Raw genomic sequence first — 56,765 nt, 5'->3', positions numbered from 1 at the left:
AATAAATGCGTTTACATTTCCAGTATAACATATTTTCCGAAAACTTCGTTAACGAGAGAAACTCAAAAAAATCCTCCTTATTCTGGAGGATTTCCTTTTTCCGTGAAATAGCGTAATATACCCCGGTATATTGCAGCTGCTACCTTTTGCTGATATTTCTCCGAATTTAACATATACCTTTCGTTCACATTCGATAAAAAGCCGGCTTCAATTAAAGCACCTGGTGTTTTAGAATACTTTAATAAATACACATGCGAAATTGTCTTAGCAGAACGATTCGTGTTCTCTAAACTTGTTCTCAATTCAGCCTGTATAAATTTTGCAGCACGTTCATTTTCAATTGAAGAGCGGTAATAGAACGTTTGTGCACCTTTCGATCCACTACTAGTTAAAGCATTTAAATGAATACTTGCAAAAAAGTCTACATCAGGTTTATTGATGATTTCTACACGTTTTTTTAAATCCTCTGCTTTACGTCTACTATATGACTTTGTATCTTTGTTAGCTAAATCATAATCTCCCTCACGCGTTAAAATAACTAGTGCACCTTGTTCTTGTAAATAGTCTTGTACCTTTTTTGTAATTTCAAGCGTAATATCCTTTTCTATAATATCCTTTCCTCCAACAGCCCCTCCATCTGGTCCACCATGACCTGCATCTAATACAATTACTTTCCCTGATAAGGGTAAATTCCAAGCTCGCCACGATTTTGTAATTTGAAATTCTTGTTTGACTAAAAAAAACAATACAACCGCAGCGAGTGCAAAAGAGATAATTCGAATTCTCTTCATACCTTTCCTCCTCCAGCTAGTCCCTCTAATTACTTATATGGGACAAAAGGAAAGTTTATGCTTGTCTTAATGAAGCTTTAATCGATATCTTCTTTCACCTTTTTCATACCCTTCTTGCCACCACAATCCTATAAACTGCTGACAAGATTCAAAAAGTAATTCCTCATCTTTCAACTTTATTTCTCGCATAGTCATACTCGTTAAAAATTGAAATAGCGTTTCAGTTAATTGTTGTTCTTCTTCTAAAGCTCTATATTTCACATCAAAAAACGATTCACCATAATAACCAAATTTACTATATCTCGCTCCTAATAAATAAGATTCTATCCCTAATTCAATACAGTAATCTTCATACTGACGATGAAGCTCTTGCATTTGAAAGGCATCACGAATATTTGAGCGTAATGTTTTTAATGATAATTCCCGCAACATCTTCCGCTCGTATTTTAACTGCTTTTCTTTTTGTTTTTCTTGTAAGCTGACAATGACATTCATAGTACTTATAAACCTCCCTAATACGTATTAGTCTAAACTTCTAAAGAAGAAGCATACGCGCGGCGGTAGCACTAAAATATTCCAAGCTATAAAAATTACAAAAGAGGAATGAAACATAAAAAAACCCCAACCAAAATGGTTGGGGTTTGTAGTTCGCAAAAATTAACGTTTTGAGAACTGAGGTGCACGACGTGCGCCTTTAAGACCGTATTTTTTACGCTCTTTCATACGTGCGTCACGAGTTAATAGACCTGCACGTTTTAGTGTTAGACGGTATTCTGGATCAGCTTTTAATAAAGCGCGAGAAATACCGTGACGAATAGCACCAGCTTGACCAGTGTATCCACCACCATTTACGTTTACAAGTACATCGTAGTTACCTAAAGTTTCTGTTGCAACTAGAGGTTGTTTCACTACTTCACGTAATGCAGCAAATGGGATATAGTTTTCAAAATCACGACCGTTAATGATAACGCGTCCTTCGCCTGGAACTAGGCGTACGCGCGCTACTGAACTCTTACGACGTCCAGTGCCATAGTATTGAACCTGTGCCAAAGTAAGCCCTCCTTTAATTAATTATCCGCGAAGTTCGTAAACTTCTGGTTTTTGTGCTTGGTGTGGATGCTCTGCTCCAGCATACACGTTAAGTTTCTTAGAAACTTGACGGCCTAAGCGTCCTTTTGGAAGCATGCCTTTAATTGCAAGCTCTAACATTTGTACAGGGTAGTTTGTACGCATTTCAAGAGCTGTTCTCTGCTTAAGTCCACCTGGGTGGTTAGTGTGACGGTAGTAAATTTTATCGTTTAATTTATTACCTGTTAAATGAATTTTCTCAGCGTTAATAATAATTACATGATCACCCGTGTCAACGTGTGGTGTAAATGTAGGTTTGTTTTTACCACGTAAAATGGATGCTACTTCAGTAGATAGGCGACCTAAAGTTTGACCTTCAGCATCAACCACATACCATTTACGCTCAACTTCGTTAGCTTTTGCCATAAAAGTCGTACGCATGTGTTTCCCTCCTCGTTATCTTTTCCATAGAAAAAATCTATTGTTTATCTTAAACACGATTTCCTTCCGGGGCTAATCGTGGTTTTAGAAACAATACCATATGTTATGATATACTTTTGAGTTTCTAATGTCAAGCAAATGTTACACCAGGATTAGTTGTTATAGTTTACCTCCCATAGGTAAAGCCCATGACCTGGAGCCATCTTTCCAGCAAACTGACGATTTTGTTTCGCTAAAATCTCTGGAATGCTATCAGGATCAAGCTTTCCTTGCCCTACGTTAAGTAACGTACCAACAATAATTCTGACCATATTATATAAAAATCCATTACCTACAAAACGAAAAATTAATTCATCGTCTTGCTCAATTAACTCGATTTCATAAATTGTTCGCACTTTATCTTTTTTGTCAGTTTTTGCCGAACAAAAAGAAGTGAAATCATGCGTTCCAATAAAATACGGAATTGCTTTTCTTATTTTTTTGATTTCGAGCGGATATGGATATTGATATACGTAATTTCTACGGAATACATCCGCAGTCTTCGATAATAATACACGATAACGATATTCTTTTTTCTCAACACCGTAACGTGCATGAAATTCTTCTGTTTTTTTCTCTACTTGCCTAATAACAATATCATCTGGCAACATTGTATTTAAAGCGTTACTCCATTGCCACTCTTCAAGAGACAAAGGAGTATCAAAGTGTATGACTTGTCCTTTTGCATGAACCGTAGAATCTGTTCTACCAGATGCCTGAACACGAACAAGTTCTCCCTTATGCAATTTCTGTAATGCTTTTTCTATCTCCTGTTGAACAGTACGATGCTTCGGCTGAATTTGATAACCACAAAAATGCATGCCATCATATGCAACCGTACATTTTATTCTATCCATTTCTCTATTCTCCATTACGATCGCACCCATGCCAAAATACAAGCTAAACAAAATAAGCTTACAATCGTTACTGTATCGCTTGTTTTCCAGCGTAGTTGCCTAAATTTAGTACGTCCTTCACCACTTTGATATCCACGAGCTTCCATCGCAATAGCTAAGTCCTCTGCACGCTTAAAAGCACTGATAAACAGAGGAACAAGCAGTGAGATAATAGCTTTCATTCTATCTTTTATCGGTCCCCCAGCGAAATCAATACCACGTGATGCTTGTGCTTTCATTATTTTACTCGTTTCATCCATTAATGTCGGAATAAAACGAAGAGAAATTGACATCATTAATGCGATTTCATGAACAGGAACCTTTATACGCTTCAACGGCTTTAATAACGTCTCCAAACCATCTGTAATTTCAATAGGTGTCGTCGTTAACGTTAATAATGTCGTCATTAAAATAATAACGAAGAATCGTACAGAAATGTATATCCCTTGCTCTAATCCTTTTTCATGTATCGAAAACCAACCAAGCTGGAGTAGTACATCCCCCTCTTTATTTGTAAAAATATGCAGGAAAAATGTAAAAAGAAAAATCCATAAAATTGGTTTTAAGCCCGAAAGTACATAACGAATCGGCACTTTTGCAAAAAATAAAGCAATGAGTGCATATAAAAATAAAAATCCATATGAAATCGCATTATTTGCTAAGAAAACAACAAATACATATAAAAAGACAATCAGCAGCTTCGTACGTGGATCAAGTTGATGAATAAGTGAATTCCCCGGGATATATCTCCCAATAATCAACTGCTGCATGATTCATGACCACCTTTTCGTAACACCTGCACAACTTCATGAGTAAGATCCTCTAAAGATAAGGTAGCCTTTGGAATTGAAATACCAAACTTCTCTTCAATTGCACGTTTATACTTTAATGACATAGGAAGATCCACACCAATTTTCTCTAGTTCATCAGCATGTGAAAATACTTCCTCTGCACTTCCTTGCAAAAAGACCGTTCCTTTATGCATAACTACAATCTGCTCCGCATACTGAGCGGCATCCTCCATATTATGCGTTACAAGGATAACTGTAAGCCCCTTCTCCTTATGCAACTTATAAAACATCTGCATAAGTTCGTTCTGCCCTTTTGGATCTAGCCCTGCTGTAGGTTCATCTAATACAAGCACTTCAGGTTCCATCGCCAATACACCCGCTATCGCAACACGCCTCATTTGCCCGCCACTTAACTCAAACGGTGAACGTGTTAACAGTTCTGGCTCTAACCCTACAAGTTCAATTGCCTCTCTTGCCTTTTGCTTCGCTTCTTCTACAGATACCCCAAAATTAGTAGGGCCGAAACAAATATCTTTCTCCACAGTCTCTTCAAACAACTGATGTTCTGGGAATTGAAAGACAACCCCTACTTTTTTACGTAGTGGCTTTAGCTTTTTTTCTTTCTTTCCTGCCGAAATCAAATGTTCACCAATTTGAACTGTACCATTTGTCGGCTGCAATAAACCATTTAAATGTTGAATCATCGTCGACTTACCTGAACCAGTATGACCGATAATGGCATAATAGCCCCCACTTGGAAACGACACGTCTACATCATAAAGCGCGCGTCTTTCAAATGGAGTTTTATATTGATAACGATGTTCTACTTTTTGGAATGTAATCTCCAAAGTTCGTTCACCAAGCTTTCCATTGTAAGATGCGTATTTTGCAAAATAATTTCATTTCTTTTTAATAATTCTGCTATTTTCACCGAAAACGGTACATCTAAGCCAATTTCTTGGAGCATATGAGAGGACTTGAAAATTTTCTCTGGAGTCCCTTCCTCTAATATTTCTCCCTTATTTAAAATAATGACACGATCTGACTGTGCCGCTTCTTCTAAATCGTGCGTAATTGATAACACAGTAATACCTTTTTGATTAACAAGTTGTCTAACCGTTTCTACTACTTCACGTCTTCCTTGAGGATCTAACATTGACGTTGCTTCATCTAATATTAAAATAGATGGCTGAAGTGCTAAAACGCCCGCTATTGCCACTCGCTGCTTTTGCCCACCAGATAAGGAATGAGGCTCATCATTAAGAAAATCTTCCATACGGACAAGTCGTAAGGCCTGTTCTAATCTTTCAATCATTTGTTCTCTGGGCATTCCGATATTCTCTAAGCCAAATACAACATCATCTTGCACTGTTGTTCCAACAAATTGATTATCTGGATTTTGAAATACCATTCCAATTTGTTTTCGAACATCCCATACCGTTTCCTCTGATAAAACCATTGAATCATTTACTGTAATAGTCCCTGCTTCCGGCAAAAACAAACCATTCAATAATTTTGCAAGTGTAGACTTTCCTGAACCGTTTTGTCCAATAATAGATACCCATTCTCCCTCATATAAGGAAAATGAAACATCTTTTAATGCATACGTGGCTGCCCCAGGATATTGAAATGATATATTTCCTATCCGAAGTTTCTCTTTTTTCAATAGAAGGCACCCTTTCCTTCGCCAAGCTCGCCTATTTTTATATTTAAAAAAAAGGGCCATGACCAGTTTCTTGAAAAGAACTGTCCTGCCCTTTTAATTATCATTATACTAACTCGATAATTACCATTGGTGCTGCGTCTCCGCGACGTGGACCAATTTTTGCAATACGAGTGTATCCGCCTTGGCGCTCAGCATAGCGTGGAGCTACATCAGCGAATAATTTTTGAAGTGCATCTTGACCAGTCTCAGCGTTAGCTACTTCATTGCGAATGAAAGCTGCTGCTTGACGACGAGCATGAAGATCTCCGCGTTTACCTAAAGTGATCATTTTTTCCACTACAGAACGAAGTTCTTTTGCACGAGTTTCTGTCGTTTGGATGCGCTCGTTGATAATTAAATCAGTAGCTAAGTCACGTAACATAGCTTTACGTTGCGCACTTGTACGGCCTAATTTTCTGTATGCCATTCGTAGTTCCCTCCTTTGTTCATGGGTTTAAATCCTCAGTCGTCTTTACGTAAACCTAAACCTAATTCCTCAAGTTTATGTTTAACTTCTTCTAAGGATTTACGTCCTAAGTTACGAACTTTCATCATATCTTCTTCTGTTTTGTTCGCAAGCTCTTGTACAGTATTAATTCCTGCACGTTTTAGGCAATTATAAGAACGAACAGAAAGGTCTAGTTCTTCGATAGTCATCTCAAGAACTTTCTCTTTTTGATCTTCTTCCTTCTCGACCATAATCTCAGCATTTTGTGCTTCATCAGTTAAACCAACAAAGATATTTAAATGCTCAGTTAAGATTTTGGCACCTAAAGAGATAGCTTCTTTTGGCCCGATGCTTCCATCCGTCCATACATCAAGCGTAAGCTTATCATAATTAGCCACTTGTCCGACACGTGTCTTTTCCACTTGGTAAGTCACACGTGATACTGGAGTATAAATAGAATCAATAGGAATTACTCCTATTGGTTGATCTTCGCTTTTATTTGCATCAGCTGGCGTATACCCACGGCCACGCTTTGCAGTTAAACGCACGCGGAAATGCGCATCTTTTGCTAACGTTGCAATGTGTAAATCTGGATTTAAGATTTCTACATCACTATCGTGAGTAATATCAGCAGCTGTGACAATACCTTCGCCCTGCACATCAATTTCCAACGTCTTCTCTTCTTCAGAGTAGATTTTAAGAGCTAACTTTTTCAAGTTTAAGATGATCGTCGTAACGTCTTCTACTACGCCCTCAACTGTTGAAAATTCATGTAATACGCCATCGATTTGGATAGCAGTAACAGCGGCACCAGGGAGTGAGGATAAAAGAATACGACGTAAGGAGTTACCCAAAGTAGTACCATATCCACGCTCAAGCGGTTCAATTACGAATTTACCATATTTAGCATCTTCGTTAAGTTCAACCGTTTCGATTTTCGGCTTTTCGATTTCAATCATTAACTAAACCCTCCTTCAAAACGTCGAAACCCCGGTTAAACAAAGGTATAACCCCTGTCTAACCGAAAGTCCCCCTTAGGCAGTTCCCGATTGTGCACAACAAGCGATGTTTCTGTACGAAATTTCTCGATAATGCATCATATCCATTATAGACAAAAGGGAAAATTCTATACAGAAAAATTACACACGACGACGTTTTGGCGGACGACATCCATTATGAGGAACTGGAGTAACATCTCTAATTGCTGTTACTTCTAGACCTGCAGCTTGAAGAGCACGAATTGCAGCTTCACGACCAGCACCAGGACCTTTAACAGTAACCTCTAAAGTTTTTAAACCGTGCTCCATTGCAACTTTAGCAGCAGCTTCAGCAGCCATTTGCGCAGCGAATGGAGTAGATTTACGAGATCCACGGAAACCAAGTGCACCAGCACTAGACCAAGAAAGCGCGTTACCGTGAGTATCTGTAAGTGTTACGATTGTGTTGTTGAAAGTAGAACGAATATGAGCTATACCAGCTTCGATATTCTTTTTCACACGTTTTTTACGAGTGTTTGTTTTACGTGCCATTGTTAGTTCAACCTCCTTTACTTATTATTTCTTTTTATTTGCTACTGTACGACGTGGACCTTTACGTGTACGAGCATTGTTTTTAGAATTTTGACCACGAACTGGTAAACCACGACGGTGACGAAGACCACGGTAAGAACCGATCTCCATTAGACGTTTAATGTTAAGAGATACTTCACGACGAAGGTCTCCCTCAACTTTAATACGATCGATAACATCACGGATACGTCCTAATTCGTCTTCCGTTAAATCACGAACTCGTGTTTCTGAAGAAATACCAGCTTCAGTAAGAATTTTTTCAGCAGTTGTGCGACCAATGCCGAATACGTAAGTTAAAGAAATAACAACGCGTTTGTCTCGAGGAATATCTACACCTGCGATACGTGCCATTCTGAATGCACCTCCTTCTGATTAACCTTGTTTTTGTTTATGTTTAGGGTTTTCACAAATAACCATTACTTTTCCACGTCTACGAATAACTTTACATTTTTCGCAGATTGGTTTAACTGACGGTCTTACTTTCATGTCTCGAACCTCCTTAAAGATTACGGAGTGCTATATTATTTAAAACGGTACGTAATACGACCACGATTTAAATCGTACGGAGATAATTCTACCGTAACTTTGTCTCCTGGTAAAATACGAATGAAGTTCATACGGATTTTACCAGAAACGTGAGCCAATACGACATGCCCATTCTCTAATTCTACTTTGAACATAGCATTTGGCAACGTTTCAAGAACGGTACCTTCGACTTCAATTACATCATCTTTAGCCATTCAATAGTTCTCCCTTCTTCAAATCAGTAACATTTTACACTGCTCTGAAATCCCGGAGAGCCAGCTACTTATAAAGTGGTAAGGATTTCGTATCCTGCTTCTGTAAGAGCAATCGTGTGCTCAAAATGGGCACACCATTTACCATCTACCGTTACCACTGTCCAGTCATCAGATAGTGTTTTTACATATCGTCTTCCTTGATTCACCATCGGCTCAACACAGATGACCATTCCCGGCTTTAATCTAGGGCCTCTATTTGGTGGACCATAGTGCGGGATTTGAGGGTCCTCATGTAAGTCTTGCCCGATTCCGTGACCAACATACTCCCTAACGATCGAGAATCCATTCTCTTCAGCATGGGTTTGAACCGCATGTGAGATATTTGATAATCTCTCGCCTGGTTTTACTTGTTCTAGACCAAGATACAACGATTTTTCTGTGACATCAAGTAGCTTTTGAACAGATTCAGAAATGTTTCCAACTGGATACGTCCATGCAGAATCTCCATGGTACCCATTGTATTTCGCACCAATATCGATACTGATGATATCGCCCTCTTTGAGCTTGCGCTTTCCTGGAATTCCGTGTACAAGCTCTTCATTTACAGAAGCACATATGCTCCCCGGAAATCCGTTGTATCCTTTAAAAGATGGCGTAGCACCATATTTTTGAATCGTCTTTTCCGCTATTTGATCGAGCTCTTTCGTTGTAATTCCTGGAGTAATGTGCTGTTTCAACTCTTGATGAGTTAAAGCAACGATTCTGCCAGCTTCTCGCATGATTTCTATCTCGCGAGGAGTTTTGCAGATGATCATTACGCTAAGCCTCCGATGAGAACATCGATATCAGCAAATACTTTATTGATATCTTGCTCACCATTAATGCTTTTTAAGTAACCAAGCTCGTCGTAGAAATCAAGCAAAGGTTTTGTTTGCTTAATATTCACATCTAAACGATTTGCTACAGTTTCTTCATTGTCATCAGAGCGTTGGTATAATTCGCCACCACATTTATCGCACACATCAGCTGTTGCTGGTGGATTGAATTCTAAGTGGTAAGTCGCACCGCACTCTTTACAAATGCGACGGCCTGTAAGGCGTTTTAATAACAACCCTGAATCCACATTAATGTTTAAAACATAGTCGATTTTTTTGCCAAGATCTTTCATAATCTCTTCAAGAGCTGATGCTTGTGCAACAGTTCGTGGGAAACCGTCTAGTAAGAAACCTCTTACGCAGTCTTCTTGACTTAAACGTTCACGAACAATTCCGATTGTAACTTCATCTGGAACAAGTGCACCTTTATCAATAAAAGATTTTGCTTGTAGACCCATTTCAGTTTCAGCCTTCATAGCTGCACGGAACATATCTCCTGTTGAAATGTGAGGGATGTTATACTTGGCTACAATCTGTTCGGCTTGTGTACCTTTACCAGCACCAGGAAGCCCCATTAAAATTAAGTTCATCCTTGTTCCCCCTCAGTACATGAGCATGTAGGGAAGATGGTTCTTCCCACTTACTCACTGCTTGATAAACCCTTTGTAATGGCGTTTTACCAGTTGGCTTTCTAGCTGCTTCATTGTTTCTAAAGCAACGCCGACAACGATTAACATACTCGTTCCACCAATCTGTGCAGATGGAGGAAGATTTCCCAATTTCGTAAAGATAACTGGTAAGATTGCAATCGCTGCTAGGAAAATTGATCCTACAAAGGTCAAACGATACAAGATTTTTGTTAGATATTGTTCTGTATTCTTACCCGGACGAATACCTGGAACATATCCACCTTGCTTGTTTAGATTCTCTGACATTTGCTCTGGATTAACCTGAACAAACGCATAGAAATATGTGAAGGCTACAATGAGCGCAACATATATGATCATTCCCACTGGGTGAGAATAGTTAAAGTTTGCAATAATCCACTGCGATACATCATGTTTCGGGAAGAACTGTGCAATAGTTGGAGGCGTAATTAAGAATGAAACAGCAAAAATGACTGGAATAACACCCGCACTATTTACCTTAAGCGGTAAATGTGTGTTTTGTGCTCCAGCATGATTCCCATTCCCTCCTGTTACACGCTTCGCGTATTGAATTGGGATCTTTCTAACAGCTTGTTGAATGAAAATAACACCAACAATAACTGCTAGCACAGCTAGTAAAATCAATGCAACTTTAACGATACTCATGAACAATTGATCTCCGATATTTTGAAACTGTTGTTGATACACTTGAGATATAACACTTGGGATCGCTGCAGCAATACCGCCAAAGATAAGGATGGAAATACCATTACCCACACCTTTAGCTGTAATCTGTTCGCCTAACCACATTAAAAATGCAGTACCAGCAGTCAGTACCGTAGCAATGTATAAATAAGTGCTCCAACCAGGATTCAAAATTAATTGCCCACCTACCATACCGTTAAAACCGATTGACATACCAAACCCCTGAATAAACGCAAGAACAATTGTAAAGTAACGCGTGAATTGCGTTAGTTTACGACGGCCCATTTCACCTTGCTTCGACCATTCCGAAAATTTAGGAACAACATCCATCTGCAATAATTGCACGATGATGGATGCTGTAATATACGGCATGATTCCCATCGCAAAGATGGAGAAGTTTTTCAAGGCGCCACCGCCAAATGTATTTAGAATACCTAAAGCATTTAATTGGTCTTGTGCTTTCAGTACGTCTCCATTTGTAAATGGCACTGGGATAAACGTGCCAATCCTGAATACGATTAACATCGCTAAAGTGAATAATATTTTACGTCTTATCTCAGCAACGCGCATAAAGTTGGAGATTGTACGAAACATTAGATCACCTCAACTGATCCGCCAGCTGCTTCAATTGCTTCTTTAGCACTTGAAGAGAACTTGTGCGCTTTAACAGTTAGTTTTTTCTCTACTGCTCCGCTTGCAAGAATTTTAACACCGTCGTTTAACTTGCTGATAACGCCAGTTTCCAGCAATAATTCAGGTGTTACTTCTGTACCATCTTCAAAACGATTTAACGTTGATAAGTTTACAATAGTAAACTCTTTACGGTTAATGTTTGTGAAGCCGCGTTTTGGTAAACGACGGAATAATGGAGTTTGACCACCTTCGAAGCCAAGACGAACACCGCCACCAGAACGTGCGTTTTGTCCTTTATGACCTTTACCAGCAGTTTTACCGTTACCAGAACCGATACCACGACCGACACGGTTACGTACTTTACGAGAACCTTCTGCAGGTTTTAATTCATGAAGTTTCATTCCCAGGCACCTCCTTATATTAATGAGTTATCCTTAAGCTTCTTTTACAGTTAAAAGGTGAGAAACTTTGTTGATCATACCAAGAATAGCAGGAGTTTCTTCCTTAACTACAGTTGAATTCAACTTTTTAAGACCTAAAGCTTCTACCGTCGCACGTTGATCTTGTGGACGACCAATTACACTACGAGTGAGGGTAATTTCTAACTTTTTCGCCATTTGTTTTCCCTCCTTAACCTAGTAGCTCTTCTACAGATTTACCGCGTAATTTTGCAACATCTTCAGCGCGCTTAAGTTCGCTTAATCCGTTCACAGTAGCGCGAATCATGTTGATTGGTGTGTTAGAACCAAGAGATTTCGAAAGAATATCTTGTACACCAGCTAATTCAAGTACCGCACGAACAGGTCCACCAGCAATAACACCAGTACCTTCAGCAGCAGGTTTTAAGAATACTTCACCAGCTCCAAAGTGACCGTTGATTGTGTGTGGAATTGTTGTACCAACTAATGGTACAGCGATTAAGTTTTTCTTAGCGTCTTCGATAGCTTTGCGGATTGCGTCTGGTACCTCTTGTGCTTTACCAGTACCGAATCCAACATGACCGTTTTTATCGCCAACTACAACTAGTGCAGCAAAGCGGAAACGACGACCACCCTTAACAACTTTCGCGACACGATTTATCGTAACTACACGTTCTTCAAGTTCTAATTTACTTGGGTCAATGCGATGCATCAATTTTCCCTCCTTTGACCATTAAAATTGTAATCCAGCCTCACGAGCAGCTTCAGCTAGAGCTTTAACACGGCCATGGTATAAGTAACCACCGCGATCAAATACTACTTCTTTAACGCCTTTCTCTACAGCACGCTTAGCAACTGATTCTCCAACTTTCGTAGCAGCTTCAGTATTGCTAGTACCGTTAAGAGCAAGGTCTTTATCAAGAGTAGATGCACTTACTAACGTTACACCATTCACATCATCAATAACTTGAGCGTAAATATGTTGGTTAGAACGGAACACGTTTAAACGTGGACGCTCTGCAGTACCAGTAAGTTTAGCACGTACACGTGCATGTCTTTTCTTACGAGTCGCATTTTTATCAGCTTTAGTGATCATTTTCTTGTCACTCCTTTCTCTCACCTAACGGGTTTACTTAGCAGTTTTACCTTCTTTACGACGAACAACTTCGCCTTCGTAACGAATACCTTTACCTTTGTAAGGCTCAGGAGCACGTACAGCACGGATGTTAGCAGCAAATTCGCCAACACGTTGCTTGTCGATACCTTTAATTACGATTTTAGTTGGTGCAGGTACTTCAACTTCAAGACCTGCTTCCGGAGTCATTTCTACTGGATGAGAATAACCTACGCTTAAAACAAGTTTATCTCCTTGTTTTTGAGCACGGTAACCAACACCGACTAATTCAAGTCCGCGTGCGAAACCTGCAGTTACACCTTCAACCATGTTTCCGATTAAAGCACGAGTTGTACCGTGTAATGCACGGTGTTCCTTCTGTTCAGATGGACGCTCAACTGTTAGTGTATTTTCTTCAATTTTGATAGACATATCAGCATTGAATTTACGAGTTAATTCACCTTTAGGGCCTTTTACTGTTACAGTATTGTCTTCTGCAATTGTAATAGTAACACCTGCAGGGATTTCAAGAATCTTTTTACCAATACGAGACATGTGGTCACACCTCCGTTCGTTTTAAATATATATTACCAAACGTATGCTACTACTTCTCCACCAGTTTGTAATTGACGAGCGTCTTTGTCTGTCATTACTCCCTTAGATGTAGAAACAAGAGCGATACCTAATCCGTTAAGTACACGTGGTACTTCGTCAGCTTTAGCGTAAACGCGTAAGCCAGGTTTACTGATACGTTTTAATCCAGTGATTACACGTTCATTGTTTGCACCATATTTCAGGAAAATACGAAGGATACCTTGTTTGTTATCCTCGATGTATTCTACATCACGAATGAAACCTTCACGTTTTAAAAGTTCAGCGATCTCTTTTTTGATTTTAGAAGCAGGAACCTCTAATTTCTCATGACGTACCATGTTCGCATTACGGATGCGAGTAAGCATGTCTGCAATTGGATCTGTCATCACCATGTGTTTTACCTCCTTCCCATTTGTGGGTTTTACCAACTAGCTTTTTTAACACCAGGAATTTGACCTTTATATGCAAGTTCACGGAAACAAATACGGCAAAGTTTAAATTTGCGGTATACAGAATGCGGACGACCGCAGCGTTCGCAACGTGTATACTCTTGTACTTTAAACTTAGGAGTACGCTTTTGTTTCGCTATCATAGATTTTTTAGCCACGTTTTCGCCTCCTCTACTTAGCGTTGGCTTCCATTATTTTTGGAATGGCATACCGAATTGTGTTAAAAGTTCACGAGCTTCTTCATCAGTTTTCGCTGTAGTAACGATTACGATGTCCATACCGCGGACTTTGCTTACTTTATCATAATCAATCTCAGGGAAGATAAGTTGCTCTTTAACACCTAATGTGTAGTTCCCACGACCATCGAATGATTTCTTAGAAACACCACGGAAATCACGTACACGTGGTAAAGAAACTGATACTAATTTGTCGAAGAACTCATACATTTGCTCGCCGCGTAAAGTTACTTTCGCACCGATTGGCATACCTTCACGAAGACGGAAACCAGCGATTGATTTTTTAGCACGAGTTACAACAGGTTTTTGACCTGCGATTTGTGTTAATTCTTCTACTGCATTGTCTAAAGCTTTTGAGTTAGATACCGCGTCACCAACACCAGTGTTGATTACGATCTTTTCGATTTTCGGTACTTCCATCACAGATTTATAGTTAAACTTGCTCACTAGAGCAGGAGTAATTTCCTTTTGGAACTTCTCTTTAAGGCGATTCAATGAAGTGACCTCCTTTCTTAAGAAAATTATTTATCTAATAATTCACCAGATTTTTTTGCAATACGAACTTTTTTACCATCTTCTACTTTGAAGCCTACACGAGTAGGTTCACCTGTTTTCGGATCTAAAATCATAACGTTAGAAACGTGAATAGGTGCTTCTTTAGTAATAATTCCACCTTGTGGATTTAATTGAGATGGCTTAGAGTGCTTCTTAACGATATTGACACCCTCAACGATAACACGGTTTTGCTTTGGGAAAGCCACAAGGATAACGCCTTGTTTTCCTTTGTCTTTACCAGTGATTACCTGTACTTTATCACCTTTTTTTACATGCATCTTAATTCTGCACCTCCTTAGCAAGGCAATACCTTAAATTATAGAACTTCTGGAGCTAAAGAAACGATCTTCATGAAGTTGCTATCACGTAATTCACGAGCTACTGGTCCGAAGATACGAGTACCACGTGGGCTCTTATCGTCTTTAATGATAACCGCTGCGTTTTCATCAAATTTGATGTAAGAACCGTCCGGACGACGAGCTCCGCTCTTCGTACGTACTACTACTGCTTTAACAACGTCACCTTTTTTAACAACGCCACCTGGTGTTGCTTGTTTTACCGTAGCAACGATAATGTCACCAATGTTAGCATATTTACGACCAGAGCCGCCTAATACTTTAATTGTTAAAAGTTCACGTGCACCAGAGTTGTCAGCAACTTTCAAACGAGATTCTTGTTGGATCATGTTATGAAACCTCCCTTCGGACTAAAAATTCCGATTCGTCTATTTAGATAATAACCGCTTCTTCAACGATTTCAACTAAACGGAAACGCTTAGTAGCAGAAAGCGGGCGAGTTTCCATGATTTTAACGATATCGCCAAGTTTCGCTTGGTTTTGCTCATCATGGGCTTTGTACTTCTTAGAATACTTAACACGTTTTCCGTACAAGGAATGAGTTTTGTAAGTTTCAACTAAAACTGTAATCGTTTTGTCCATTTTGTCAGACACTACACGACCAGTATAAACTTTGCGTTGGTTACGTTCGCTCACTATGCAAACCTCCCCTCAATTTATCGATTAATTCCGATCTCTCTTTCACGAACTACAGTTTTCATACGAGCAATTGCTTTACGCACTTCACGAATGCGAGTTGGATTCTCTAATTGTCCTGTAGCAAGTTGGAAGCGAAGATTAAACAACTCTTCCTTTAAAGCTTTAACTTTTGTTTCGATTTCGGCAGTGGTTAATTCACGAATATCATTAGTTTTCATTAGATTCACCACCATTTTCTTCACGTTTTACGAATTTACATTTCACAGGTAACTTGTGAGCTGCAAGACGTAATGCTTCGCGTGCTACCTCTTCAGATACACCCGCGATTTCGAACATAATTTTCCCAGGTTTTACTACTGCTACCCAGCCTTCTGGTGCCCCTTTACCGGAACCCATACGTACTTCTAGAGGTTTTGCAGTGTAAGGTTTAGAAGGGAAAATTTTAATCCATACTTTACCGCCACGTTTCATGTAACGAGTCATTGCACGACGAGCAGCTTCGATTTGACGGTTTGTAATCCATGAAGCAGCTTGTGCTTGTAAACCGAATTCACCGAAAGCAACTTCAGTTCCACCTTTAGCACGACCACGCATTTTACCACGATGCTCTCTACGATATTTTACGCGTTTTGGCATTAACATATTATTTTCCTCCTTCCTCAGAAGCTTTCTTTTTTGTAGGAAGGACTTCTCCACGGTAGATCCATACTTTTACGCCTAATTTACCGTATGTTGTATCAGCTTCAACTGCTGCATAGTCAATATCAGCGCGAAGTGTATGAAGTGGAACAGTTCCTTCACTGTAAGATTCTGCACGAGCGATATCAGCTCCGCCAAGACGACCAGAAACCTGTGTTTTAATACCTTTAGCACCTGCACGCATAGCACGTTGAATAACTTGCTTTTGTGCACGACGGAATGATACACGGTTTTCTAATTGACGAGCGATGTTTTCGCCTACTAATTTAGCGTTAAGATCAGCTCTCTTAACTTCTAAAATGTTGATGTGTACACGCTTGCCTGTTAATTGGTTAAGAGCTTTACGAAGTGCTTCAACTTCAGTACCACCTTTACCAATTACCATACCAGGTTTTGCAGTGTGAATTGTAACATTTACACGATTTGCTGCACGTTCGATTTCTACTTTAGCAACAGCAGAATCTTTTAAGCGTACATTAATGTACTCACGGATTTTGATGTCTTCATGTAATAATGTAGCGTAATCTTTCTCAGCGAACCAACGAGATTCCCAGTCACGGATAACACCGACACGAAGACCAATTGGATTAACCTTTTGACCCATCGATTATCCCTCCTTCTTTTCTGATACCACAACTGTAATGTGGCTTGTGCGTTTGTTAATTTGGCTTGCACGACCCATTGCACGTGGACGGAAACGTTTCAACGTTGGACCTTCGTCAACGAAGACTTTTTCAACAACTAGGTTGTTAATGTCCATCTCATAATTGTGCTCTGCATTTGCGATTGCAGATTTTAAAACTTTTTCTACAACTGGAGAAGCAGTTTTTGGTGTGTGGTTAAGGATAGCAATCGCTTCACCCACTTGCTTACCTCGGATTAAGTCTACTACTAAACGAACTTTACGAGGAGCAATACGAACTGTTCTCGCTACTGCTTTAGCTTGCATTGAAGTGCCTCCTCTCATTATCTTCTAGTTTTCTTATCGTCAGCAAGGTGACCTTTATACGTACGAGTTGGTGCGAATTCACCTAACTTATGGCCAACCATATCCTCAGTGATGTACACAGGTACGTGTTTACGACCATCATATACAGCGATTGTGTGTCCGATGAACTGAGGGAAGATTGTTGAACGGCGAGACCAAGTTTTAACAACTTGTTTTTGCTCAGATGCAACTAATTTTTCCATTTTGCTCATTAAGTGATCATCGACAAATGGTCCTTTTTTTAAGCTACGAGCCATTTTGGTGCCTCCCTTCGTGATTGGCGTACGGTTCTAGAAATGAACCGTACTACAATCCCATTATTTTTTACGACGACGAACGATGAATTTGTCAGACGCTTTGTTTTTCTTACGAGTCTTGAATCCAAGAGTTGGTTTACCCCATGGAGACATTGGAGACTTACGTCCGATTGGAGAACGTCCTTCACCACCACCGTGTGGGTGATCAACCGGGTTCATTACAGAACCACGAACTGTTGGGCGTTTACCTAACCAGCGAGAGCGACCTGCTTTACCGATTTTGATAAGTTCGTGTTGTTCGTTACCTACTTGACCGATTGAAGCGCGACAAGCAGATAATACAAGACGTACTTCACCAGAAGTTAAACGTACAAGTACGTATTTACCTTCTTTACCAAGTACTTGAGCAGATGTACCAGCAGAACGAACTAATTGTCCGCCACGACCAGGCTTAAGCTCGATGTTATGAACAACAGTACCTACTGGAATGTTGATTAATGGTAATGCGTTACCGATTTTGATGTCAGCTTCTGGGCCAGACATAACTTCCATACCTACTTCTAAAGATTTAGGAGCAAGAATGTAACGTTTTTCACCGTCAACGTAGTTAATTAATGCGATATTCGCAGAGCGGTTTGGATCGTATTCGATCGTAGCAACGCGTCCTGGAATTCCATCTTTGTTACGCTTAAAGTCGATGATACGGTATTGACGCTTATGTCCGCCACCTTGATGACGTACAGTAATTTTACCTTGGTTATTACGACCAGCCTTCTTGCTTAAAGGAGCAAGTAATGACTTTTCGGGTCTGTCAGTCGTGATTTCAGCGAAATCATTCGTAGTCATATTACGACGACCGTTAGTAGTTGGATTATACTTTTTAATTCCCATCTCAATTTCCCTCCTTCTTTAGTAAGAATTAAATGCCTTGGAAGATTTCGATTTCTTTGCTGTCAGCAGTTAGCTTAACGATTGCTTTACGACGACGGCTAGTAAAACCAGCGTGACGACCAACGCGTTTTGCTTTCGGCTTGTAGTTCATGATGTTCACTTTTTCTACTTTAACACCAAAGATCGCTTCAAGAGCATCTTTAACTTCTGTTTTATTAGATTTAACGTCCACATCGAACGTGTATTTTTTTTCAGCCATCATTTCCATAGAACGTTCAGTGATAACTGGGCGCTTAATGATATCACGAGGATCTCTCATTATGCAAGCACCTCCTCTACTTTTTCCACTGCCGCTTTTGTCATGATTAGCTTATCATGATGAAGCACGTCTAAAACGTTTACGCCATCAGCAGTGATTACTGTTACTCCAGGGATATTGCGAGCAGATAACTCTACAGATTCGTTTGCATCAGCAGTTACGATAAGAGCTTTCTTCTCAACAGTTAATCCTTTAAGTACTGCTAGCATGTCTTTTGTTTTTGGTGCATTTAACACTAGGTCTTCAAGAACTACAATGTTGTTCTCAACTACTTTAGTAGCTAATGCAGATTTAATTGCTAAACGACGAACTTTCTTAGGAAGTTTGTACGCATAGCTTCTTGGTGTAGGTCCGAATACCGTACCACCACCACGCCATTGAGGAGAGCGGATAGACCCTTGACGAGCACGTCCAGTTCCTTTTTGACGCCATGGTTTACGACCACCACCGCGAACTTCAGAGCGAGTTTTTACTTTGTGTGTACCTTGACGTAAAGATGCACGTTGCATCATTACAGCTTCGAAAAGTACAGCTTCATTTGGTTCGATACCGAAAATAGCTTCAGCTAATTCGATTTCACCAACCTGTGAACCAGTTTGGTTATATACAGTAACTTTTGGCATTGGAATTCCTCCTTCCTATTGTGAATTATTTGCTAACCTTCACAGCGCCTTGAACAACTACAAGAGATTTCTTAGCACCTGGAACGTTACCTTTTACTAGTAATAAGTTGCGCTCAGTGTCAACTTGAACGATTTCTAAGTTTTGGATAGTAACTTGGTCTCCACCCATACGTCCAGCAAGTTTTTTGCCTTTGAATACACGGTTCGGAGCAACTGGGCCCATTGAACCTGGACGACGGTGATAGCGAGAACCATGAGACATAGGTCCGCGAGATTGTCCGTGGCGTTTGATAACACCTTGGAAACCTTTACCTTTAGAAATTCCTGTTACGTCAACGATTTCACCTGCAGCGAAAACTTCAACTTTTACCTCTTGACCAACCTCTAATCCGTCCACGTCTGCATCGCGGATTTCGCGAATGAAGCGCTTAGGAGTTGTAGATGCTTTAGCAGTGTGGCCTTGTTCAGGTTTGTTAGTTAACTTTTCACGTTTATCTTCAAATCCTAACTGGATTGCATTGTAGCCATCAGTTTCAGTTGTTTTCTTTTGAAGAACAACGTTTGGATTAGCAGCGATAACTGTTACTGGGATTAACTCACCGTTCTCAGCAAATACTTGAGTCATACCGATCTTTCTTCCTAAGATTCCTTTGGTCATGAGTTACACCTCCTACATTTTTAAGTTATATAATTTATAGTTTGATTTCGATATCTACACCAGACGGTAAGTCTAAACGCATTAATGAATCTACTGTTTGTGGAGTAGGACTCACGATATCGATTAAACGTTTGTGTGTGCGCATTTCGAATTGCTCACGAGAATCTTTGTACTTATGAACAGCACGAAGAATTGTGTAAATAGTCTTCTCAGTTGGTAATGGGATCGGACCAGAAACTGTTGCCCCAGAACGCTTAGCTGTTTCTACAATTTTCTCAGCTGATTGATCAAGAATACGGTGATCATAAGCTTTTAAACGGATACGAATTTTTTCTTTTGCCATTATTTTCCCTCCTTCGTTCGCCTATTTCTAAAATAGACCTTCTCCATGGAAATTTCCCCACACCATGCCATGGCAAAGCGGCCGGGTGTGTCAGCAACCTTCCACTTCATCGCAGTCAAAGACCAACATTGTCTATTATACAATGTTATTCGTCTAGATGCAAGCATCTTTTTGTTTGCATCTGCTTTTCTCTACTTTTGCTATTATACATGGCACTTTAAAGAATTTCAAGTTTTCATCTAACAGAATTCGTTTTACAGTTTCTGGATTATCTTTTATTGTTTTTATATTACTATAGAAGAAACTCGTCAAAACAAAATACACACTCTTCTTCTTTATATAAACGCAAACAAAAAACCTAAGGGAAAATCCCTTAGGTTTTTTTATATCAGCTAAGATTACTCAACGATAGTAGCAACTACACCGTAACCTACTGTACGTCCACCTTCACGAATAGAGAATTTAGTTCCCTCTTCGATAGCGATTGGAGCGATAAGTTCGATAGTCATTTCGATGTTGTCACCAGGCATTACCATTTCAGTACCTTCTGGTAATTGGATGATACCAGTTACGTCAGTTGTACGGAAGTAGAACTGAGGACGGTAGTTAGCGAAGAATGGAGTGTGACGTCCACCTTCTTCTTTAGATAATACGAAAACTTCAGCTTTGAATTTAGCGTGTGCTTTTACAGAGCCAGTTTTAGCAAGAACTTGTCCACGTTGGATGTCTTCACGAGCAACCCCACGAAGAAGAGCACCGATGTTGTCTCCAGCTTGAGCTTGGTCAAGAAGTTTACGGAACATTTCTACACCAGTTACAGTTGTAGAAGCATTCTCTTCAGCAAGACCGATGATTTCTACTACGTCACCAACTTTAACGATTCCGCGCTCTACACGACCAGTTGCAACTGTACCACGACCTGTGATAGAGAATACATCCTCGATAGGCATTAAGAATGGTTTGTCAGTTTCACGTTCTGGAGTTGGGATGTAAGCATCAACTTCAGTCATTAATTCAATGATTTTTGCTTCCCAATCAGCTTCTCCTTGAAGAGCTTTAAGAGCAGAACCTTTGATTACAGGAATGTCGTCGCCTGGGAATCCGTATTCAGATAATAGGTCACGAACTTCCATTTCTACTAATTCTAATAATTCTTCGTCGTCTACCATGTCGCATTTGTTTAAGAATACAACGATGTAAGGAACACCTACTTGACGAGAAAGAAGGATGTGCTCACGTGTTTGAGGCATTGGGCCATCAGCAGCAGATACTACTAAGATACCGCCGTCCATTTGAGCAGCACCAGTGATCATGTTTTTAACATAGTCAGCGTGACCTGGGCAGTCAACGTGTGCATAGTGACGAGTTTCAGTTTCGTACTCAACGTGTGCAGTTGAGATTGTGATTCCGCGCTCTCTTTCTTCTGGAGCAGCGTCGATTTGATCGTATCCGCGTGCTTCAGCACCACCAGCTTTTGCAAGAACTGTAGTGATCGCAGCAGTTAATGTAGTTTTACCATGGTCAACGTGGCCGATTGTACCGATGTTAACATGGGGTTTAGAACGTTCGAATTTAGCTTTAGCCATTCTAAATTCCTCCTTAGTTTATATAGGTTATTTTATATTTAGACTAGAAAGCGAAACTTACGTCCCACTTTCTAAGCTTACATAAGTAGTTATACTCGAACAATTGATAAAAATCAATTATTCGCCTTTATTTTTTTTAATAATTTCTTCTGAAACAGACTTCGGTACTTCTTCATAATGATCAAATGTCATTGAGAATGTTCCGCGTCCTTGAGTGTTAGAACGTAATGCTGTCGCATAACCGAACATTTCAGAAAGTGGAACCATAGCGCGAACAACTTGTGCGTTACCGCGAGCTTCCATACCTTCTACACGTCCACGACGAGATGTTACGTCACCCATGATGTCTCCCATGTACTCTTCAGGAATTACAACTTCTACTTTCATCATTGGCTCAAGGATTACTGGGTTACATTTAGAAACCGCAGCTTTAAGTGCCATAGATGCAGCGATTTTGAACGCCATCTCAGATGAATCGACATCATGGTAAGAACCGTCAACTAATGCTGCTTTAATGTCAACTAGTGGGTAACCAGCTAGTACACCATTTTTAAGTGAGTCTTCAAGACCCGCTCCAACAGCTGGGATGTATTCACGTGGAACTACACCGCCGACGATTTTGTTTTCGAATTCAAATCCTTTACCTTCTTCGTTAGGTGCAAACTCAATCCAAACGTGACCGAATTGTCCACGTCCACCAGATTGACGAGCAAACTTACCTTCAACTTTCGCAGCAGCGCGGAAAGTTTCACGGTATGCTACCTGAGGAGCACCAACGTTTGCTTCGACTTTGAATTCACGGCGCATACGGTCAACGATGATATCAAGGTGAAGTTCACCCATACCAGCGATGATAGTTTGGCCAGTTTCTTGGTCAGTGTGAGCACGGAATGTTGGATCTTCTTCAGAAAGCTTAGATAATGCTGTACCCATTTTATCTTGGTCAGCTTTAGATTTTGGTTCGATAGCTACAGAGATAACTGGCTCTGGGAATTCCATAGACTCAAGGATAACAAGGCTCTTCTCGTCACAAAGAGTATCACCAGTAGTAGTATCTTTTAAACCTACAGCAGCAGCGATATCACCAGCGTAAACTGTTGAAATCTCTTCACGGCTGTTAGCGTGCATTTGTAGGATACGTCCTACACGCTCACGCTTACCTTTAGTTGAGTTTTTCACGTATGATCCAGAGTTTAACACACCAGAGTACACACGGAAGAACGTTAACTTACCAACATAAGGGTCAGTCATGATTTTGAATGCTAAAGCTGCGAATGGTTCTTCATCGCTAGACTTACGTTCTACTTCTTCATCTGTATCCGGAAGAGTACCTTTAATCGCAGGTACATCTAATGGAGATGGTAGGTAGTCGATAACTGCGTCTAACAGAATTTGAACACCTTTGTTTTTGAATGCAGAACCACAGATTACTGGGAAGAATTCTACAGAAGTTGTAGCCTTACGGATACCAGCTTTAAGCTCTTCTACAGTGATTTCTTCACCTTCTAGGTACTTCATCATCATTTCTTCATCAAGCTCAGCTACCGCTTCAATAAGCTTTCCACGGTATTCTTCAGCTAGTTCTTTGTGCTCTTCAGGAATTTCGACACGCTCGATGTCTGTTCCTAAATCGTTACCGTACATGTAAGCACACTCTTCAACAAGGTCAATGATACCATTGAACTCATCTTCAGCACCGATTGGTAACTGAATTGGATGTGCGTTTGCTTGTAAACGATCGTGGATTGTTCCTACAGAGTATAAGAAATCTGCACCGATCTTATCCATTTTGTTAACGAATACGATACGAGGTACACCGTAAGTAGTAGCCTGACGCCAAACAGTTTCTGTTTGTGGTTCTACACCAGATTGTGCATCAAGTACTGCTACCGCACCATCAAGTACGCGTAAAGAACGTTCTACTTCTACTGTGAAGTCTACGTGTCCTGGAGTATCAATGATGTTTACACGGTGACCTTTCCATTGAGCTGTAGTTGCAGCAGAAGTAATTGTGATACCACGCTCTTGCTCTTGCTCCATCCAGTCCATCTGAGATGCACCTTCATGAGTTTCACCGATTTTATGAATACGTCCTGTGTAATACAGAATACGCTCAGTTGCTGTTGTTTTACCAGCATCGATGTGAGCCATGATACCAATATTACGAGTGTTTTCTAAAGAGAACTCTCTTGTCATTTGGTGTCTTGCTCCTTCCATATATGGATTGGATTTTTTATTTTAAGTAGCAAAAAAGCCACTTTATATTGTTACATATGCCAGTGTCCAGTACCCTCATTATGTAAAACGAGCGCCCAACGAAAGGGAGAGGCATTCTCCCTCTCCACACTTCCATAAGCGACAAATAAAGCGGTTTATGCATACATTTATTTTACGTTGAATCCTACCAACGGTAATGAGCAAATGCTTTGTTAGCTTCTGCCATTTTATGAGTGTCTTCACGTTTCTTAACAGATGCACCAGCGTTGTTAGCTGCATCTAAGATTTCGTAAGCTAGACGCTCTTCCATAGTTTTTTCACCACGAAGACGAGCATAGTTTACTAACCAGCGAAGACCTAAAGTTGTACGGCGTTCTGGACGAACCTCAACTGGAACTTGGTAGTTAGCACCACCAACACGACGAGCGCGTACTTCAAGAACAGGCATGATGTTCTTAAGAGCTTGCTCGAATACTTCCATTGGTTCTTTATCTGAACGTTCACGAACGATATCGAAAGCGTTATAAAGAATTGTTTGAGATTTACCTTTTTTACCGTCAACCATCATTTTGTTGATAAGGCGTGTTACTAGCTTAGAATTGTACATTGGATCTGGTAACACGTCACGTTTCGCAACAGGTCCTTTACGAGGCATATTGAGTTCCTCCTTTCATTATAAGTTTATTATTTTTTAGCAGGTTTTGGTCGCTTAGTACCATATTTAGAACGTCCTTGCATACGTTTGTCAACACCAGCTGTATCAAGCGCTCCACGAACGATGTGGTAACGTACCCCTGGTAAATCCTTTACTCGACCACCGCGAATTAATACTACGCTATGCTCTTGTAAGTTATGACCGATACCTGGGATGTAAGCTGTAACTTCAATACCGTTTGTTAAACGTACACGAGCGTATTTACGTAACGCTGAGTTAGGTTTCTTTGGAGTCATTGTACCAACACGAGTACATACACCACGTTTTTGAGGTGCAGAGATATCAGTTGATTTTTTCTTTAAAGAGTTAAACCCTTTGTTTAACGCAGGTGATTTAGATTTCCATACTTTATCAGTACGACCATTTCTCACTAATTGGTTAATAGTAGGCATTTGATTATCCTCCCTTCGCATGTTTGTATGACCACATATCCAGGTGGTTCATTATTAGTTGAAAACAAAGTTTTTGCAAGGAAGAGCAAATGCTCTCTCCTCACAAAAACAGTTTTAACTTATTATTCCTATTGCTGAAGCTCCCACTTGAATCCCCGAAACTTTTCCAAGCTTACGAACTGATTCAACCTTTGTTATGGGTATGTTATGTTGCAAAGCAGTGCGAATGATAACATGGGTTAACCGCACATCAGCATCTTCTGCAATAACAACTTCTTTAACTATACCATTTTTGATTGCTTCCAATGTGCGTTTATGACCAACGACTACATTTTCAGCATTTGACACTTTTTGATAAGACATATAAATATCCTCCAAAGCATCGTTCAGGAGCAACCTTGATTATAGTAACATTTTGACTCATACAATGTCAACTAGGATTAGATGTTTTTATACAAAATTTACGACGGAAAATTTTACTGTTCCACATAAATCTCATCGTTTTCTACATTCATGTTATCTTGTGTTGTTTTTACAAGATCCACTTTGCGATAACGATTCATACCTGTTCCAGCAGGAACAAGTTTACCGATAATAACGTTCTCTTTCAATCCTAGAAGCTCATCACGTTTACCTTTAATTGCTGCATCAGTTAAGACACGAGTTGTTTCTTGGAATGATGCTGCAGATAAGAATGAATCAGTTTCAAGTGAAGCTTTTGTAATACCAAGTAGAACAGGTCTAGCTGTCGCTGGTTGTTTACCTTTCAGTAACACCTTCGCATTCGCATCAGTAAACTGATGGATATCTAGTAATGTTCCTGGTAATACGTCTGTTTCACCTGCATCACTTACACGAACTTTACGTAGCATTTGACGTACCATTACCTCTACGTGTTTGTCACCAATTTCTACCCCTTGCATACGGTATACTTTTTGAACTTCACGTAATAAGTATTCTTGAACTGCTGTAATATCCGTTACTTTTAGTAATTCTTTCGGATCAATAGAACCTTCTGTTAACTCTTTACCGTGGCTAATTGGCTGTCCTGGAGTTACTTTCAGACGAGCACCGTAAGGAATAGCATACGTACGAGCTTCAACTTCACCCTGTACAACTACTTCTTGGCGATCTTTAACATCGTTGATCGCTGCGATAACACCGTCGATTTCACTGATAACTGCCTGACCTTTCGGATTACGAGCTTCGAAGATCTCTTGGATACGAGGTAAACCTTGAGTGATATCATCTCCGGCAACCCCACCTGTATGGAATGTACGCATCGTTAACTGTGTACCTGGCTCACCGATAGATTGAGCTGCGATAATACCTACCGCTTCTCCTACTTCTACGTCTGTACCAGTTGCTAAGTTACGACCGTAACACTTCTTACATACACCATGGCGAGTATTACACGTAAACGCTGAACGAATATTTACAGTTTCAACACCCGAATTTTCAACGATATGAGCGATATCTTCAGTAATTAATTGGTTTTCACTAACTAATACTTCACCTGTTTCAGGATGTTTTACAGTTTTTCTTGCAAAACGTCCAACAAGACGATCATATAATGACTCAATTACTTCATTACCCTCTTTAATCGCACCAATTAATAGACCACGATCTGTTCCACAATCATCTTCACGGACAATTACATCTTGTGCAACGTCTACAAGACGACGTGTTAAGTAACCAGAATCGGCAGTTTTAAGTGCTGTATCGGCAAGACCTTTACGCGCACCATGCGTAGAGATGAAGTACTCAAGTACTGTTAAACCTTCACGGAAACTCGATTTGATTGGAAGTTCGATGATACGACCAGATGGATTGGCCATCAGACCACGCATACCAGCAAGCTGAGTAAAGTTAGATGCGTTACCACGGGCACCTGAGTCACTCATCATGAAGATTGGATTGCGTTTATTCAAGGATTTCATCAGTTTTCCTTGGATAACATCTTTTGCATTACTCCAAATAGAGATAACGCGATCGTAACGTTCTTCTTCCGTGATTAAACCACGACGGAATTGTTTAATTACATTATCTACTTTTGCTTGTGCTTCGTGGAGAATTTCATCTTTTTCGCCTAATACAAGAATGTCAGATACCCCAACTGTAATACCAGCTTTTGTAGAGTACTTGAACCCTAAGTTTTTCATACGGTCAAGCATGCGAGACGTTTCTGTAATTTGGAAACGTTTGAACACTTCCGCAATGATGTTACCAAGGATCTTCTTGCTAAATGGCGCCACTTCTTCGCGACTAGCAATAATTTCTTTAATGTTCGCACCTTTTTCAACGAAATATTCCGCTGGTGTTTCTTTTTCAAGGTTTGAGTTTGTCGGTTCATTAATATAAGGGAACGACTCTGGTAAGATTTCGTTAAATATTAATTTACCAACTGTTGTTAATAGAAGCTTACCTTTTTGCTCTTCAGTAAACGTTACGTTATTTACTGAACTTGCAGCAACTGCAACACGTGTGTGCAGATGTACATATCCATTTTGATATGCAAGTATTGCTTCGTTTGCATCTTTGAAGACCATACCTTCACCGATTGCGCCTTCACGCTCAAGTGTTAAGTAGTAGTTACCTAATACCATATCCTGAGATGGAGTAACAACTGGTTTTCCGTCTTTTGGATTCAAGATGTTTTGTGCCGCTAACATAAGAATACGAGCTTCTGCTTGTGCCTCTGATGATAACGGAACGTGAACCGCCATTTGGTCACCGTCAAAGTCCGCGTTGTATGCAGTACATACAAGTGGGTGAAGACGAATTGCGCGACCTTCTACTAATGTAGGTTCAAACGCCTGGATACCAAGACGGTGAAGTGTTGGTGCGCGGTTTAGAAGTACTGGATGTTCTTTAATCACAGATTCTAAAACGTCCCAAACTTCAGGGTGTACACGCTCAATTTTACGTTTCGCACTCTTAATGTTGTGTGCTAACCCTTTTCCAACTAACTCTTTCATAACAAAAGGTTTGAACAGTTCAAGCGCCATTTCTTTCGGTAATCCACATTGGTACATCTTTAAGTTCGGTCCTACAACGATTACAGAACGGCCAGAGTAGTCAACACGTTTACCTAATAAGTTTTGACGGAAACGTCCTTGTTTACCTTTAAGCATGTGAGATAGTGATTTTAATGGACGGTTACCTGGTCCAGTTACTGGACGGCCACGACGACCATTATCAATTAATGCATCTACAGCTTCTTGTAACATACGTTTTTCGTTTTGAACGATGATGCTTGGAGCACCTAGGTCCAATAGACGTTTTAAACGGTTGTTACGGTTAATTACACGACGATATAAGTCGTTTAAGTCAGAAGTAGCAAAACGTCCACCATCTAACTGTACCATTGGGCGTAGTTCTGGTGGGATAACTGGTAGAACATCTAAGATCATCCAAGATGGTTCATTTCCAGAGTTACGGAATGCTTCTAATACTTCTAGACGTTTAATAGCACGAGTACGGCGTTGTCCTTGTGCTGTTTTTAATTCTTCTTTTAAGAAGTCTACTTCTTTATCTAAATCAATGTCTTGTAGTAGCTTTTTAATCGCTTCTGCACCCATAGCAGCTTGGAATGTGCTACCATATCGATCACGATATGCACGGTATTCTTTTTCAGAAAGTAATTGCTTCTTATCAAGTGGTGTATCTCCACTTTCTGTTACAACATAAGAAGCGAAATAAATTACTTCTTCAAGCGCGCGAGGGGACATGTCTAAGACAAGTCCCATGCGGCTCGGGATACCTTTGAAATACCAAATATGAGATACAGGAGCAGCTAATTCAATATGACCCATACGTTCACGACGTACTTTTGCACGCGTTACTTCAACACCACATCGATCACAAACTACACCTTTATAACGTACACGTTTGTATTTTCCGCAATGACATTCCCAGTCCTTTTGTGGTCCGAAAATACGCTCACAGAACAAGCCATCTTTTTCAGGCTTTAACGTACGATAGTTAATAGTTTCTGGTTTCTTAACTTCACCGTATGACCAAGAACGAATCTTGTCAGGTGAAGCAAGTCCAATCTTCATATATTCAAAGTTATTTACATCTATCAAGGGGCCTACCTCCCTTTTAGTCTACAGGTTATCCCAATTATTCCTTAGTTGTCTCAACTTCGACATTCAATTTATCTGCTGATTGATGATCATCGTCATCTTCTGTATCACGCATTTCAATTTCTGTATCGTCGCTAGACATCATTTTAACGTCCATACCTAAACTTTGCAGCTCTTTAATCAATACTTTGAATGATTCAGGAACGCCTGGTTCTGGAACATTTTCGCCTTTAACAATTGCTTCATAAGTCTTAACACGTCCAACAACATCATCAGACTTCACTGTTAAGATTTCTTGAAGAGTATAAGCAGCACCGTAAGCTTCAAGTGCCCAAACCTCCATCTCACCGAAACGCTGTCCACCGAACTGAGCTTTACCTCCAAGAGGTTGCTGCGTTACAAGTGAGTATGGTCCAGTAGAACGAGCATGAAGTTTATCGTCAACCATGTGCGCAAGTTTGATCATATACATGACACCAACAGATACGCGGTTATCGAATGGTTCACCAGTACGTCCGTCATACAGGATTGTTTTCGCGTCATTTGCCATACCAGCTTCTTCAATTGTGCCCCAAACATCTTCCTCACGAGCACCATCGAATACTGGTGTTGCAATGTGAATGCCCAGGTATCTTGCTGCCATACCAAGATGAAGCTCTAATACCTGACCGATATTCATACGAGATGGTACCCCTAATGGGTTTAACATGATATCGATTGGCGTACCGTCTGGTAAGTAAGGCATATCTTCTTCTGGTAAAATACGAGAAATAACACCTTTGTTACCGTGACGTCCGGCCATCTTGTCACCTTCAGAAATTTTACGTTTTTGAACGATATATGCACGTACAAGTTGATTCACGCCTGGTGGCAATTCATCGCCATCTTCACGGTTGAATACTTTTACGTCTAAGATAATACCGCCACCACCGTGTGGTACACGTAGTGATGTATCACGTACTTCACGCGCTTTTTCTCCAAAGATAGCATGTAATAGACGTTCTTCAGCTGTTAATTCTGTTACACCTTTAGGTGTTACTTTACCAACAAGTAAATCTCCATCTTTTACTTCAGCACCAACGCGAATGATACCGCGCTCGTCAAGGTTACGTAATGCGTCTTCCCCAACGTTTGGAATGTCACGTGTAATTTCTTCTGGTCCAAGCTTCGTATCACGAGCTTCTGATTCATATTCTTCAATATGAATAGAAGTGTACACATCATCTTTTACAAGGCGCTCACTCATGATGATCGCATCCTCGTAGTTATAACCGTCCCAAGTCATGAAGCCAACAAGCACGTTACGTCCAAGTGCTAGTTCACCTAATTCCATAGAAGGACCATCCGCAAGGATTTCACCTTTTACAACTTCATTTCCAACACTTACGATTGGACGTTGGTTGTAACAAGTTCCTTGGTTAGAACGAATGAATTTTTGCATTTTGTAGCGATCTAAGTCGCCTTTTACTGTTTGACCGTCAACTTCTACATAGCGACGTACCCAAACTTCACGTGCTTCTACGCGCTCAACAACACCAGGATGTTTACAGATTACTGCAGCACCTGAGTCTTTTGCTGATACGTACTCCATACCTGTACCTACAATCGGAGATTCCGGATTCATTAACGGAACCGCCTGACGTTGCATGTTCGCTCCCATAAGTGCGCGGTTAGAGTCATCGTTTTCTAAGAACGGAATACAAGCTGTCGCTGCCGACACTACTTGTTTTGGAGATACATCCATGTAGTCGATGCGTTCTCTATTTGTGACAATGTTTTCACCACGGAAACGAGCTACGATATCTTCACTTAGGAATTCACCTTCATCAGATAATTTCATATTCGCTTGGGCTACAACATAGTTATCTTCTTCATCTGCTGTTAAATAATCAACATGCCCTGTTACAAGACCAGTTTCTGGGTCAACACGACGATATGGTGTTTCAATGAAACCAAACTCATTTACTTTCGCGAACGAAGATAATGAGTTAATCAAACCGATGTTTGGTCCCTCTGGTGTTTCAATCGGACACATACGACCGTAGTGGGAGTAATGAACGTCACGTACTTCAAAGCCTGCGCGCTCACGCGTTAAACCACCAGGTCCTAATGCAGATAGTCTTCGTTTGTGAGTTAACTCTGCTAATGGATTTGTTTGGTCCATGAACTGAGATAACTGAGAACTTCCGAAGAACTCTTTAATAGATGCAATAACAGGACGAATATTAATTAGCGCCTGTGGTGTAATTGCATTTGTATCTTGGATCGACATTCTCTCACGAACAACACGTTCCATACGAGAAAGACCGATACGGAATTGATTTTGTAATAGTTCTCCAACAGAACGCAGACGACGGTTTCCTAAATGGTCAATATCATCTGTATCCCCTACTTTGTATAGTAGGTTGAAGAAGTAACTGATAGAAGCAAGGATATCACCTGGTGTGATGTGTTTCACATCACGAGTAATATTTGCATTACCAATTACATTAATTACACGTTCGCCTTCCGACTCAGGAGCATAAATCTTAATAGATTGCAGCTCAACATCGCCTTCTACCACTCCACCCATTGGTTTCGCTGTTTTGAATCCAATGTTTTTCTCTAAGTAAGGTAAAATGCGATCAAGTGTACGACGATCTAAGATTGTTCCTTCTGCCGCTAAAATTTCACCAGTTTCTGGATCCACTAATGTTTCAGCTAAACGTTGATTAAACAATCTGTTTTTAATGTGTAACTTCTTGTTGATCTTATAGCGACCTACATTTGCTAAATCGTAGCGCTTTGGATCGAAGAAACGAGACACAAGTAAGCTCTTAGCATTTTCTACTGTTGGTGGTTCACCAGGACGTAGACGCTCATAAATTTCAAGCAATGCTTTTTCTGTACTATCTGTGTTGTCTTTTTCTAATGTGTTGCTTAAGTATTCGTTATCACCTAAAAGCTCGGTGATTTCTTGATCAGAGCCAAACCCTAATGCGCGTAACAAAACAGTTACAGGAAGTTTACGCGTACGGTCAATACGCACATATACAACATCCTTAGCATCTGTCTCATACTCTAACCAAGCTCCGCGGTTTGGAATTACAGTAGCAGTAAAACCACGTTTTCCGTTTTTATCCACTTTGCCACTATAGTATACGCTTGGAGAGCGAACTAACTGGGAAACGATAACACGTTCTGCACCGTTAATTACGAATGTTCCAGTCTCTGTCATGAGTGGGAAATCTCCCATGAACACATCTTGTTCTTTTACTTCACCAGTTTCCTTGTTGATTAGACGCACTTTTACACGAAGTGGTGCTGCATACGTCACATCACGCTCTTTGCATTCGTCTACAGAGTATTTAGGTTCACCTAAGCTGTAGTCGATAAATTCAAGCGATAGATTTCCCGTAAAGTCTTCAATCGGAGAAATGTCTTGGAACATTTCTCGCAAACCCTCATCAAGAAACCACTGATAAGAAGAGGTTTGAATTTCGATAAGATTTGGTAACTCTAATACTTCACTAATACGGGCATAACTTCTTCGTTGGCGGTGGCGTCCGTATTGAACTAGTTGACCTGTCAACTGCTTCACCCCTCAAATCATGAGTATTATAAATGCACAAAAAAATTTGTGCAAAATCACAAATAAATACAACTACTGCTATTAGCGTAGTCTTTTTCTCTTAAAGATAAATACGTTGAGTCTTTCTACCTGCTCAAAAAAGAAAAATGGCTTCTATAAGAAAACCATCATTCTGTTTCATAATCTGCTGATTTTACTATCTTTTCCAAGAGAAACAAAAATATACATCTTTCTCAACGCAGAAAATCATATATTGGCATTGTATAATGTTAACATAGCCAAAAATAACCGTCAACGTTTTTTTGATTTTATGATATAATATCCTTTTTTCTTTTCTACAATCTCAACTTCAGAAAATACTTCTTCTAGTTTTTTCAGCGCAGATGGTGCACCTTGCTTCTTTTGAATAACAATCCAAAGTTCTCCACCTGGAACTAAATAATCCACAGCTTTTTCTAAAATCTCATGTACGATATCTTTACCCGCACGAATTGGAGGGTTAGATAGAATAGCAGCATACTCGCCATCTACATTTTCATAGACGCTACTTTGAAAAATACGTATATTCTCGATTCTGTTATTAGCGGCATTTTCTTTCGCAAGCCCAAGCGCCCTTTCATTCACATCCACCATGTGAACTTCACAACCTTGAAACTCTTTCGCTAACGACAAACCAATAGGACCGTATCCACAACCTACGTCTAATATATCACCTTTTATATCCGGCATTTGAAACGCTTCAATTAAAAGACGAGAACCAAAGTCCACCTCGTTTTTCGAAAACACCCCATGGTCAGATAAAAAAGTAAATTGAGATCCACGAAGTGGAAATTCCCATCGTTTACGATCACTTTTACTAGAAGGGTCGTTAGAAAAATAATGGTCTGCCATATGGCCACCTCTTTTCTTTACAGTTAAAAAAAAAGCTCGCATGAGAGCGAGCTTTTTTTAAAGCATCAAAAGTTAATTACTTAACTTCTACAGCAGCGCCAACTTCTTCAAGTTTAGCTTTCATTTCTTCAGCTTCCTCTTTAGAAACGCCTTCTTTGATTGCTTTTGGAGTGTTGTCAACTAATTCTTTAGCTTCTTTTAAGCCAAGACCAGTGATTTCACGTACAGCTTTGATAACTTTGATTTTTTGAGCGCCAGCACTTGCAAGTACTACGTCAAACTCAGTTTTTTCAGCAGCAGCTTCACCAGCGCCACCAGCTACAGCTACAGGAGCAGCAGCAGTTACGCCGAATTCTTCCTCGATAGCTTTTACTAAGTCGTTAAGTTCTAATACAGTCATAGATTTAACTGCTTCAATGATTTGTTCTTTAGTCATTGTAAATATCCTCCCTTAAATAGGTTTGTATTGTTTTATAGATAACAAGTAATTATCTTTTAAAAAATTAAGCGCCTTGCTCTTCCTTTTGTTCTGCAACTGCTTTAGTAGCAAGTGCAAGGTTACGGATTGGAGCTTGAAGAACGCTAAGAAGCATAGAAAGTAAGCCTTCACGTGATGGAAGAGTAGCGATTGCTTTAACCTCATCAAGTGTTACAAGTTTACCTTCGATTACGCCCGCTTTAATTTCTAAAGCTTCATGTTTTGTAGCGAAGTCGTTTAATACTTTCGCAGGAGCAACTACATCCTCGTTACTGAACGCGATTGCGTTTGGTCCTGTTAAGAATTCGTTTAACTCAGCCATTTCAGCAGATTCTGCAGCACGACGAGTTAGAGAGTTTTTGTAAACTTTGAACTCAACGCCAGCTTCACGTAATTGCTTACGTAATTCTGTTGCTTCAGAAACTGTTAAACCACGGTAGTCAACAACAATTGTAGATTTACTAGCACGAAGTTTGTCCGCGATTTCAGTTACAACTTGTTGTTTAGTTTCGATTACTTTGCTCATGTTATTACACCTCCTGTAGATTATATAGAAGATGTACCGAAAGTGCACTAAAAACCTCCATGCCCAACTTGTAGACATGGAGGCATATAGTCACAGAAAAAAATTCCGTTTCGTATATTAACACCTAGGTAGGAAATTAAGTCTATCGACACCTACTGTCTACGGTACACTATTTAAATTCACAACATAAATGATTATATTAAATCTTCTTTATGAAGTCAACTTCCAATTTTTACGCTAATGTAGAAACGTCTACGCGTACGCCAGGTCCCATTGTAGAAGCAACTGTTACGTTCTTCATGTAAGTACCTTTTGCAGCAGATGGCTTAACTTTTAATAAAGTGTCAGCGATTGTTTTGAAGTTTTCTACTAATTTAGCATCTTCGAAAGATACTTTACCGATTGGAACGTGGATGTTACCAGCTTTATCAACGCGGTATTCAACTTTACCAGCTTTGATTTCGTTAACAGCTTTAGTTACATCGAAAGTAACTGTTCCAGTTTTAGGGTTTGGCATTAAACCTTTAGGTCCTAATACGCGACCAAGTTTACCAACTTCACCCATCATGTCAGGAGTTGCTACTACTACATCGAAATCGAACCAACCTTGTTGGATTTTACCGATGTAATCAGTATCGCCTACGAAGTCAGCGCCAGCAGCTTCAGCTTCTTTAGCTTTTTCACCTTTAGCGAACACTAATACACGTTGTACTTTACCAGTACCGTGTGGAAGAACAACTGCACCACGGATTTGTTGGTCAGCTTTCTTAGGGTCAACACCTAAACGGAATGCAGCTTCTACAGTTGCATCAAATTTAGCTGTGTTTGTTTTCTTTACTAATTCTACTGCTTCTGTTGCAGAGTAAGCAGATGCACGATCAACAAGCTTTGCAGCTTCTACGTACTTTTTACCTCTTTTAGCCATTTTTATTTCCTCCTCGAATGTGGTTTTAGCGGAATAACCTCCCACGTTTACGCCTGTTTTCAGGTATAACCTGAGGATGAGCGCCATCCATTTATTTAAAAACAATAATCATTTACGATAATAAAGGTTGCGAATTGGAATTCCAGACCCGCAACCTTTTTTAAAAACAAATCGAATTAGTCTTCGATAACGATGCCCATACTGCGTGCAGTACCTTCAACCATACGCATTGCAGCTTCTACGCTAGCAGCGTTTAGGTCAGGCATTTTAGTTTCAGCGATTTCGCGTACTTTATCACGCTTAACAGTTGCCACTTTATTACGGTTTGGTTCACCAGAACCAGACTCAATACCAGCTACTTTCTTAAGAAGAACAGCAGCAGGAGGAGTTTTAGTAATGAAAGTGAATGAACGGTCCTCAAATACCGTAATTTCAACAGGGATGATAAGACCAGCTTGATCTGCTGTACGAGCGTTAAACTCTTTACAGAAGCCCATGATGTTAACACCTGCTTGTCCTAATGCTGGACCAACTGGTGGAGCTGGGTTAGCTTTACCTGCAGGAATTTGAAGCTTTACCATTTTAATTACCTTTTTAGCCACGAGACACACCTCCTTAAGTCCGTGATGTGGTCAATTGGACAGTGATTTGCCCTCCCACGTCATATTTTATCTGTAAGGATAAAATCTTTCAAAAAACGTCTCCGATAACGAAGACGTACTGACTTAAAAGATATTATCACTTTTTACAATTCATTTCAAGTTTCATTTTATAATTTTTCAATTTGATGGAAGTCAAGTTCAACTGGAGTCTCGCGACCAAACATGTCCACAAGTACGCTAACCTTTTTCTTCTCCACATCAATTTCTTCAATAGCACCTGTATAATCTGCGAATGGCCCCTCATTTACACGTACTGTCTCATGAAGTTCAAAGTCGAAATCAACCACTTCGTTGTCCATTCCCATATGTTTCATAATGGTAACAACTTCCTCTTCTAATAGAGGTGATGGTTTAGATCCAGAACCAGAAGAACCAACGAACCCAGTTACACCCGGCGTGTTACGTACAACATACCAAGAATCATCAGTCATGATTAATTCTACTAATACATAACCTGGGAACACTTTTCTTTTCATTAATTTTTCTTTTCCGTTTTTCATTTCTACTTCTACTTCTTCCGGGACAACAACACGGAAAATTTTATCTTGCATACCCATTGATTCTACACGCTTCTCTAGGTTTGCTTTTACTTTATTTTCATATCCAGAATAAGTATGGACAACATACCAACTTTTTTCCATTCATTTAGGACGAGCGTCCTTCCCTCCCTGACGTACATTTTTTTGCGCAAATGAAAAAACCCGTTCACCGGGCTTTTACACAGTTCTTATAAATAACATTATATCATGGATAAGTGCTTCTTATTCAAGAATTAACCAAGAATTAACCGAATTAAAGAAGAAATGCCCATATCAACTACTGCGAAGAAAATCGCAAAGAACACAACTGTAGCAACAACAGTCGCTGTTGAGCGGAGTAATTCATCTTTTTTAGGCCAACTTACTTTTTTCATTTCGCGACCTACATCGCCGAAAAAGTTCGTTAAACGCATCTGCGGGACCTCCAGTGTATTATTTCAATTATTTATTTTGTTTCCTTGTGAACTGTATGCTGATTGCATGTTTTACAAAACTTTTTTATTTCAAGTCGCTCTATTGAGCTCGTATCTTTCATAGTAGAGTAGTTTCGATTTTTACACTCTTCACATGAGAGTACAACTTTTTTCCTCATTAGTTACACCAACCTTGTAACATTATGTCCCTAAAAATGTATCATACAATAAAAGACAATGTCAATGACATGCATTTTGTACTGTCTACAAAAGAAAACAGGTGATTTATTTTACACCTGTTGCACTTGTTATTTGTTATGAATTTAAAGTTGTACTTTCTCGCATTTCCATATATCGTTCCAATTTCCTCTTCACCCGCTGTAAAGCGTTATCAATAGATTTCACATGTCTGTTTAACTGTTCTGAAATCTCTTGATAAGAACGCCCATCTAGATATAAAGAAAGTACTTTTCTTTCTAAATCGCTTAATAATTCTGATATTTTTGATTCTATGTCTGTATATTCTTCTTGGCTAATAATCATCTCTTCAGGATCAGTTACCTTCGCTTCAGAAATAACATCCAATAATGTTCGATCAGATTCCTCATCGTAAATCGGCTTATCTAAAGACACATACGAATTTAAGGGAATATGTTTTTGCCTTGTTGCCGTTTTAATAGCGGTAATAATTTGTCGAGTGATACACAGTTCAGCAAATGCTTTGAATGAAGACAGCTTGTCCTCTTTATAATCACGAATTGCTTTAAACAATCCTATCATACCTTCTTGAACAATATCTTCTCGATCGGCACCCACTAAAAAGTAAGATCTTGATTTCGCGCGAACAAAGTTCTTATATTTGTGAATTAAATATTCTAGAGCGTCAGTATTACCTTTTCGAACTAACTCAACGATTGCCTCATCCTCTAAATCACGAAATGTAACGTCGCCTACACTTACGAAGCCTGCTTCCACCTTGATCCCTCCGACCGCTATTTATTTAGCAATATTATACAGTAAAAAGACAAAGAGCGTCAATGCTTCAACGCTCTCCTCTTCTTAATTTTTCTAATTTTTCTGTAATATCTTTACTAAATATCTTTCGCATGGCGGGTTGCTGTTCTTTCGTGTCTTTTGTACGCCTTCTTACTTGTTGCTCCATTGCCTGTACTTCCAACTCTAATTCACGCGCAGATTTCCGAAGGGCACCTTGCGCAAATATAACCCATTGTTCCGTGTAATCAGAAGTCGCAACATATATTCGTGTATTTATATTTCTAAGCTCTATCGCAAGTTGCTCTATCTTTTCGTCTGCAGTTTGATTCTTTCGTGTGAATATTACTTCCACACGAGATTGTTTCATCTTTTTTTCAATACCATGTACTGTATAGGCATCAAAGACTATCATCACTTTTGTACCTGTATAACCTTGATAATCCGCCATCTTATCAATAAGTGCATCTCTTGATGATTGTAAATCTACATCCCGCAGTTTCTTCAAATCTCCCCAAGCTCCGATAATGTTGTAACCGTCAACGATTAAAATATCGTTCATCTTTTATTTACCAATTTCGTGACGTTTACGATATACCTCATACATTAACAAACTTGCAGCTACGGAAGCATTTAAGGATGTAACTTTACCAACCATCGGTAGAGTGATTAGGAAATCACACTTTTCACCAATAATACGACTCATACCTTTTCCTTCACTACCAATTACTAACCCAATTGGCATTTTACCATCTAAATTACGGTAATCCGTTTTCCCTTTGGCATCTGTACCAGCAATCCAAAGTCCACGTTCTTTTAATTCATCAATTGTACGGGATAAGTTCGTTACGCGCGCAACAGGAATGTATTCAATCGCTCCTGTTGATGCTTTCGCAACTGACGCTGTAAGCCCTACAGCCCTTCTCTTTGGAATAATAATTCCATGAGCTCCTGTCGCATCAGCAGTACGCATAATAGAACCTAGGTTATGCGGATCTTCAATCTCATCTAAAATTAAGAAGAATGGATCTTCATTACGTTTTTCTGCCACTTTGAATAACTCTTCTAACTCCGCATACTGATATGCAGCTACTTGAGCAATTACACCTTGATGATTACCCTCAACTAATTGATCTAACTTTTTCTTTGGTGCATGTTGTAAAATAACCTTATTTTCTTTCGCTAACGCTAGTACAATCTGTACTTGTCCTTTGGCAGCACCTTCTGCGATCCAAATTTTATTTATATCTCTCCCTGATCGTAACGCCTCAATTACAGGGTTACGTCCGATAATATATTCACTACTCATGATGATGTGCCCCCTTCCTTTTCTTCTAAAACTGCAATTGCCTTATATACAATTTCGTCTAATCTTTCACGGTTATTTAATAAATGATGATAACCAATTAGCGCTTCAAAGGCTGTACTATGTCGATATGTTTGTACATCCGTATTTTTTGGAACTGTACCTGAATTTGCATTACGTCCTCTTCTTAATACCGCCTCTTCTTCCTCTGTCAAAAACGCCGTCTCTAATAAATGATAAACAACTTTCGCCTGTGCTTTTGCTGAAACAAAGCTCGTCCCTAATCGATGTAATTGATTAGGGCGAACTTTCCCTTTTTGAAGTAGGTGATAGCGGATATATTGTTCATATACCGCATCACCCATGTATGCTAACGCTAAGCTGTTTAATTGCTTTGCATCAATCATTCTTATCCTCTTTTCCATCTTGTACCTTGAGCGGTATCTTCTAAAATAATATTACGGTCTTTTAAGTCATCGCGAATTTGATCTGATAATGCAAAATCACGATTTTTACGAGCTTCAATGCGTTTTTGAATAAGTGCCTCAATTTCTTCATCAAGCAACTCTTCTTGCGCTAATTCTAACCCTAAAATATCAAATAATGTTTCAAGTTGTTTTACGTATGCTTCAATTACCACTGTAGACGTATGTTCTTCCAGTAAATATTGATTCGCATGATTTGCCACATTATATAACTCAGTGATTGCATTAGCAGTGTTGAAGTCATCATTCATCGCTTCTTCAAATGCAGTCTGGAATTTTTCCAGTTCCGCTAACCATTTCTCATTATGGTCTGTTAAATCAGTACTACTTTCCATACGGTGTTTTAAGTTACCGTAAGCCGTCTTAATTCTTTCCAGTCCGTTATTTGTGCTTTGTAATAACTCTTCACTGAAATTAATTGGATGACGGTAATGTACCGATAGCATAAAGAATCTAATTAACTGCGGATTATATTGCTTAATGATATCGTGAACTAAAATAAAGTTCCCCAATGACTTAGACATCTTCTCATTATTAATATTAATATATCCATTGTGCATCCAGTAACGTGCAAATGTTTTTCCAGTTAACGCCTCAGACTGCGCAATTTCATTCTCATGATGAGGAAATGCTAAGTCTTGACCACCAGCATGAATATCGATTGTATCTCCTAAGTATTTACGTGCCATTGCCGAGCATTCAATATGCCAGCCTGGACGACCTTTCCCCCAAGGGCTTTCCCAGAAGATTTCTCCTTCTTTAGCATCTTTCCATAAAGCAAAATCAAGAGGGTCTTGTTTCTTTTCTCCTACTTCAATACGCGCACCGTGACGTAAGTCTGCGATTGGTTGATGCGATAATTTACCGTATCCTTCGAATTCCTTCGTTCTAAAGTACACATCACCTTCTGATTCATATGCATATCCTTTATTCACAAGTTCTTGAATAAATTCAATAATGATATCCATATTTTCCGTTACACGCGGATGAACTGTTGCGTGTTTGCAACCTAGTGCCGTTACATCCTCAAAGTACGCTTCAACGAAACGGTCAGCAATTGTCGGCACATCTTCACCTAATTCATTTGCTGCTTTAATTAATTTATCATCTACGTCAGTAAAGTTGGACACATACTGCACATCATACCCTTTATATTCTAAATAACGGCGTACCGTATCAAATACCATAGGTGGTCTTGCATTCCCAATGTGAATATAGTTATAAACTGTAGGTCCACACACATACATCTTTACCTTATTTTCTTCTAATGGAGTAAACTCTTCCTTTTGACGTGTTAACGTATTATAAATGTGAATAGTCATTTTTATCCTTCCTTTCTACCTTTACTTTAAGTTGTTTTTTCAATTTATCAAGTTCTACTTCCATGACCTTTAACTTATCAAAAATTGGGTCTGGGAGGTCAGAATGATTTAATTCTTGACCGATTTTTACTCCATTTTGAATAACGACTCGGCCAGGTATACCTACAACTGTAGAATGTGCAGGGACTTCTTTTAATACGACAGAACCTGCTCCAATTTTAGAATTCTCTCCAACTGTAATAGAACCTAGTACTTTAGCACCTGTTGCAATTAATACATTATCCTGAATTGTAGGGTGCCTCTTTCCCTTTTCTTTACCCGTACCACCTAATGTAACCCCTTGATAGATCGTTACATTATCACCAATTTCGCACGTTTCTCCAATTACAACCCCCATTCCATGGTCTATGAAAAAACGACGACCAATTGTTGCTCCTGGATGAATCTCAATGCCAGTAAAGAAACGACTAACTTGTGAGATCCAACGTGCAATAAAGAAGAAATTTTTTTTATAAAAAGCATGTGCAATTCGATGGGCCCAAACTGCATGTAATCCAGAGTAAGTCAAAATGACTTCGAAATAACTTCTTGCCGCTGGATCCTGTTCAAAAACGACTTCAATATCTTCCCGAAGCCTCTTAAACATCGACGTTCCCTCCCCTTTATGGGCTGCTTTTTCGAATGAACTAACTCCCTACTTATCTCCCTAAATCTTTATACACGTAGATAAAATTTATACTCATACCCAGTTTTACGGTATAAAAAAAGACGCCTCTGTCATATTGACAGAGACGCCTTATAAGCGCGGTTCCACTCTGTTTAGGCTAAAAAAGCCTCAAACTCATCTCTGATAACGGTGTACACCGCTTCTGCTTACTTTACGCCCTAAGACGTTTCGCAAAACAATTTACTGTTCAGCAGAAGACTCGAAGGGGCATTTCAAAAATCCGCTTATAAACCACTTCCAGCCTAAAGGTGGTTCTCTCTGTAAAAAGCCTGATTTTCTACTTCTCCTTCTCGTCGCTTTTCCTTATTAGGTTTTAAGTATACTTATTATATTTCTAAACCTAGAAAATGTTAACCAATTACTTTTTGAAGACGATTTAAAACTTTTTCTTTTCCAAGAAGTGCAATAGCATTCGGAAGCTCTGGACCATGTGTTTGACCAGTAGTTGCAACACGGATTGGCATAAATAAGTTTTTACCTTTATGACCTGTTTCCTTTTGAACTGCTTTAATAGCCGCCTTAATTGCTGCTGGTTCCATCGCTTCTAGTGCTTCTACTTGACCAGCAAATGCACGAAGTACTTCTGGTACTTGTTCACCTTTTAATACTTCTTGTCCTTCTTCTTCATAATCAACATGATCTTTGAAGAACATTTCAGAAAGCTCTACAATTTCAGCTCCAAAACTCATTTGTTCATGGTATAAAGCAATTACACCACGGATCCAATCTTGATCTTGTTCACTTAAAGTTTCTCCCACACGTCCAGCTTTCACTAAATGCGGTAAACTTAACTCTACAACCGTATCTAAATCTTGCTTTTTCATATACTGGTTGTTCATCCATTTTAGTTTTTGAGAATCAAATAATGCAGGTGATTTTGATAAACGAGCTGCATCAAACATTTTGATAAACTCATCTTTAGAGAAGATTTCTTCTTCACCTACTGGTGACCAACCTAATAGCGCAATAAAGTTAAAGATTGCTTCTGGAAGATATCCAAGCTCTTTATATTGCTCAATAAATTGAATAATAGATTCATCACGCTTGCTTAATTTTTTACGACTTTCATTTACAATTAAAGTCATATGACCGAATTGTGGGATATCCCAACCGAAAGCTTCATAAATCATCATTTGTTTTGGCGTGTTTGAAATATGATCATCACCACGAAGTACATGTGTAATCTCCATTAAGTGATCATCTACTGCTACCGCAAAGTTATAAGTTGGGATTCCATCTTTTTTCACGATAACAAAATCACCAAAATCATTTGAATGGAATGCAACTTCGTCTTTTACGATGTCTTTGAATGTGTAATCACGATTAGCTGGTACACGGAAACGAATACTCGGAATACGTCCCTCAGCTTCAAATTCTTTCATTTGTTCTTCAGTTAAATCACGGTGGTTACCTGCATAACGAGGTGTTTCACCACGAGAAATTTGTCCTTCACGCTCTGCTTCTAGCTCTTCTTCTGTCATATAACATTTGTAAGCTAAACCACGCTCTAATAAATCTAGATATAATTTTTTATAAATATCTAAACGCTCTGTTTGACGATATGGTCCAAATTCACCGCCAACATCAACACCTTCATCCCAGTCCATACCGAGCCATTTTAAGTATTTTAATTGGCTTTCTTCTCCACCAGCCACGTTACGTTTTACATCAGTATCTTCAATACGAATAATAAACTTGCCATCTAAATGACGAGCAAATAAATAATTAAATAATGCCGTACGCGCATTTCCGATATGTAAGTGTCCTGTTGGACTTGGCGCATAGCGCACTCTCACTTGCTTTTCCATAATTGGTACACCTTCCATTCTTAATGTCTACACATTCTATAATTGTACAACAAAAAAATGTGATTATCCATCTTACGAATTAAAAACCATTATTTTTTCTGTAATAATACCACTGCTTGAGAAGCAATTCCTTCTTCCCTACCTGTAAATCCTAATTTTTCTGTTGTAGTTGCCTTTACATTAATGTTGTCTATAGACGTTTCTAACAGTTCACTAATACGTTTACGCATACTTTCAATATGCGGTGCCATTTTTGGCTTTTGAGCAATAATTGTACAATCTAAATTCCCTAACTCGTAACCTTGTTCACGCACAAATTCCCAAACTTTTTGCAACAATACAGCTGAATCTGCATCTTTAAAAGCTGGGTCTGTATCAGGAAAATGCTTTCCGATATCTCCTGCTGCAATAGCACCTAAACATGCATCAGCAATCGTATGTAACAATACATCTGCATCTGAATGGCCGATTAATCCTTTCTCGTGTGGAATTGTAATTCCGCCAATAATTAACGGTCTACCTTCTGCAAATTCATGCACGTCAAAACCTTGTCCAATTCGAAACATTCTTTACATCCTCCTTGAGCTAAACCACTGAGCTTTATGACTCTATATTATATCGATATCCTTACAAAGAAAAGCCCGGCCATTGCCGAGCTTTCCTTTGTTATACACCATCACGGCTATTTTTTCAGAACATGAAGGAAACTTTCAGCAATTAGTAAATCCTCTGGAGTCGTCACTTTAATATTATAGTAACTCCCTTCTACTACACCTACTTGCTTTCCAATACGTTCCACGAGACTTGCATCATCTGTACCAAGAAAACAGCTCTGTTTTGCACTTCTATGAGCTTCTAGCAAAAGAGAAACAGAGAACCCTTGCGGTGTTTGTACAGCCTTAAGCTGAGATCGTTCTACCGTTTCGACAACAACACCTTGCTCTACCTTCTTAACTGTATCCTTTACTGGCACTGCACAAATGGAAGCTCCATATTTTTCTGCTGCTGTTAATACATCTTGAATCACTTTATTCGTTACGAATGGGCGCGCTCCGTCATGTACAAGAACGTATTCAACATCACTCGCATGCTGAATCGCGTTATATACACTATCTTGTCTTTCGGCCCCACCCTGAATAAATTGTACCTGTTTTTCAATCGGATACTTCTGCATTAATTCTTCAAAATACGGGCGTTCCTCTTCGTTAATTGCCATAACAATACTTTTGCACGCTTTATCTCTTTCAAAAGCACGTAATGTATGAACGATAATCGGTACTTCATTTATAAGTAAGAACAACTTATTTTTGCCAGCACCCATCCGCTTTCCTTGGCCGGCTGCCGGAATAATTAATGTATACATATTAATAATCCTCTACCTATAATGCTTTTTCTAATAATTTACGTTTTGCGAAAATCATACGACCAGCTGATGTTTGTAATACGCTAGTAACCAGTACATTAAGTTGCGAACCTACATACTCTCTACCATCTTCTACTACAATCATCGTACCATCATCTAAGTACGCAACACCTTGGTTTTGCTCTTTACCATCTTTCACAACATAAACATTTAATTCTTCGCCAGGGAGTACAACTGGTTTAATTGCATTAGCTAAATCATTAATGTTTAACACTGTTACTCCTTGTAATTCAGAAACTTTATTTAAGTTAAAATCATTCGTTACTACAGTTCCACCGGTGATTTTTGCTAACTTTACAAGTTTGCTATCCACCTCTTGGATATCCTCGAAATCGCCTTCATAAATTTCTACCGGAATCGGCATCTCTTTTTGAATACGATTTAAAATGTCTAGTCCTCTGCGACCACGATTACGCTTTAAAGCATCGGAAGAATCGGCAATATGCTGAAGCTCTTCTAATACGAATTGTGGAATCACAATTGTTCCTTCCAAAAACTTCGTTTGGCAAATGTCAGCAATACGTCCATCGATAATTACACTCGTATCGAGAATTTTCCAATGAGTCGTAGATTTTTCTGCTTCTGCCTCTTCGTTCTCGCTATTATTTTTCTTCTTACCTCCGCGTTGGGGTAATGTAAATAATCCTAGCAATTCATTCCTCTTTTTAAATCCTACTTGGAATCCTAAATATCCAAGTAAAAGAGTGAAGAACACTTGCAATACCGTACTAATAACCGGAATTGTAAATTCACGAATCGGTATTAAAATTAAATATGCAACAATAAGACCAGAGATCAATCCTAATGTACCAAATAAAACATCTGCTACAGGCGCCTTTACAAGAGCCTCTTCAATATGCTTAATAAGTTGAACAATATAATCTACAAGCCAAAATGTTGTTAAAAATAAAATAATTGCACCAATAATCGCACGAACATACGATCCTTCCAATAAAGGAACAGCACCGATGTCTAATACATTAATAACTTTTGGGATTAAGTAAATCCCTAACGCTCCCCCGATCACTAGAAAGAAGAGCTGTACGATCCGTTTTAACATCCAACCACCTCCTACTCATTATTAACCATTGTTTCGCTAATCAAAACGCCGAATGCAAAAGCGGACGTGTTTTTTTATAAATAGTTTTATTTACCAATATATCATATCATATACCAAAAATGTTCTAGTGTCGTTATATTATGGAATCAATGTAATATTCTTAATTGTGTCTACTCATATATAGATGCTCTTGAATTCTTTTTAGGCCTTCTCGTATTTTCTTCGCCCTTACTTCCCCAATTCCTTCCACATCATCCAATTCATGAATAGTCGCGCGACAAACTCCTTGCAACGTTTTGAATCGATTAATTAAATTTTCAATGATAAGTGGCGGAACACGAGAGATTTTGCTTGTAATTCGATATCCCCTTGGCGTCACACTTTCTTCTAAACTGGTTTGCCCTGGGTAACCAAGTAATTTAACTAAATCACTATCCTCTAAAAGTTGTGTATTTGCAAGGTCCTGTAACTTTTTCAAAATTTGATGATGGTCTTGTGTTTTCTCCTGATGGTAATCTTTAATTAACAATGCTGCCTCTGCTTCTAAATCAGCTAGTAATTCTGTAAGCTGTAAACGAATTAACCTACCTTCTGTTCCTAGCTCATGAATATAGCTCAATATTTCATTTTTAATACGCAGTACCATTTCAACACTATGTAAAACGTGAACTACCTCAGACATTGTAACGACCTCTTCAAATTCTAGAATGCCCAAATTCGTAATACCATCATTCCATACAGCCTTATATTTTTCTAACGTTTGAATAGCTTGGTTTGCCTTTGTTAAAATAACCCCTATATCTTTTAGTGTATAACGTAAGTTCCCTTGATATAGCGTAATTACGTTACGTCTTTGTGAAATGGCCACAACAAGGCTGCCCGTCTGCTTCGCTACACGTTCTGCTGTTCGGTGACGCATACCGGTTTCAATAGAATCAATAGATGCCTCTGGAACTAACTGTGCATTCGCTATTAAAATTTTACTTCCCGTTTCATTTAAAATAAGTGCCCCGTCCATTTTTGCTAATTCATATAAACTAGCAGGAGAGAATGCACAATTAATGTGAAAACCACCATCCACAATACTTTTAATCTGCTCATTATATCCAAGAACAATTAGCCCCCCTGTTTGTGCGCGAAGTACATTATCTATCCCTTCACGCAGTGGTGTTCCTGGGGCCACGAGCTGTAAAATATTAATCATACTTTTGACACGTTGCTTATTTTCTTCCATAGCCTAGCCTCCTAATGTCAAACGAAGCGCTTCTCCTAAATTAGAAACACCTACAACCTCAATCCCATCCGGAATTGTCCATCCTCCTAAGTTTTTTCTAGGAATAATAACACGTTGAAATCCTAATTTAGCCGCTTCTTGTACACGTTGTTCGATTCTTGATACTCTTCTTATTTCTCCAGTTAATCCTACTTCTCCTATTACTGCATCAGTTGGTGCCGTAGATTTATCCCTAAAACTTGAGGCTATACTTAAAGCCACTGCTAAATCAATTGCCGGTTCGTCTAATTTCAAACCACCAGCTACTTTTAAATATGCATCTTGATTTTGCAATAGTAAACCTGTTCTTTTTTCTAATACTGCCATAATAAGCGAAACACGGTTATGATCAATTCCCGTCGCCATTCTTCGAGGATTTCCAAAACTAGTAGGGGAGATTAATGCTTGTATTTCTACTAAAACCGGTCTTGTTCCTTCCATTGAAGCAACTACTGTTGATCCTGCAACACCAACCGGCCTTTCCTCAAGGAAGATTTCAGAAGGATTTAAAACTTCCGCAAGACCAAGCTCTTTCATTTCAAAGATACCCATTTCATTCGTGGAACCAAAACGGTTCTTCACAGCCCGTAAAATACGATACGTATGGTGTCGATCTCCTTCAAAGTAAAGAACTGCATCGACCATATGTTCTAACATACGAGGTCCTGCAATTGCTCCTTCTTTTGTCACATGCCCGACAATGAAAATAGGGATTCCTTTTGTTTTTGCAAGTTTCATTAATTCCGCTGTACATTCACGTACTTGTGCCACACTTCCTGGTGCTGACGTCACTTCAGGTAAATGTATCGTTTGAATAGAATCAATAACAACAAAAGCTGGATTCATCTCTTCAATATGTGCTGCAATACGCTGCAGGTCTGTCTCTGCTACAACAAATAGATTGCTACCCTTTACATGCAAACGATCTGCACGAAGTTTAATCTGCTTTGCCGACTCCTCACCCGATATGTATAATACATCATATGAAGAATCTGCTAATTGTGATGAAATCTGTAATAGTAATGTTGATTTTCCAATCCCAGGGTCTCCACCAATAAGCACTAAGGACCCATCTACAATTCCACCACCAAGCACACGATTAAACTCTTGAAATTCCGTTTCAATACGTGCCTCAGACTTTGTTTCTACTTCGGTAAGACGTCTTGGTTTTGTTACTTCCGTTTGAATTGCATTCGCGTAATTAAGGCGCCTAGATGATACAACTGGCTCCATTTCTTCAACAAGTGTATTCCATTGACCACATCCAGGACATTTACCCATATATTTTGGTGACTGATAACCACATTCTTGACATATAAATTTCGTTTTCTTTTTAGCCATACCTTTTTATAGTTCACTTCACTTTCGTCTATAAACGTTTATCCTTCTCGTACAAGAAAGAGGGCTATCGCGTAGCCCTCTTTGTTTGTCTATACTTATTTTACCTTTTCCGCACTATGAATGACAAATGATTCTCCTTCTACATCAAAGATAACTTTTTGTCCTTTCTCAATAGCACCTTTTAAAAGTTCTTCTGATAGTCTATCTTCTACATGTTTCTGAATTGCTCTGCGAAGTGGACGAGCGCCATACTCACGATCAAATCCTTTATCTGCAATAGCTGAAATTGCCCCTTCCGTTAAGTGCAATTCGATTTCTTGTTCTTTTAAGCGATTAACTAACTGATTTACCATAAGAGTTACAATCTCTTGAATATGTTTTTTCTCAAGCATATGGAATACGATAATTTCATCAATACGGTTTAAGAATTCTGGACGAAATGCCTTTTTCAGCTCATCCATTACTTTACCTTTCATATCCGAATAATCACGGCTTTCATCTTGTACATTAAATCCAAGATGTTTGTTACGTTTTAACGCCTCGGCACCAACGTTAGACGTCATAATAACAATCGTATTACGGAAATCAACTGTACGTCCTTTAGAATCTGTTAAACGACCATCTTCTAATACTTGTAGTAAAATATTAAACACATCCGGATGAGCTTTCTCTACCTCATCTAATAAGACAACTGAATATGGCTTGCGACGAACTTTCTCTGTTAATTGTCCACCTTCTTCATATCCAACATATCCTGGAGGAGAACCAACTAAACGGGAAGTAGAATGCTTCTCCATGTATTCTGACATATCGATGCGAATCATTGCATCTTCATCACCGAACATAGATTCTGCTAGTGCTCTTGCAAGTTCTGTTTTACCTACACCTGTTGGCCCTAAGAAAATAAATGAACCAATTGGGCGCTTCGGATCTTTTAATCCTGCTCTTGCACGACGAACAGCTTTTGCTACAGCTACTACTGCTTCATCTTGACCAATCAAACGATCATGGAGAATGGATTCTAAATTTAATAATTTATCAGTCTCTGTTTGTGCAAGTTTAGAAACTGGGATACGTGTCCATGTAGAAACGACATTTGCAATATCTTCTACCGTAACCTCTGAATTTTCTTTTCCTTGTTGCTCTTTCCATTGACGTTTTGTATCTTCTAACTTCTCACGTAAGCGTTGCTCCATATCACGTAAGGATGCAGCCTTTTCAAATTCTTGACTTTGTACAGCTGCATCTTTTTCTTTTCGAATCTCCTCAAGCTTCACTTCAAGCTCTTTTAAGTTTGGTGGTGTTGTATAAGAACGTAAGCGAACTTTTGAAGCAGCTTCATCAATTAAATCAATTGCTTTATCTGGTAAAAAGCGATCTGTAATATAACGATCTGAAAGTTTTACAGCTGCATCAATAGCGTCATCTGTAATAGATACACGGTGATGCGCCTCATAACGATCACGTAAACCTTTCAAGATTTGAATCGATTCTTCTAAACTTGGCTCATCAACATGAATTGGTTGAAAACGTCTTTCTAAAGCCGCGTCTTTTTCAATATATTTACGATACTCATCTAAAGTTGTTGCCCCAATACATTGTAACTCTCCTCGTGCTAACGATGGTTTTAAAATATTCGATGCATCGATTGCACCTTCTGCTCCACCTGCACCAATTAATGTATGAAGCTCATCAATAAATAGAATAATATTGCCTGCTTGGCGAATTTCATCCATCACTTTCTTTAAACGATCTTCAAATTCACCGCGATATTTCGTTCCAGCTACCACTGTACCCATATCTAGTGTCATAACACGCTTATCTCTTAAAGTTTCAGGAACTTCATTATTTACAATTTGCTGTGCTAATCCTTCTGCAATTGCCGTTTTACCTACACCAGGCTCACCAATTAATACTGGGTTGTTTTTCGTTCTACGGCTTAATACCTCAATTACACGTTGAATTTCTTTACCACGTCCAATAACAGGGTCTAAGCGATTTTCACGCGCAACAACTGTTAAGTCCCTTGCTAAACTGTCAAGTGTCGGTGTATTTGCATTTGATGCTGAACCACCTTGATGACCTGAACTAGCTTCATTACTTCCAAGAAGTTGTAAAACTTGTTGTCTTGCTTTATTTAGACTTACACCTAAATTATTTAAAACACGTGCGGCTACACCTTCACCTTCACGGATTAAACCGAGTAAAATGTGTTCTGTTCCAACGTAAGAATGGCCTAGCTTACGCGCTTCATCCATAGATAATTCAATAACCTTTTTAGCACGAGGTGTATAATGTACAGTTTGAGAAGCTTCTGTTCCACGCCCAATTAACGCTTCTACTTCTTTTTGAACTTTCTCTGGACTTAATCCAAGAGCAATTAATGCTTTTGCTGCAATTCCTTCACCTTCGCGTACAAGCCCAAGTAAAATATGTTCTGTTCCAATATTATTATGCCCAATACGAATTGCTTCCTCTTGAGATAAAGCTAATACTTTCTGTGCTCTTTCTGTAAATCTTCCAAACATCATAGAAATCGCCTCCTACTTGCGCTTAGTTTTTTTCAATACGTAATCGCTCACGGATTAAGGTTGCTCTTCGATAATCTCTTTCTTCTGGCCCTAAAGGTCCACCTGCGTATTGTTGTAAAATACCTGGTTGCGTAAGAACCATTAGCTCAGTCAAAATATTTCTCGATATACCTTTTATATATCCTAGATCAATACCAAGTCGTACATCCGATAAGCAATTGGCTGCTTCTGCAGATTGAATTAAACGACTGTTTGCTAGTATGCCGTAAGAACGATAAACCTTATCTTCAAGTTCAATACTTGAATTTTGTACAATTAATTCTCTAGCTATTTTTTCTTGCTGTATAATTTGTTGAATGACACTCTTTAAATCTGCAATAATATCTTCTTCAGACTTTCCTAGCGTCATTTGATTTGAAACTTGAAATATATTACCTAACGCTTCGCTACCTTCACCGTATATTCCTCTTACTACTAACCCTAATTTTTGAATTACTTGTATAATACGGCTAATTCTTTTTGTTAAAACCAGTCCCGGTAAATGAATCATCACAGAAGCTCTTAACCCTGTGCCAACATTAGTAGGACAACTTGTAATATATCCAAGTGACTCATCAAAAGCGTATTCAACTTCTTTCTCAATCCAATTATCTATTTGATTGGCGCTTTGAAGCGCCTCTGATAACTGTAATCCTGAAAATAGGCACTGAATCCGAATATGGTCTTCTTCATTAAGCATAACACTAATATGTTCACTTTCTGATAGTAGACATGCTCCATATTCTGTCCCTGCAAGATTTGGACTAATTAAATGTTTTTCGACTAAAACTCTCCTTTGAAGAGGTGTTAATTCATTCATCTTTAATAGTCCAAACTCCCCAAAGGACCCTACTGCTTTATTTATAAATTTCTTTTTGAATAATTCATGAATCTGTTTAGCTTCTTCTTCGTTTTGCATAGTGGAAAATTGATATTGTTTAAAATTACGAGCCAAACGAATTCGACTACTTAAAACAATATCAGAATCAGGGCCATCCCCCTTCATCCATGGACTAATTGCTTCGTTCATAATTTTGTCCAGTGACATAGAATTATTCCCCCTCCCTATGCTCACTAAGCTGTATTTCAAGACCTCGGATTTTATCCCTTACCTCTGCAGCTTTCTCAAATTCCTCTTTCTGTACGTATTGTTTCAGAATAAGTTTTAGTTCATCTAATTCTTTCTTTAAGTGGATATTTCCTTCTATACGTTCCGGAATTTTTCCACAATGTTCTGTATGCCCACCGTGAAGGCGTTTTAATAATGGCTTTAAATGCTCCTTAAATGTATCGTAACAAGAAGAACAGCCAAAACGTCCGACTTTTGTAAATTGTTCATATGTCATCTTACAATCTGGACACCTTACTATATCTGCATTTGAAAATCCATTTTTTCCTTCTTCAAACATTGTTGATTCACCGTGTAATAAACCAGCAAATAAATCATGAAATGAAAAGTTAGACTGCGATGATTGAAAGAAAGACGTATAGCCACTTTGCTCTGCACATTGCTCACAAAGATGAACTTCCGCCTTCTTCTCGTTAATTACTTTTGTATAATGTAAAGTTGCTGGTCTTATGTTACAGTTTTGACAAGTCATCACTATCCCCACCTTTACAACAGGAACGCTCTATCTCATGGTACTTTTCATACATTACTAGATTGTTCGCTTTCCTGAATCCATTTAAATAAAAGTGCATGTTCTTTTTCAAAACTTCTACAATATTTAACTGCTTTATCTTAGTTATCAATCTTTTACAAAAGTTATATTTATTTATATTTCAGTGTTCTTAACATTGCGCATAATATTCGAGCCCTAAGTTCATCTCGAGAAGGAACATCCATTGATAATACAGAACGGTCTATTACACTTAACATCAGTTTCGCTTCACGATTTGTTATGATTCCCTCTTCTATTAAACGTATAATCATACTTTCTGCATTCCCTTGCGCAACGCTATGATCAATCATATGAAGCATTTGATCAATAATGTCTATATCATCATGCAGTTTGACTTTTATAATGCGAATGTAACCTCCTCCACCACGTTTACTTTCTACTACAAATCCTCTTTCTAACGTAAAACGGGTATTGATTACATAATTGATTTGAGATGGTACGCACTCGAATCGATCCGCAATCTCATTTCTCTTGATTTCAATCACATTATTATTACTTAAGTCAATAACTTGCTTTAGATATTGCTCAATGATATCAGATATATTTCTCATTTATCCGCCACCTTTATTGACTTTGACTATCTTTGACTTTAATTATATACGTATTAATAAAATTTGCAACTCTTTTGCTTATTCACTATCCTAGCCACATTCCCCTGTATTTAAACAAAATATGAATACTTTAAACACATTTTTTATTACTATGGATTATAAAATAAAACACGAAAAAACACGAGTCATTTGACTCGTGTTTTAGTTGCTTGGCGACGTCCTACTCTCACAGGGACAAGGTCCCAACTACCATCGGCGCTAGAGAGCTTAACTTCCGTGTTCGGTATGGGAACGGGTGTGACCTCTCTGCCATCATCACCAAACTATTGAAGGCATATTCCTTCAAAACTAGATAACATTTGCTACATATTATATGGTTAAGTCCTCGATCTATTAGTATTCGTCAGCTCCACATGTCACCATGCTTCCACCTCGAACCTATCAACCTGATCATCTTTCAGGGATCTTACTAGCTTACGCTATGGGAAATCTCATCTTGAGGGGGGCTTCATGCTTAGATGCTTTCAGCACTTATCCCTTCCGCACATAGCTACCCAGCTATGCCCTTGGCAGAACAACTGGTACACCAGCGGTGCGTCCATCCCGGTCCTCTCGTACTAAGGACAGCTCCTCTCAAATTTCCTACGCCCACGACGGATAGGGACCGAACTGTCTCACGACGTTCTGAACCCAGCTCGCGTACCGCTTTAATGGGCGAACAGCCCAACCCTTGGGACCGACTACAGCCCCAGGATGCGATGAGCCGACATCGAGGTGCCAAACCTCCCCGTCGATGTGGACTCTTGGGGGAGATAAGCCTGTTATCCCCGGGGTAGCTTTTATCCGTTGAGCGATGGCCCTTCCATGCGGAACCACCGGATCACTAAGCCCGACTTTCGTCCCTGCTCGACTTGTAGGTCTCGCAGTCAAGCTCCCTTATGCCTTTGCACTCTACGAATGATTTCCAACCATTCTGAGGGAACCTTTGGGCGCCTCCGTTACACTTTAGGAGGCGACCGCCCCAGTCAAACTGCCCACCTGACACTGTCTCCCGGGTCGATAAGACCCGTAGGTTAGAATTTCAATACAGTCAGGGCGGTATCCCACCAGCGCCTCCACCGAAGCTAGCGCTCCGGTTTCAATGGCTCCCGCCTATCCTGTACAAACTGTACCAAAATTCAATATCAGGCTACAGTAAAGCTCCACGGGGTCTTTCCGTCCTGTCGCGGGTAACCTGCATCTTCACAGGTACTATAATTTCACCGAGTCTCTGGTTGAGACAGTGCCCAAATCGTTACACCTTTCGTGCGGGTCGGAACTTACCCGACAAGGAATTTCGCTACCTTAGGACCGTTATAGTTACGGCCGCCGTTTACTGGGGCTTCAGTTCAGAGCTTCGCTTACGCTAACCCCTCTCCTTAACCTTCCAGCACCGGGCAGGTGTCACCCCCTATACTTCGCCTTACGGCTTCGCAGAGAGCTGTGTTTTTGCTAAACAGTCGCTTGGGCCTATTCACTGCGGCTTTCCGTTAAGAAAGCACCCCTTCTCCCGAAGTTACGGGGTCATTTTGCCGAGTTCCTTAACCAGAGTTCTCTCGCACACCTTAGGATTCTCTCCTCGCCTACCTGTGTCGGTTTGCGGTACAGGCACCTTTTATCTCGCTAGAAGCTTTTCTTGGCAGCGGGGAATCAAAGACTTCGCTCCATAAGGAGCTTCCCCATCACAGCTCAGCCTTCACGATAAGCGGATTTGCCTACTTATCAGCCTAACTGCTTGGACGTGCACAACCAATCGCACGCTTCTTCTATCCTTCTGCGTCCCTCCATTGCTCAAACGATAAAGAGGTGGTACAGGAATATCAACCTGTTGTCCATCGCCTACGCCTGTCGGCCTCGGCTTAGGTCCTGACTAACCCTGAGCGGACGAGCCTTCCTCAGGAAACCTTAGGCATTCGGTGGACGGGATTCTCACCCGTCTTTCGCTACTCATACCGGCATTCTCACTTCTAAGCGCTCCACCAGTCCTTCCGGTCTGACTTCACTGCACTTAGAACGCTCCCCTACCACTGATACCATTGGTATCAATTCGCAGCTTCGGTGGTGTATTTAGCCCCGGTACATTTTCGGCGCAGAGTCACTCGACTAGTGAGCTATTACGCACTCTTTAAATGGTGGCTGCTTCTAAGCCAACATCCTAGTTGTCTAAGCAACTCCACATCCTTTTCCACTTAATACACACTTTGGGACCTTAGCTGGCGATCTGGGCTGTTTCCCTCTTGACTACGGATCTTATCACTCGCAGTCTGACTCCTAAGGATAAGTCATTGGCATTCGGAGTTTGACTGAATTCGGTAATCCGATGAGGACCCCTAGTTCAATCAGTGCTCTACCTCCAAGACTCTTACACTTAAGGCTAGCCCTAAAGCTATTTCGGGGAGAACCAGCTATCTCCAGGTTCGATTGGAATTTCTCCGCTACCCACACCTCATCCCCGCACTTTTCAACGTGCGTGGGTTCGGGCCTCCATTCAGTGTTACCTGAACTTCACCCTGGACATGGGTAGATCACCTGGTTTCGGGTCTACGACCACGTACTAAACGCCCTATTCAGACTCGCTTTCGCTGCGGCTCCGCCTCTTCAGCTTAACCTTGCACGGGATCGTAACTCGCCGGTTCATTCTACAAAAGGCACGCCATCACCCATTAACGGGCTCTGACTATTTGTAGGCACACGG

The 56,765-nt window shown here is 39.6% G+C and carries 69 protein-coding genes, 2 rRNA genes and 2 other annotated features (1 of these 73 running past the window's edge); all 71 genes read right to left on the bottom strand.

The genetic code is table 11. The features are described from left to right. Positions 1-77: 77 nt before the first annotated feature. Positions 78-791, bottom strand: a complete 714-nt coding sequence (gene cwlD / locus AC3EMB_RS00850; protein ID WP_000822439.1) for an N-acetylmuramoyl-L-alanine amidase CwlD — start codon at positions 789-791, stop codon at positions 78-80. Between the two features lie 66 nt (positions 792-857). Then, positions 858-1,286 carry a DUF2521 family protein gene (locus AC3EMB_RS00845; RefSeq protein ID WP_001101005.1) on the bottom strand — a complete coding sequence of 143 codons (429 nt, stop codon included), beginning with the start codon at positions 1,284-1,286 and terminating at the stop codon, positions 858-860. A 162-nt stretch (positions 1,287-1,448) separates the two neighbouring features. After that, positions 1,449-1,841 (bottom strand): 30S ribosomal protein S9, encoded by a 393-nt coding sequence (gene rpsI / locus AC3EMB_RS00840; RefSeq protein ID WP_000079986.1) that lies wholly within the window; start codon positions 1,839-1,841, stop codon positions 1,449-1,451. A gap of 21 nt (positions 1,842-1,862) precedes the next feature. Then, complete coding sequence (gene rplM, locus AC3EMB_RS00835; RefSeq protein WP_001260795.1) at positions 1,863-2,300, bottom strand: 50S ribosomal protein L13; 438 nt, start codon at positions 2,298-2,300, stop codon at positions 1,863-1,865. 152 nt (positions 2,301-2,452) lie between these two features. Beyond that, on the bottom strand, positions 2,453-3,196 hold the full coding sequence (truA, locus tag AC3EMB_RS00830) for a tRNA pseudouridine(38-40) synthase TruA (protein ID WP_002094238.1): 744 nt from the start codon (positions 3,194-3,196) through the stop codon (positions 2,453-2,455). A 14-nt stretch (positions 3,197-3,210) separates the two neighbouring features. Then, positions 3,211-4,005: an energy-coupling factor transporter transmembrane component T family protein gene (locus AC3EMB_RS00825; RefSeq protein ID WP_001186530.1), complete on the bottom strand. Its 795-nt coding sequence runs from the start codon at positions 4,003-4,005 to the stop codon at positions 3,211-3,213. Continuing rightward, positions 3,993-4,874, bottom strand: coding sequence for an energy-coupling factor ABC transporter ATP-binding protein (locus AC3EMB_RS00820; RefSeq protein ID WP_000406539.1), 882 nt, complete (start codon positions 4,872-4,874; stop codon positions 3,993-3,995). Before AC3EMB_RS00820 ends, AC3EMB_RS00825 begins: the two co-directional genes overlap by 13 nt. Then, entirely contained in the window at positions 4,850-5,692 is an 843-nt protein-coding gene (locus AC3EMB_RS00815; protein WP_000711762.1) for an energy-coupling factor ABC transporter ATP-binding protein, read from the bottom strand. Before AC3EMB_RS00815 ends, AC3EMB_RS00820 begins: the two co-directional genes overlap by 25 nt. A gap of 103 nt (positions 5,693-5,795) precedes the next feature. Further along, a complete protein-coding gene (rplQ, locus tag AC3EMB_RS00810; RefSeq protein ID WP_000331490.1) occupies positions 5,796-6,158 on the bottom strand; it encodes a 50S ribosomal protein L17 in 363 nt (120 codons plus the stop codon). A 35-nt stretch (positions 6,159-6,193) separates the two neighbouring features. Further along, the gene (locus tag AC3EMB_RS00805) at positions 6,194-7,138 is read right to left on the bottom strand and encodes a DNA-directed RNA polymerase subunit alpha (RefSeq protein WP_000569643.1); all 945 of its coding nucleotides are present in this window, start codon (positions 7,136-7,138) and stop codon (positions 6,194-6,196) included. A 180-nt stretch (positions 7,139-7,318) separates the two neighbouring features. Next, positions 7,319-7,708: a 30S ribosomal protein S11 gene (gene rpsK, locus AC3EMB_RS00800; protein WP_000101797.1), complete on the bottom strand. Its 390-nt coding sequence runs from the start codon at positions 7,706-7,708 to the stop codon at positions 7,319-7,321. Positions 7,709-7,732: 24 nt separating this feature from the next. Continuing rightward, on the bottom strand, positions 7,733-8,098 hold the full coding sequence (rpsM, locus tag AC3EMB_RS00795) for a 30S ribosomal protein S13 (RefSeq protein ID WP_000090792.1): 366 nt from the start codon (positions 8,096-8,098) through the stop codon (positions 7,733-7,735). Positions 8,099-8,119: 21 nt separating this feature from the next. Next, the gene (rpmJ, locus tag AC3EMB_RS00790; protein WP_000868344.1) at positions 8,120-8,233 is read right to left on the bottom strand and encodes a 50S ribosomal protein L36; all 114 of its coding nucleotides are present in this window, start codon (positions 8,231-8,233) and stop codon (positions 8,120-8,122) included. Positions 8,234-8,268: 35 nt separating this feature from the next. Then, the gene (infA, locus tag AC3EMB_RS00785; protein ID WP_001029884.1) at positions 8,269-8,487 is read right to left on the bottom strand and encodes a translation initiation factor IF-1; all 219 of its coding nucleotides are present in this window, start codon (positions 8,485-8,487) and stop codon (positions 8,269-8,271) included. A gap of 68 nt (positions 8,488-8,555) precedes the next feature. After that, positions 8,556-9,302: a type I methionyl aminopeptidase gene (map, locus tag AC3EMB_RS00780; protein ID WP_000582539.1), complete on the bottom strand. Its 747-nt coding sequence runs from the start codon at positions 9,300-9,302 to the stop codon at positions 8,556-8,558. Next, positions 9,302-9,952, bottom strand: a complete 651-nt coding sequence (locus AC3EMB_RS00775; protein WP_001048997.1) for an adenylate kinase — start codon at positions 9,950-9,952, stop codon at positions 9,302-9,304. The genes map and AC3EMB_RS00775 overlap by 1 nt, the downstream gene beginning before the upstream one ends. Before the next feature lie 54 nt (positions 9,953-10,006). Next, positions 10,007-11,308 (bottom strand): preprotein translocase subunit SecY, encoded by a 1,302-nt coding sequence (gene secY, locus AC3EMB_RS00770; RefSeq protein WP_000490118.1) that lies wholly within the window; start codon positions 11,306-11,308, stop codon positions 10,007-10,009. Then, complete coding sequence (gene rplO / locus AC3EMB_RS00765; RefSeq protein WP_000766083.1) at positions 11,308-11,748, bottom strand: 50S ribosomal protein L15; 441 nt, start codon at positions 11,746-11,748, stop codon at positions 11,308-11,310. Before rplO ends, secY begins: the two co-directional genes overlap by 1 nt. Positions 11,749-11,781: 33 nt before the next feature. Continuing rightward, positions 11,782-11,964, bottom strand: coding sequence for a 50S ribosomal protein L30 (gene rpmD / locus AC3EMB_RS00760; RefSeq protein ID WP_001085233.1), 183 nt, complete (start codon positions 11,962-11,964; stop codon positions 11,782-11,784). 13 nt (positions 11,965-11,977) lie between these two features. After that, a complete protein-coding gene (rpsE, locus tag AC3EMB_RS00755; RefSeq protein ID WP_000554646.1) occupies positions 11,978-12,478 on the bottom strand; it encodes a 30S ribosomal protein S5 in 501 nt (166 codons plus the stop codon). 21 nt (positions 12,479-12,499) lie between these two features. Next, on the bottom strand, positions 12,500-12,862 hold the full coding sequence (gene rplR / locus AC3EMB_RS00750) for a 50S ribosomal protein L18 (protein ID WP_000628818.1): 363 nt from the start codon (positions 12,860-12,862) through the stop codon (positions 12,500-12,502). A gap of 33 nt (positions 12,863-12,895) precedes the next feature. Then, entirely contained in the window at positions 12,896-13,435 is a 540-nt protein-coding gene (gene rplF, locus AC3EMB_RS00745) for a 50S ribosomal protein L6 (protein WP_000086551.1), read from the bottom strand. A gap of 32 nt (positions 13,436-13,467) precedes the next feature. After that, positions 13,468-13,866: a 30S ribosomal protein S8 gene (rpsH, locus tag AC3EMB_RS00740; protein WP_000245511.1), complete on the bottom strand. Its 399-nt coding sequence runs from the start codon at positions 13,864-13,866 to the stop codon at positions 13,468-13,470. A 29-nt stretch (positions 13,867-13,895) separates the two neighbouring features. Beyond that, positions 13,896-14,081, bottom strand: a complete 186-nt coding sequence (rpsN, locus tag AC3EMB_RS00735; protein WP_001085700.1) for a 30S ribosomal protein S14 — start codon at positions 14,079-14,081, stop codon at positions 13,896-13,898. Positions 14,082-14,114: 33 nt separating this feature from the next. Then, positions 14,115-14,654, bottom strand: coding sequence for a 50S ribosomal protein L5 (rplE, locus tag AC3EMB_RS00730; RefSeq protein WP_001080829.1), 540 nt, complete (start codon positions 14,652-14,654; stop codon positions 14,115-14,117). A 26-nt stretch (positions 14,655-14,680) separates the two neighbouring features. Continuing rightward, positions 14,681-14,992: a 50S ribosomal protein L24 gene (gene rplX, locus AC3EMB_RS00725; protein ID WP_000558200.1), complete on the bottom strand. Its 312-nt coding sequence runs from the start codon at positions 14,990-14,992 to the stop codon at positions 14,681-14,683. 38 nt (positions 14,993-15,030) lie between these two features. Then, complete coding sequence (gene rplN, locus AC3EMB_RS00720; RefSeq protein WP_000615912.1) at positions 15,031-15,399, bottom strand: 50S ribosomal protein L14; 369 nt, start codon at positions 15,397-15,399, stop codon at positions 15,031-15,033. A gap of 43 nt (positions 15,400-15,442) precedes the next feature. Next, on the bottom strand, positions 15,443-15,706 hold the full coding sequence (rpsQ, locus tag AC3EMB_RS00715) for a 30S ribosomal protein S17 (protein WP_000004106.1): 264 nt from the start codon (positions 15,704-15,706) through the stop codon (positions 15,443-15,445). Between the two features lie 20 nt (positions 15,707-15,726). Beyond that, the gene (rpmC, locus tag AC3EMB_RS00710; protein ID WP_000855718.1) at positions 15,727-15,927 is read right to left on the bottom strand and encodes a 50S ribosomal protein L29; all 201 of its coding nucleotides are present in this window, start codon (positions 15,925-15,927) and stop codon (positions 15,727-15,729) included. Further along, entirely contained in the window at positions 15,917-16,351 is a 435-nt protein-coding gene (rplP, locus tag AC3EMB_RS00705) for a 50S ribosomal protein L16 (RefSeq protein WP_000928971.1), read from the bottom strand. The genes rpmC and rplP overlap by 11 nt, the downstream gene beginning before the upstream one ends. A gap of 1 nt (position 16,352) precedes the next feature. Then, positions 16,353-17,012 (bottom strand): 30S ribosomal protein S3, encoded by a 660-nt coding sequence (gene rpsC / locus AC3EMB_RS00700; RefSeq protein WP_000529956.1) that lies wholly within the window; start codon positions 17,010-17,012, stop codon positions 16,353-16,355. Positions 17,013-17,015: 3 nt separating this feature from the next. Next, positions 17,016-17,357: a 50S ribosomal protein L22 gene (rplV, locus tag AC3EMB_RS00695; protein ID WP_001148024.1), complete on the bottom strand. Its 342-nt coding sequence runs from the start codon at positions 17,355-17,357 to the stop codon at positions 17,016-17,018. Positions 17,358-17,374: 17 nt separating this feature from the next. After that, the gene (gene rpsS / locus AC3EMB_RS00690; protein WP_000124454.1) at positions 17,375-17,653 is read right to left on the bottom strand and encodes a 30S ribosomal protein S19; all 279 of its coding nucleotides are present in this window, start codon (positions 17,651-17,653) and stop codon (positions 17,375-17,377) included. A 60-nt stretch (positions 17,654-17,713) separates the two neighbouring features. Beyond that, the gene (gene rplB / locus AC3EMB_RS00685; protein WP_000511583.1) at positions 17,714-18,544 is read right to left on the bottom strand and encodes a 50S ribosomal protein L2; all 831 of its coding nucleotides are present in this window, start codon (positions 18,542-18,544) and stop codon (positions 17,714-17,716) included. 28 nt (positions 18,545-18,572) lie between these two features. Further along, positions 18,573-18,863: a 50S ribosomal protein L23 gene (rplW, locus tag AC3EMB_RS00680; RefSeq protein ID WP_488517398.1), complete on the bottom strand. Its 291-nt coding sequence runs from the start codon at positions 18,861-18,863 to the stop codon at positions 18,573-18,575. Next, the gene (rplD, locus tag AC3EMB_RS00675) at positions 18,863-19,486 is read right to left on the bottom strand and encodes a 50S ribosomal protein L4 (RefSeq protein WP_001127258.1); all 624 of its coding nucleotides are present in this window, start codon (positions 19,484-19,486) and stop codon (positions 18,863-18,865) included. The genes rplW and rplD overlap by 1 nt, the downstream gene beginning before the upstream one ends. 25 nt (positions 19,487-19,511) lie before the next feature. Further along, positions 19,512-20,144 carry a 50S ribosomal protein L3 gene (gene rplC / locus AC3EMB_RS00670; RefSeq protein ID WP_000160209.1) on the bottom strand — a complete coding sequence of 211 codons (633 nt, stop codon included), beginning with the start codon at positions 20,142-20,144 and terminating at the stop codon, positions 19,512-19,514. A 34-nt stretch (positions 20,145-20,178) separates the two neighbouring features. After that, entirely contained in the window at positions 20,179-20,487 is a 309-nt protein-coding gene (gene rpsJ / locus AC3EMB_RS00665; protein WP_001040595.1) for a 30S ribosomal protein S10, read from the bottom strand. A gap of 398 nt (positions 20,488-20,885) precedes the next feature. After that, positions 20,886-22,073: an elongation factor Tu gene (gene tuf, locus AC3EMB_RS00660; RefSeq protein ID WP_001029617.1), complete on the bottom strand. Its 1,188-nt coding sequence runs from the start codon at positions 22,071-22,073 to the stop codon at positions 20,886-20,888. Positions 22,074-22,190: 117 nt separating this feature from the next. After that, positions 22,191-24,269, bottom strand: coding sequence for an elongation factor G (fusA, locus tag AC3EMB_RS00655; protein ID WP_000196384.1), 2,079 nt, complete (start codon positions 24,267-24,269; stop codon positions 22,191-22,193). Between the two features lie 205 nt (positions 24,270-24,474). Further along, positions 24,475-24,945, bottom strand: a complete 471-nt coding sequence (rpsG, locus tag AC3EMB_RS00650) for a 30S ribosomal protein S7 (protein ID WP_001137492.1) — start codon at positions 24,943-24,945, stop codon at positions 24,475-24,477. A gap of 29 nt (positions 24,946-24,974) precedes the next feature. Further along, positions 24,975-25,397 (bottom strand): 30S ribosomal protein S12, encoded by a 423-nt coding sequence (gene rpsL, locus AC3EMB_RS00645; protein ID WP_001142341.1) that lies wholly within the window; start codon positions 25,395-25,397, stop codon positions 24,975-24,977. Between the two features lie 114 nt (positions 25,398-25,511). After that, complete coding sequence (locus AC3EMB_RS00640) at positions 25,512-25,760, bottom strand: 50S ribosomal protein L7ae-like protein (RefSeq protein WP_000121833.1); 249 nt, start codon at positions 25,758-25,760, stop codon at positions 25,512-25,514. 113 nt (positions 25,761-25,873) lie between these two features. Continuing rightward, complete coding sequence (gene rpoC, locus AC3EMB_RS00635; RefSeq protein ID WP_000567943.1) at positions 25,874-29,485, bottom strand: DNA-directed RNA polymerase subunit beta'; 3,612 nt, start codon at positions 29,483-29,485, stop codon at positions 25,874-25,876. Between the two features lie 37 nt (positions 29,486-29,522). After that, positions 29,523-33,056 (bottom strand): DNA-directed RNA polymerase subunit beta, encoded by a 3,534-nt coding sequence (gene rpoB / locus AC3EMB_RS00630; protein ID WP_000147553.1) that lies wholly within the window; start codon positions 33,054-33,056, stop codon positions 29,523-29,525. 291 nt (positions 33,057-33,347) lie between these two features. After that, the gene (locus tag AC3EMB_RS00625) at positions 33,348-33,947 is read right to left on the bottom strand and encodes a class I SAM-dependent methyltransferase (RefSeq protein ID WP_064531899.1); all 600 of its coding nucleotides are present in this window, start codon (positions 33,945-33,947) and stop codon (positions 33,348-33,350) included. Between the two features lie 76 nt (positions 33,948-34,023). Next, a complete protein-coding gene (gene rplL / locus AC3EMB_RS00620) occupies positions 34,024-34,383 on the bottom strand; it encodes a 50S ribosomal protein L7/L12 (protein WP_000159737.1) in 360 nt (119 codons plus the stop codon). Positions 34,384-34,450: 67 nt separating this feature from the next. Beyond that, entirely contained in the window at positions 34,451-34,951 is a 501-nt protein-coding gene (gene rplJ / locus AC3EMB_RS00615; protein ID WP_000048718.1) for a 50S ribosomal protein L10, read from the bottom strand. A 39-nt stretch (positions 34,952-34,990) separates the two neighbouring features. After that, positions 34,991-35,134, bottom strand: a sequence feature (ribosomal protein L10 leader region). 49 nt (positions 35,135-35,183) lie between these two features. Continuing rightward, entirely contained in the window at positions 35,184-35,876 is a 693-nt protein-coding gene (gene rplA, locus AC3EMB_RS00610) for a 50S ribosomal protein L1 (protein ID WP_002094239.1), read from the bottom strand. 176 nt (positions 35,877-36,052) lie between these two features. Continuing rightward, a complete protein-coding gene (gene rplK / locus AC3EMB_RS00605; protein WP_001085872.1) occupies positions 36,053-36,478 on the bottom strand; it encodes a 50S ribosomal protein L11 in 426 nt (141 codons plus the stop codon). A gap of 167 nt (positions 36,479-36,645) precedes the next feature. Next, a complete protein-coding gene (nusG, locus tag AC3EMB_RS00600; protein WP_000415794.1) occupies positions 36,646-37,179 on the bottom strand; it encodes a transcription termination/antitermination protein NusG in 534 nt (177 codons plus the stop codon). Between the two features lie 131 nt (positions 37,180-37,310). Then, positions 37,311-37,490 (bottom strand): preprotein translocase subunit SecE, encoded by a 180-nt coding sequence (secE, locus tag AC3EMB_RS00595; RefSeq protein WP_001241323.1) that lies wholly within the window; start codon positions 37,488-37,490, stop codon positions 37,311-37,313. A 32-nt stretch (positions 37,491-37,522) separates the two neighbouring features. Then, positions 37,523-37,669, bottom strand: a complete 147-nt coding sequence (rpmG, locus tag AC3EMB_RS00590; RefSeq protein ID WP_014481927.1) for a 50S ribosomal protein L33 — start codon at positions 37,667-37,669, stop codon at positions 37,523-37,525. Between the two features lie 136 nt (positions 37,670-37,805). After that, the gene (locus AC3EMB_RS00585; RefSeq protein WP_000387198.1) at positions 37,806-38,465 is read right to left on the bottom strand and encodes an RNA polymerase factor sigma-70; all 660 of its coding nucleotides are present in this window, start codon (positions 38,463-38,465) and stop codon (positions 37,806-37,808) included. Between the two features lie 67 nt (positions 38,466-38,532). Next, on the bottom strand, positions 38,533-39,045 hold the full coding sequence (locus AC3EMB_RS00580; RefSeq protein WP_000997887.1) for an NYN domain-containing protein: 513 nt from the start codon (positions 39,043-39,045) through the stop codon (positions 38,533-38,535). A gap of 3 nt (positions 39,046-39,048) precedes the next feature. After that, positions 39,049-39,792: a 23S rRNA (guanosine(2251)-2'-O)-methyltransferase RlmB gene (gene rlmB / locus AC3EMB_RS00575; protein WP_000093765.1), complete on the bottom strand. Its 744-nt coding sequence runs from the start codon at positions 39,790-39,792 to the stop codon at positions 39,049-39,051. Further along, positions 39,789-40,196, bottom strand: a complete 408-nt coding sequence (locus AC3EMB_RS00570) for a Mini-ribonuclease 3 (RefSeq protein WP_000564261.1) — start codon at positions 40,194-40,196, stop codon at positions 39,789-39,791. The genes rlmB and AC3EMB_RS00570 overlap by 4 nt, the downstream gene beginning before the upstream one ends. Positions 40,197-40,198: 2 nt before the next feature. After that, positions 40,199-41,596: a cysteine--tRNA ligase gene (gene cysS, locus AC3EMB_RS00565; protein WP_000152273.1), complete on the bottom strand. Its 1,398-nt coding sequence runs from the start codon at positions 41,594-41,596 to the stop codon at positions 40,199-40,201. Further along, positions 41,577-42,242, bottom strand: coding sequence for a serine O-acetyltransferase (cysE, locus tag AC3EMB_RS00560; protein WP_087995015.1), 666 nt, complete (start codon positions 42,240-42,242; stop codon positions 41,577-41,579). Before cysE ends, cysS begins: the two co-directional genes overlap by 20 nt. A gap of 138 nt (positions 42,243-42,380) precedes the next feature. Further along, positions 42,381-42,626 (bottom strand) — a binding site (T-box leader). Positions 42,627-42,673: 47 nt separating this feature from the next. Then, entirely contained in the window at positions 42,674-44,131 is a 1,458-nt protein-coding gene (gltX, locus tag AC3EMB_RS00555) for a glutamate--tRNA ligase (protein WP_000415150.1), read from the bottom strand. A gap of 89 nt (positions 44,132-44,220) precedes the next feature. Continuing rightward, the gene (gene ispF, locus AC3EMB_RS00550; protein ID WP_000488386.1) at positions 44,221-44,697 is read right to left on the bottom strand and encodes a 2-C-methyl-D-erythritol 2,4-cyclodiphosphate synthase; all 477 of its coding nucleotides are present in this window, start codon (positions 44,695-44,697) and stop codon (positions 44,221-44,223) included. Between the two features lie 116 nt (positions 44,698-44,813). Further along, positions 44,814-45,494, bottom strand: coding sequence for a 2-C-methyl-D-erythritol 4-phosphate cytidylyltransferase (ispD, locus tag AC3EMB_RS00545; protein WP_000288307.1), 681 nt, complete (start codon positions 45,492-45,494; stop codon positions 44,814-44,816). Between the two features lie 16 nt (positions 45,495-45,510). Next, a complete protein-coding gene (locus tag AC3EMB_RS00540) occupies positions 45,511-46,614 on the bottom strand; it encodes a PIN/TRAM domain-containing protein (RefSeq protein WP_053565451.1) in 1,104 nt (367 codons plus the stop codon). Positions 46,615-46,774: 160 nt separating this feature from the next. Continuing rightward, a complete protein-coding gene (gene disA, locus AC3EMB_RS00535; RefSeq protein ID WP_000392164.1) occupies positions 46,775-47,848 on the bottom strand; it encodes a DNA integrity scanning diadenylate cyclase DisA in 1,074 nt (357 codons plus the stop codon). Positions 47,849-47,851: 3 nt separating this feature from the next. Then, positions 47,852-49,228, bottom strand: coding sequence for a DNA repair protein RadA (radA, locus tag AC3EMB_RS00530; RefSeq protein ID WP_001085199.1), 1,377 nt, complete (start codon positions 49,226-49,228; stop codon positions 47,852-47,854). A gap of 95 nt (positions 49,229-49,323) precedes the next feature. Continuing rightward, the gene (gene clpC, locus AC3EMB_RS00525; RefSeq protein ID WP_000971170.1) at positions 49,324-51,759 is read right to left on the bottom strand and encodes an ATP-dependent protease ATP-binding subunit ClpC; all 2,436 of its coding nucleotides are present in this window, start codon (positions 51,757-51,759) and stop codon (positions 49,324-49,326) included. Between the two features lie 22 nt (positions 51,760-51,781). Further along, positions 51,782-52,846, bottom strand: a complete 1,065-nt coding sequence (gene mcsB, locus AC3EMB_RS00520; protein ID WP_000050836.1) for a protein-arginine kinase McsB — start codon at positions 52,844-52,846, stop codon at positions 51,782-51,784. Between the two features lie 4 nt (positions 52,847-52,850). Continuing rightward, positions 52,851-53,399 (bottom strand): protein-arginine kinase activator protein McsA, encoded by a 549-nt coding sequence (gene mcsA, locus AC3EMB_RS00515; protein WP_000128385.1) that lies wholly within the window; start codon positions 53,397-53,399, stop codon positions 52,851-52,853. 170 nt (positions 53,400-53,569) lie between these two features. After that, positions 53,570-54,031 carry a transcriptional regulator CtsR gene (ctsR, locus tag AC3EMB_RS00510; RefSeq protein WP_001244560.1) on the bottom strand — a complete coding sequence of 154 codons (462 nt, stop codon included), beginning with the start codon at positions 54,029-54,031 and terminating at the stop codon, positions 53,570-53,572. A gap of 207 nt (positions 54,032-54,238) precedes the next feature. Then, a 5S ribosomal RNA gene (gene rrf, locus AC3EMB_RS00505) occupies positions 54,239-54,354 on the bottom strand. 50 nt (positions 54,355-54,404) lie between these two features. Then, a 23S ribosomal RNA gene (locus AC3EMB_RS00500) occupies positions 54,405-56,765 on the bottom strand (it continues 561 nt past the right edge of the window).

It is taken from the genome of Bacillus sp. LQ16 (assembly GCF_057784645.1).
This window is presented reverse-complemented; position numbering and strand designations above follow the sequence as displayed.

What these genes read in the sequence shown, in the direction of transcription:
- disA (WP_000392164.1), bottom strand. Translation starts at nt 47,848, where the DNA reads ATGGAAGAAAATAAGCAACGTGTCAAAAGTATGATTAATATTTTACAG.
- rplR (WP_000628818.1), bottom strand. Translation starts at nt 12,862, where the DNA reads ATGATCACTAAAGCTGATAAAAATGCGACTCGTAAGAAAAGACATGCA.
- ispF (WP_000488386.1), bottom strand. Translation starts at nt 44,697, where the DNA reads ATGTTTCGAATTGGACAAGGTTTTGACGTGCATGAATTTGCAGAAGGT.
- map (WP_000582539.1), bottom strand. Translation starts at nt 9,302, where the DNA reads ATGATCATCTGCAAAACTCCTCGCGAGATAGAAATCATGCGAGAAGCT.
- cysE (WP_087995015.1), bottom strand. Translation starts at nt 42,242, where the DNA reads ATGTTTAAGAGGCTTCGGGAAGATATTGAAGTCGTTTTTGAACAGGAT.
- rpsC (WP_000529956.1), bottom strand. Translation starts at nt 17,012, where the DNA reads ATGGGTCAAAAGGTTAATCCAATTGGTCTTCGTGTCGGTGTTATCCGT.
- mcsA (WP_000128385.1), bottom strand. Translation starts at nt 53,399, where the DNA reads ATGACTTGTCAAAACTGTAACATAAGACCAGCAACTTTACATTATACA.
- rplA (WP_002094239.1), bottom strand. Translation starts at nt 35,876, where the DNA reads ATGGCTAAAAGAGGTAAAAAGTACGTAGAAGCTGCAAAGCTTGTTGAT.
- AC3EMB_RS00805 (WP_000569643.1), bottom strand. Translation starts at nt 7,138, where the DNA reads ATGATTGAAATCGAAAAGCCGAAAATCGAAACGGTTGAACTTAACGAA.
- rplF (WP_000086551.1), bottom strand. Translation starts at nt 13,435, where the DNA reads ATGTCTCGTATTGGTAAAAAGATTCTTGAAATCCCTGCAGGTGTTACT.
- AC3EMB_RS00775 (WP_001048997.1), bottom strand. Translation starts at nt 9,952, where the DNA reads ATGAACTTAATTTTAATGGGGCTTCCTGGTGCTGGTAAAGGTACACAA.
- cysS (WP_000152273.1), bottom strand. Translation starts at nt 41,596, where the DNA reads ATGACTATTCACATTTATAATACGTTAACACGTCAAAAGGAAGAGTTT.
- rlmB (WP_000093765.1), bottom strand. Translation starts at nt 39,792, where the DNA reads ATGAGTAGTGAATATATTATCGGACGTAACCCTGTAATTGAGGCGTTA.
- rplP (WP_000928971.1), bottom strand. Translation starts at nt 16,351, where the DNA reads ATGTTAATGCCAAAACGCGTAAAATATCGTAGAGAGCATCGTGGTAAA.
- mcsB (WP_000050836.1), bottom strand. Translation starts at nt 52,846, where the DNA reads ATGTCACTGGACAAAATTATGAACGAAGCAATTAGTCCATGGATGAAG.
- rpsG (WP_001137492.1), bottom strand. Translation starts at nt 24,945, where the DNA reads ATGCCTCGTAAAGGACCTGTTGCGAAACGTGACGTGTTACCAGATCCA.
- AC3EMB_RS00825 (WP_001186530.1), bottom strand. Translation starts at nt 4,005, where the DNA reads ATGCAGCAGTTGATTATTGGGAGATATATCCCGGGGAATTCACTTATT.
- rplX (WP_000558200.1), bottom strand. Translation starts at nt 14,992, where the DNA reads ATGCATGTAAAAAAAGGTGATAAAGTACAGGTAATCACTGGTAAAGAC.
- AC3EMB_RS00625 (WP_064531899.1), bottom strand. Translation starts at nt 33,947, where the DNA reads ATGGCAGACCATTATTTTTCTAACGACCCTTCTAGTAAAAGTGATCGT.
- radA (WP_001085199.1), bottom strand. Translation starts at nt 49,228, where the DNA reads ATGGCTAAAAAGAAAACGAAATTTATATGTCAAGAATGTGGTTATCAG.
- ispD (WP_000288307.1), bottom strand. Translation starts at nt 45,494, where the DNA reads ATGTATACATTAATTATTCCGGCAGCCGGCCAAGGAAAGCGGATGGGT.
- rplB (WP_000511583.1), bottom strand. Translation starts at nt 18,544, where the DNA reads ATGGGAATTAAAAAGTATAATCCAACTACTAACGGTCGTCGTAATATG.
- nusG (WP_000415794.1), bottom strand. Translation starts at nt 37,179, where the DNA reads ATGGAAAAAAGTTGGTATGTTGTCCATACTTATTCTGGATATGAAAAT.
- rpmD (WP_001085233.1), bottom strand. Translation starts at nt 11,964, where the DNA reads ATGGCGAAAAAGTTAGAAATTACCCTCACTCGTAGTGTAATTGGTCGT.
- rpsK (WP_000101797.1), bottom strand. Translation starts at nt 7,708, where the DNA reads ATGGCACGTAAAACAAACACTCGTAAAAAACGTGTGAAAAAGAATATC.
- tuf (WP_001029617.1), bottom strand. Translation starts at nt 22,073, where the DNA reads ATGGCTAAAGCTAAATTCGAACGTTCTAAACCCCATGTTAACATCGGT.
- rpmJ (WP_000868344.1), bottom strand. Translation starts at nt 8,233, where the DNA reads ATGAAAGTAAGACCGTCAGTTAAACCAATCTGCGAAAAATGTAAAGTT.
- rpmG (WP_014481927.1), bottom strand. Translation starts at nt 37,669, where the DNA reads ATGAGGAAAAAAGTTGTACTCTCATGTGAAGAGTGTAAAAATCGAAAC.
- rpsL (WP_001142341.1), bottom strand. Translation starts at nt 25,397, where the DNA reads ATGCCTACTATTAACCAATTAGTGAGAAATGGTCGTACTGATAAAGTA.
- rpsH (WP_000245511.1), bottom strand. Translation starts at nt 13,866, where the DNA reads ATGGTGATGACAGATCCAATTGCAGACATGCTTACTCGCATCCGTAAT.
- gltX (WP_000415150.1), bottom strand. Translation starts at nt 44,131, where the DNA reads ATGGAAAAGCAAGTGAGAGTGCGCTATGCGCCAAGTCCAACAGGACAC.
- ctsR (WP_001244560.1), bottom strand. Translation starts at nt 54,031, where the DNA reads ATGAGAAATATATCTGATATCATTGAGCAATATCTAAAGCAAGTTATT.
- truA (WP_002094238.1), bottom strand. Translation starts at nt 3,196, where the DNA reads ATGGATAGAATAAAATGTACGGTTGCATATGATGGCATGCATTTTTGT.
- rplC (WP_000160209.1), bottom strand. Translation starts at nt 20,144, where the DNA reads ATGACCAAAGGAATCTTAGGAAGAAAGATCGGTATGACTCAAGTATTT.
- rpsM (WP_000090792.1), bottom strand. Translation starts at nt 8,098, where the DNA reads ATGGCACGTATCGCAGGTGTAGATATTCCTCGAGACAAACGCGTTGTT.
- rplQ (WP_000331490.1), bottom strand. Translation starts at nt 6,158, where the DNA reads ATGGCATACAGAAAATTAGGCCGTACAAGTGCGCAACGTAAAGCTATG.
- rpmC (WP_000855718.1), bottom strand. Translation starts at nt 15,927, where the DNA reads ATGAAAACTAATGATATTCGTGAATTAACCACTGCCGAAATCGAAACA.
- cwlD (WP_000822439.1), bottom strand. Translation starts at nt 791, where the DNA reads ATGAAGAGAATTCGAATTATCTCTTTTGCACTCGCTGCGGTTGTATTG.
- rplW (WP_488517398.1), bottom strand. Translation starts at nt 18,863, where the DNA reads ATGAGAGATCCTCGTGATATCATTAAGCGCCCAGTTATCACTGAACGT.
- AC3EMB_RS00540 (WP_053565451.1), bottom strand. Translation starts at nt 46,614, where the DNA reads ATGTTAAAACGGATCGTACAGCTCTTCTTTCTAGTGATCGGGGGAGCG.
- rplO (WP_000766083.1), bottom strand. Translation starts at nt 11,748, where the DNA reads ATGAAACTTCATGAATTAAAACCTGCAGAAGGTTCTCGTAAAGTACGT.
- rplV (WP_001148024.1), bottom strand. Translation starts at nt 17,357, where the DNA reads ATGCAAGCTAAAGCAGTAGCGAGAACAGTTCGTATTGCTCCTCGTAAA.
- rpsS (WP_000124454.1), bottom strand. Translation starts at nt 17,653, where the DNA reads ATGGCTCGTAGCTTAAAAAAAGGACCATTTGTCGATGATCACTTAATG.
- AC3EMB_RS00570 (WP_000564261.1), bottom strand. Translation starts at nt 40,196, where the DNA reads ATGATTGATGCAAAGCAATTAAACAGCTTAGCGTTAGCATACATGGGT.
- AC3EMB_RS00640 (WP_000121833.1), bottom strand. Translation starts at nt 25,760, where the DNA reads ATGTCTTATCAAAAAGTGTCAAATGCTGAAAATGTAGTCGTTGGTCAT.
- fusA (WP_000196384.1), bottom strand. Translation starts at nt 24,269, where the DNA reads ATGACAAGAGAGTTCTCTTTAGAAAACACTCGTAATATTGGTATCATG.
- rpsE (WP_000554646.1), bottom strand. Translation starts at nt 12,478, where the DNA reads ATGCATCGCATTGACCCAAGTAAATTAGAACTTGAAGAACGTGTAGTT.
- AC3EMB_RS00580 (WP_000997887.1), bottom strand. Translation starts at nt 39,045, where the DNA reads ATGAACGATATTTTAATCGTTGACGGTTACAACATTATCGGAGCTTGG.
- rplL (WP_000159737.1), bottom strand. Translation starts at nt 34,383, where the DNA reads ATGACTAAAGAACAAATCATTGAAGCAGTTAAATCTATGACTGTATTA.
- rplD (WP_001127258.1), bottom strand. Translation starts at nt 19,486, where the DNA reads ATGCCAAAAGTTACTGTATATAACCAAACTGGTTCACAGGTTGGTGAA.
- rplN (WP_000615912.1), bottom strand. Translation starts at nt 15,399, where the DNA reads ATGATCCAACAAGAATCTCGTTTGAAAGTTGCTGACAACTCTGGTGCA.
- AC3EMB_RS00845 (WP_001101005.1), bottom strand. Translation starts at nt 1,286, where the DNA reads ATGAATGTCATTGTCAGCTTACAAGAAAAACAAAAAGAAAAGCAGTTA.
- rplM (WP_001260795.1), bottom strand. Translation starts at nt 2,300, where the DNA reads ATGCGTACGACTTTTATGGCAAAAGCTAACGAAGTTGAGCGTAAATGG.
- rpsJ (WP_001040595.1), bottom strand. Translation starts at nt 20,487, where the DNA reads ATGGCAAAAGAAAAAATTCGTATCCGTTTAAAAGCTTATGATCACCGT.
- secE (WP_001241323.1), bottom strand. Translation starts at nt 37,490, where the DNA reads ATGCGTTTAACGAACTTTTTCGGCGATGTAGGTCGCGAAATGAAAAAA.
- rplJ (WP_000048718.1), bottom strand. Translation starts at nt 34,951, where the DNA reads ATGAGCAAAGTAATCGAAACTAAACAACAAGTTGTAACTGAAATCGCG.
- clpC (WP_000971170.1), bottom strand. Translation starts at nt 51,759, where the DNA reads ATGATGTTTGGAAGATTTACAGAAAGAGCACAGAAAGTATTAGCTTTA.
- secY (WP_000490118.1), bottom strand. Translation starts at nt 11,308, where the DNA reads ATGTTTCGTACAATCTCCAACTTTATGCGCGTTGCTGAGATAAGACGT.
- infA (WP_001029884.1), bottom strand. Translation starts at nt 8,487, where the DNA reads ATGGCTAAAGATGATGTAATTGAAGTCGAAGGTACCGTTCTTGAAACG.